This window comes from Exiguobacterium sp. s160 (assembly GCF_018617575.1).
Lineage (GTDB): Bacteria > Bacillota > Bacilli > Exiguobacteriales > Exiguobacteriaceae > Exiguobacterium > Exiguobacterium aestuarii_A.
Window position 1 is genome coordinate 114,941 of record NZ_JACSKK010000004.1, and the last position, 56,614, is coordinate 171,554.

At 48.5% G+C, this 56,614-nt stretch carries 61 protein-coding genes, 1 riboswitch and 2 other annotated features (2 of these 64 cut by a window edge); of the genes, 30 read left to right on the forward strand and 31 right to left on the reverse strand.

Translation table 11 applies throughout. The features are described 5' to 3' along the window. The 3 genes in view from KNO86_RS10165 to KNO86_RS10175 are tightly spaced (at most 34 nt apart) and all read left to right on the forward strand, a layout consistent with a single transcriptional unit that may run on beyond the window. A protein-coding gene (locus KNO86_RS10165; protein ID WP_214695846.1) for a nucleobase:cation symporter-2 family protein crosses the window boundary here: on the forward strand, positions 1-187 show its end. 1,118 nt of this gene lie to the left of the window's left edge; the window shows 187 of its 1,305 coding nt (coding positions 1,119-1,305); the start codon falls outside the window, past its left edge; its stop codon occupies positions 185-187. 34 nt (positions 188-221) lie between these two features. After that, the gene (locus tag KNO86_RS10170; protein WP_214695848.1) at positions 222-869 is read left to right on the forward strand and encodes an NAD(P)H-binding protein; all 648 of its coding nucleotides are present in this window, start codon (positions 222-224) and stop codon (positions 867-869) included. Next, positions 866-1,258: an RDD family protein gene (locus tag KNO86_RS10175; RefSeq protein ID WP_214695849.1), complete on the forward strand. Its 393-nt coding sequence runs from the start codon at positions 866-868 to the stop codon at positions 1,256-1,258. Before KNO86_RS10170 ends, KNO86_RS10175 begins: the two co-directional genes overlap by 4 nt. 22 nt (positions 1,259-1,280) lie before the next feature. Here KNO86_RS10175 and KNO86_RS10180 read toward each other — a convergent pair whose 3' ends face one another. Then, positions 1,281-2,546, reverse strand: a complete 1,266-nt coding sequence (locus KNO86_RS10180; protein WP_214695851.1) for a purine/pyrimidine permease — start codon at positions 2,544-2,546, stop codon at positions 1,281-1,283. A 73-nt stretch (positions 2,547-2,619) separates the two neighbouring features. Here KNO86_RS10180 and KNO86_RS10185 point away from each other — a divergent pair, with 73 nt between their 5' ends. Then, positions 2,620-3,324 (forward strand): alpha/beta hydrolase, encoded by a 705-nt coding sequence (locus KNO86_RS10185; protein WP_214695853.1) that lies wholly within the window; start codon positions 2,620-2,622, stop codon positions 3,322-3,324. A gap of 34 nt (positions 3,325-3,358) precedes the next feature. Here the strand turns inward: KNO86_RS10185 and KNO86_RS10190 are convergent, their stop codons facing one another. The 3 genes from KNO86_RS10190 to KNO86_RS10200 form a co-directional block, all read right to left on the reverse strand. After that, on the reverse strand, positions 3,359-4,537 hold the full coding sequence (locus KNO86_RS10190; RefSeq protein ID WP_214695855.1) for an MFS transporter: 1,179 nt from the start codon (positions 4,535-4,537) through the stop codon (positions 3,359-3,361). 117 nt (positions 4,538-4,654) lie between these two features. Then, positions 4,655-5,446, reverse strand: coding sequence for an endonuclease/exonuclease/phosphatase family protein (locus tag KNO86_RS10195; RefSeq protein WP_214695856.1), 792 nt, complete (start codon positions 5,444-5,446; stop codon positions 4,655-4,657). 52 nt (positions 5,447-5,498) lie between these two features. Continuing rightward, positions 5,499-7,127, reverse strand: coding sequence for a PTS transporter subunit IIBC (locus tag KNO86_RS10200; protein ID WP_214695858.1), 1,629 nt, complete (start codon positions 7,125-7,127; stop codon positions 5,499-5,501). A 221-nt stretch (positions 7,128-7,348) separates the two neighbouring features. Here KNO86_RS10200 and KNO86_RS10205 point away from each other — a divergent pair, with 221 nt between their 5' ends. The 3 genes from KNO86_RS10205 (at position 7,349) to KNO86_RS10215 (ending at position 9,209) form a co-directional block, all read left to right on the forward strand. Then, positions 7,349-8,113, forward strand: coding sequence for a TrmH family RNA methyltransferase (locus tag KNO86_RS10205; RefSeq protein ID WP_214695860.1), 765 nt, complete (start codon positions 7,349-7,351; stop codon positions 8,111-8,113). A gap of 58 nt (positions 8,114-8,171) precedes the next feature. Further along, positions 8,172-8,630, forward strand: coding sequence for a GNAT family N-acetyltransferase (locus KNO86_RS10210; RefSeq protein ID WP_251126984.1), 459 nt, complete (start codon positions 8,172-8,174; stop codon positions 8,628-8,630). A gap of 87 nt (positions 8,631-8,717) precedes the next feature. Further along, positions 8,718-9,209: a hypothetical protein gene (locus KNO86_RS10215; protein WP_214695864.1), complete on the forward strand. Its 492-nt coding sequence runs from the start codon at positions 8,718-8,720 to the stop codon at positions 9,207-9,209. Positions 9,210-9,235: 26 nt separating this feature from the next. Here KNO86_RS10215 and KNO86_RS10220 read toward each other — a convergent pair whose 3' ends face one another. Continuing rightward, positions 9,236-9,733: a hypothetical protein gene (locus KNO86_RS10220; protein ID WP_214695876.1), complete on the reverse strand. Its 498-nt coding sequence runs from the start codon at positions 9,731-9,733 to the stop codon at positions 9,236-9,238. A gap of 111 nt (positions 9,734-9,844) precedes the next feature. Between KNO86_RS10220 and KNO86_RS10225 the strand changes: the two genes are divergently transcribed. Then, positions 9,845-10,501, forward strand: coding sequence for a TVP38/TMEM64 family protein (locus tag KNO86_RS10225; RefSeq protein WP_214695878.1), 657 nt, complete (start codon positions 9,845-9,847; stop codon positions 10,499-10,501). A gap of 29 nt (positions 10,502-10,530) precedes the next feature. On the opposite strand, the gene queF is transcribed toward KNO86_RS10225, so the two are convergent. From queF to queC, 4 genes are read right to left on the reverse strand one after another with little or no spacing between them, the layout of a single operon-like run. Then, positions 10,531-11,019 (reverse strand): preQ(1) synthase, encoded by a 489-nt coding sequence (gene queF / locus KNO86_RS10230; protein WP_015880473.1) that lies wholly within the window; start codon positions 11,017-11,019, stop codon positions 10,531-10,533. An 11-nt stretch (positions 11,020-11,030) separates the two neighbouring features. Next, positions 11,031-11,741 carry a 7-carboxy-7-deazaguanine synthase QueE gene (gene queE / locus KNO86_RS10235; RefSeq protein ID WP_214695880.1) on the reverse strand — a complete coding sequence of 237 codons (711 nt, stop codon included), beginning with the start codon at positions 11,739-11,741 and terminating at the stop codon, positions 11,031-11,033. After that, on the reverse strand, positions 11,723-12,181 hold the full coding sequence (gene queD, locus KNO86_RS10240) for a 6-carboxytetrahydropterin synthase QueD (protein ID WP_015880475.1): 459 nt from the start codon (positions 12,179-12,181) through the stop codon (positions 11,723-11,725). Before queD ends, queE begins: the two co-directional genes overlap by 19 nt. Continuing rightward, a complete protein-coding gene (gene queC / locus KNO86_RS10245) occupies positions 12,178-12,822 on the reverse strand; it encodes a 7-cyano-7-deazaguanine synthase QueC (protein WP_015880476.1) in 645 nt (214 codons plus the stop codon). The genes queD and queC overlap by 4 nt, the downstream gene beginning before the upstream one ends. A gap of 217 nt (positions 12,823-13,039) precedes the next feature. On the opposite strand from queC, the gene nhaC reads away from it, so the two are divergent. The 5 genes from nhaC to KNO86_RS10270 all read left to right on the forward strand — a co-directional run bounded on the left by nhaC (position 13,040) and on the right by KNO86_RS10270 (position 17,864). Then, positions 13,040-14,416, forward strand: a complete 1,377-nt coding sequence (gene nhaC, locus KNO86_RS10250) for a Na+/H+ antiporter NhaC (RefSeq protein WP_214695882.1) — start codon at positions 13,040-13,042, stop codon at positions 14,414-14,416. 84 nt (positions 14,417-14,500) lie between these two features. Beyond that, positions 14,501-15,085 carry a DNA-3-methyladenine glycosylase gene (locus KNO86_RS10255; protein WP_214695884.1) on the forward strand — a complete coding sequence of 195 codons (585 nt, stop codon included), beginning with the start codon at positions 14,501-14,503 and terminating at the stop codon, positions 15,083-15,085. An 82-nt stretch (positions 15,086-15,167) separates the two neighbouring features. Next, positions 15,168-15,680, forward strand: a complete 513-nt coding sequence (locus KNO86_RS10260) for a type 1 glutamine amidotransferase domain-containing protein (protein ID WP_026824537.1) — start codon at positions 15,168-15,170, stop codon at positions 15,678-15,680. Positions 15,681-15,830: 150 nt separating this feature from the next. Then, on the forward strand, positions 15,831-16,916 hold the full coding sequence (locus KNO86_RS10265; RefSeq protein ID WP_251126985.1) for an MFS transporter: 1,086 nt from the start codon (positions 15,831-15,833) through the stop codon (positions 16,914-16,916). 114 nt (positions 16,917-17,030) lie between these two features. Then, positions 17,031-17,864 carry an undecaprenyl-diphosphate phosphatase gene (locus KNO86_RS10270; RefSeq protein WP_214695886.1) on the forward strand — a complete coding sequence of 278 codons (834 nt, stop codon included), beginning with the start codon at positions 17,031-17,033 and terminating at the stop codon, positions 17,862-17,864. 162 nt (positions 17,865-18,026) lie between these two features. Here KNO86_RS10270 and bshB2 read toward each other — a convergent pair whose 3' ends face one another. The 3 genes from bshB2 to pdxK are packed head-to-tail and all read right to left on the reverse strand — an operon-like array spanning position 18,027 to position 19,925. Then, positions 18,027-18,677: a bacillithiol biosynthesis deacetylase BshB2 gene (bshB2, locus tag KNO86_RS10275; RefSeq protein WP_074034220.1), complete on the reverse strand. Its 651-nt coding sequence runs from the start codon at positions 18,675-18,677 to the stop codon at positions 18,027-18,029. Further along, positions 18,674-19,045 (reverse strand): YojF family protein, encoded by a 372-nt coding sequence (locus KNO86_RS10280; protein WP_214695888.1) that lies wholly within the window; start codon positions 19,043-19,045, stop codon positions 18,674-18,676. Before KNO86_RS10280 ends, bshB2 begins: the two co-directional genes overlap by 4 nt. 55 nt (positions 19,046-19,100) lie before the next feature. Then, complete coding sequence (gene pdxK / locus KNO86_RS10285; RefSeq protein ID WP_214695896.1) at positions 19,101-19,925, reverse strand: pyridoxine/pyridoxal/pyridoxamine kinase; 825 nt, start codon at positions 19,923-19,925, stop codon at positions 19,101-19,103. 186 nt (positions 19,926-20,111) lie between these two features. Between pdxK and cbpA the strand changes: the two genes are divergently transcribed. Then, entirely contained in the window at positions 20,112-20,747 is a 636-nt protein-coding gene (cbpA, locus tag KNO86_RS10290) for a cyclic di-AMP binding protein CbpA (protein ID WP_214695898.1), read from the forward strand. Positions 20,748-20,781: 34 nt separating this feature from the next. Here the strand turns inward: cbpA and KNO86_RS10295 are convergent, their stop codons facing one another. The 3 genes from KNO86_RS10295 to KNO86_RS10305 form a co-directional block, all read right to left on the reverse strand. Beyond that, complete coding sequence (locus KNO86_RS10295) at positions 20,782-21,306, reverse strand: GNAT family N-acetyltransferase (RefSeq protein WP_214695900.1); 525 nt, start codon at positions 21,304-21,306, stop codon at positions 20,782-20,784. Positions 21,307-21,363: 57 nt separating this feature from the next. Beyond that, entirely contained in the window at positions 21,364-22,248 is an 885-nt protein-coding gene (locus KNO86_RS10300; protein WP_214695902.1) for a diacylglycerol/lipid kinase family protein, read from the reverse strand. Between the two features lie 131 nt (positions 22,249-22,379). Beyond that, entirely contained in the window at positions 22,380-22,754 is a 375-nt protein-coding gene (locus KNO86_RS10305) for a hypothetical protein (RefSeq protein WP_074034233.1), read from the reverse strand. A 159-nt stretch (positions 22,755-22,913) separates the two neighbouring features. On the opposite strand from KNO86_RS10305, the gene KNO86_RS10310 reads away from it, so the two are divergent. The 4 genes from KNO86_RS10310 (at position 22,914) to KNO86_RS10325 (ending at position 26,801) form a co-directional block, all read left to right on the forward strand. After that, positions 22,914-23,345 carry a MarR family winged helix-turn-helix transcriptional regulator gene (locus tag KNO86_RS10310; RefSeq protein ID WP_214695904.1) on the forward strand — a complete coding sequence of 144 codons (432 nt, stop codon included), beginning with the start codon at positions 22,914-22,916 and terminating at the stop codon, positions 23,343-23,345. Positions 23,346-23,466: 121 nt separating this feature from the next. Beyond that, positions 23,467-24,102 carry an FMN-dependent NADH-azoreductase gene (locus tag KNO86_RS10315; RefSeq protein WP_015880490.1) on the forward strand — a complete coding sequence of 212 codons (636 nt, stop codon included), beginning with the start codon at positions 23,467-23,469 and terminating at the stop codon, positions 24,100-24,102. A 79-nt stretch (positions 24,103-24,181) separates the two neighbouring features. Then, positions 24,182-24,859 carry a uracil-DNA glycosylase gene (locus tag KNO86_RS10320; RefSeq protein ID WP_214695906.1) on the forward strand — a complete coding sequence of 226 codons (678 nt, stop codon included), beginning with the start codon at positions 24,182-24,184 and terminating at the stop codon, positions 24,857-24,859. A gap of 143 nt (positions 24,860-25,002) precedes the next feature. After that, positions 25,003-25,196, forward strand: a binding site (T-box leader). Positions 25,197-25,241: 45 nt separating this feature from the next. Beyond that, complete coding sequence (locus tag KNO86_RS10325) at positions 25,242-26,801, forward strand: aromatic amino acid hydroxylase (protein WP_214695908.1); 1,560 nt, start codon at positions 25,242-25,244, stop codon at positions 26,799-26,801. 43 nt (positions 26,802-26,844) lie between these two features. Here KNO86_RS10325 and KNO86_RS10330 read toward each other — a convergent pair whose 3' ends face one another. Both KNO86_RS10330 and KNO86_RS10335 read right to left on the reverse strand, forming a co-directional pair. After that, entirely contained in the window at positions 26,845-27,843 is a 999-nt protein-coding gene (locus KNO86_RS10330) for an alpha/beta hydrolase (RefSeq protein WP_214695910.1), read from the reverse strand. A 30-nt stretch (positions 27,844-27,873) separates the two neighbouring features. Further along, positions 27,874-28,695 (reverse strand): Cof-type HAD-IIB family hydrolase, encoded by an 822-nt coding sequence (locus KNO86_RS10335; RefSeq protein WP_214695912.1) that lies wholly within the window; start codon positions 28,693-28,695, stop codon positions 27,874-27,876. A 125-nt stretch (positions 28,696-28,820) separates the two neighbouring features. On the opposite strand from KNO86_RS10335, the gene KNO86_RS10340 reads away from it, so the two are divergent. From KNO86_RS10340 to KNO86_RS10355, 4 genes are all read left to right on the forward strand, one after another. Further along, the gene (locus KNO86_RS10340) at positions 28,821-29,513 is read left to right on the forward strand and encodes a response regulator transcription factor (RefSeq protein ID WP_026824524.1); all 693 of its coding nucleotides are present in this window, start codon (positions 28,821-28,823) and stop codon (positions 29,511-29,513) included. Then, positions 29,510-30,889: a sensor histidine kinase gene (locus KNO86_RS10345; RefSeq protein WP_214695920.1), complete on the forward strand. Its 1,380-nt coding sequence runs from the start codon at positions 29,510-29,512 to the stop codon at positions 30,887-30,889. Before KNO86_RS10340 ends, KNO86_RS10345 begins: the two co-directional genes overlap by 4 nt. Positions 30,890-30,955: 66 nt before the next feature. Further along, a complete protein-coding gene (locus KNO86_RS10350; RefSeq protein WP_214695922.1) occupies positions 30,956-31,321 on the forward strand; it encodes a DUF1499 domain-containing protein in 366 nt (121 codons plus the stop codon). Continuing rightward, positions 31,318-32,742, forward strand: a complete 1,425-nt coding sequence (locus tag KNO86_RS10355) for a dihydrolipoyl dehydrogenase family protein (RefSeq protein WP_214695924.1) — start codon at positions 31,318-31,320, stop codon at positions 32,740-32,742. The genes KNO86_RS10350 and KNO86_RS10355 overlap by 4 nt, the downstream gene beginning before the upstream one ends. A gap of 32 nt (positions 32,743-32,774) precedes the next feature. Here KNO86_RS10355 and KNO86_RS10360 read toward each other — a convergent pair whose 3' ends face one another. The 3 genes from KNO86_RS10360 to KNO86_RS10370 form a co-directional block, all read right to left on the reverse strand. Then, positions 32,775-33,554: a flagellar motor protein MotB gene (locus tag KNO86_RS10360; RefSeq protein WP_214695926.1), complete on the reverse strand. Its 780-nt coding sequence runs from the start codon at positions 33,552-33,554 to the stop codon at positions 32,775-32,777. Continuing rightward, complete coding sequence (gene motA / locus KNO86_RS10365) at positions 33,532-34,314, reverse strand: flagellar motor stator protein MotA (RefSeq protein WP_214695928.1); 783 nt, start codon at positions 34,312-34,314, stop codon at positions 33,532-33,534. The genes KNO86_RS10360 and motA overlap by 23 nt, the downstream gene beginning before the upstream one ends. A gap of 86 nt (positions 34,315-34,400) precedes the next feature. Then, positions 34,401-34,592: a hypothetical protein gene (locus tag KNO86_RS10370; RefSeq protein ID WP_224862903.1), complete on the reverse strand. Its 192-nt coding sequence runs from the start codon at positions 34,590-34,592 to the stop codon at positions 34,401-34,403. 200 nt (positions 34,593-34,792) lie between these two features. Between KNO86_RS10370 and KNO86_RS10375 the strand changes: the two genes are divergently transcribed. Beyond that, complete coding sequence (locus tag KNO86_RS10375; protein WP_214695929.1) at positions 34,793-36,172, forward strand: TrkH family potassium uptake protein; 1,380 nt, start codon at positions 34,793-34,795, stop codon at positions 36,170-36,172. A 21-nt stretch (positions 36,173-36,193) separates the two neighbouring features. Here the strand turns inward: KNO86_RS10375 and KNO86_RS10380 are convergent, their stop codons facing one another. Beyond that, positions 36,194-37,264, reverse strand: coding sequence for an SDR family oxidoreductase (locus KNO86_RS10380; RefSeq protein WP_214695931.1), 1,071 nt, complete (start codon positions 37,262-37,264; stop codon positions 36,194-36,196). Then, positions 37,261-39,435 (reverse strand): PAS domain-containing sensor histidine kinase, encoded by a 2,175-nt coding sequence (locus KNO86_RS10385; RefSeq protein WP_214695933.1) that lies wholly within the window; start codon positions 39,433-39,435, stop codon positions 37,261-37,263. Before KNO86_RS10385 ends, KNO86_RS10380 begins: the two co-directional genes overlap by 4 nt. A 126-nt stretch (positions 39,436-39,561) precedes the next feature. Between KNO86_RS10385 and KNO86_RS10390 the strand changes: the two genes are divergently transcribed. Beyond that, entirely contained in the window at positions 39,562-40,056 is a 495-nt protein-coding gene (locus KNO86_RS10390) for a restriction endonuclease (protein WP_214695935.1), read from the forward strand. A 218-nt stretch (positions 40,057-40,274) separates the two neighbouring features. Beyond that, positions 40,275-40,757, forward strand: coding sequence for an LURP-one-related family protein (locus KNO86_RS10395; RefSeq protein ID WP_015880506.1), 483 nt, complete (start codon positions 40,275-40,277; stop codon positions 40,755-40,757). A 55-nt stretch (positions 40,758-40,812) separates the two neighbouring features. Here KNO86_RS10395 and KNO86_RS10400 read toward each other — a convergent pair whose 3' ends face one another. Then, a complete protein-coding gene (locus tag KNO86_RS10400) occupies positions 40,813-41,436 on the reverse strand; it encodes a DUF1836 domain-containing protein (protein ID WP_214695937.1) in 624 nt (207 codons plus the stop codon). A gap of 151 nt (positions 41,437-41,587) precedes the next feature. On the opposite strand from KNO86_RS10400, the gene KNO86_RS10405 reads away from it, so the two are divergent. Both KNO86_RS10405 and murB read left to right on the forward strand, forming a co-directional pair. After that, positions 41,588-42,238, forward strand: coding sequence for a diacylglycerol/polyprenol kinase family protein (locus KNO86_RS10405; RefSeq protein WP_074034266.1), 651 nt, complete (start codon positions 41,588-41,590; stop codon positions 42,236-42,238). A 152-nt stretch (positions 42,239-42,390) separates the two neighbouring features. Then, on the forward strand, positions 42,391-43,311 hold the full coding sequence (murB, locus tag KNO86_RS10410) for a UDP-N-acetylmuramate dehydrogenase (protein WP_214695939.1): 921 nt from the start codon (positions 42,391-42,393) through the stop codon (positions 43,309-43,311). Positions 43,312-43,410: 99 nt separating this feature from the next. On the opposite strand, the gene ald is transcribed toward murB, so the two are convergent. The 4 genes from ald to trhO all read right to left on the reverse strand — a co-directional run bounded on the left by ald (position 43,411) and on the right by trhO (position 47,474). Continuing rightward, positions 43,411-44,541, reverse strand: coding sequence for an alanine dehydrogenase (gene ald / locus KNO86_RS10415; protein ID WP_214695941.1), 1,131 nt, complete (start codon positions 44,539-44,541; stop codon positions 43,411-43,413). Between the two features lie 132 nt (positions 44,542-44,673). Continuing rightward, positions 44,674-45,897: a PucR family transcriptional regulator gene (locus KNO86_RS10420; protein WP_214695943.1), complete on the reverse strand. Its 1,224-nt coding sequence runs from the start codon at positions 45,895-45,897 to the stop codon at positions 44,674-44,676. A gap of 91 nt (positions 45,898-45,988) precedes the next feature. Further along, positions 45,989-46,414, reverse strand: a complete 426-nt coding sequence (locus tag KNO86_RS10425; RefSeq protein ID WP_214695945.1) for a divergent PAP2 family protein — start codon at positions 46,412-46,414, stop codon at positions 45,989-45,991. Positions 46,415-46,532: 118 nt separating this feature from the next. Beyond that, a complete protein-coding gene (gene trhO / locus KNO86_RS10430) occupies positions 46,533-47,474 on the reverse strand; it encodes an oxygen-dependent tRNA uridine(34) hydroxylase TrhO (RefSeq protein WP_214695947.1) in 942 nt (313 codons plus the stop codon). A gap of 228 nt (positions 47,475-47,702) precedes the next feature. Here trhO and KNO86_RS10435 point away from each other — a divergent pair, with 228 nt between their 5' ends. Further along, entirely contained in the window at positions 47,703-48,347 is a 645-nt protein-coding gene (locus tag KNO86_RS10435; RefSeq protein ID WP_214695949.1) for a TVP38/TMEM64 family protein, read from the forward strand. Positions 48,348-48,365: 18 nt separating this feature from the next. Here KNO86_RS10435 and KNO86_RS10440 read toward each other — a convergent pair whose 3' ends face one another. Next, entirely contained in the window at positions 48,366-49,649 is a 1,284-nt protein-coding gene (locus tag KNO86_RS10440; protein WP_214695951.1) for a Na+/H+ antiporter NhaC family protein, read from the reverse strand. 69 nt (positions 49,650-49,718) lie between these two features. Beyond that, positions 49,719-49,813, reverse strand: a riboswitch (SAM riboswitch). A gap of 98 nt (positions 49,814-49,911) precedes the next feature. Further along, positions 49,912-51,591: a GGDEF domain-containing protein gene (locus KNO86_RS10445; protein WP_214695953.1), complete on the reverse strand. Its 1,680-nt coding sequence runs from the start codon at positions 51,589-51,591 to the stop codon at positions 49,912-49,914. Between the two features lie 154 nt (positions 51,592-51,745). Further along, positions 51,746-51,957 (forward strand) — a binding site (T-box leader). Positions 51,958-52,015: 58 nt separating this feature from the next. Here KNO86_RS10445 and argS point away from each other — a divergent pair. Next, positions 52,016-53,698 carry an arginine--tRNA ligase gene (argS, locus tag KNO86_RS10450; RefSeq protein WP_214695955.1) on the forward strand — a complete coding sequence of 561 codons (1,683 nt, stop codon included), beginning with the start codon at positions 52,016-52,018 and terminating at the stop codon, positions 53,696-53,698. 44 nt (positions 53,699-53,742) lie between these two features. On the opposite strand, the gene KNO86_RS10455 is transcribed toward argS, so the two are convergent. Next, positions 53,743-54,321 carry a metallophosphoesterase family protein gene (locus tag KNO86_RS10455; RefSeq protein WP_214695957.1) on the reverse strand — a complete coding sequence of 193 codons (579 nt, stop codon included), beginning with the start codon at positions 54,319-54,321 and terminating at the stop codon, positions 53,743-53,745. Next, entirely contained in the window at positions 54,318-54,809 is a 492-nt protein-coding gene (locus KNO86_RS10460) for a YajQ family cyclic di-GMP-binding protein (protein ID WP_015880519.1), read from the reverse strand. Before KNO86_RS10460 ends, KNO86_RS10455 begins: the two co-directional genes overlap by 4 nt. Before the next feature lie 68 nt (positions 54,810-54,877). Between KNO86_RS10460 and pulA the strand changes: the two genes are divergently transcribed. After that, positions 54,878-56,614: the 5' portion of a type I pullulanase gene (pulA, locus tag KNO86_RS10465; RefSeq protein WP_214695958.1), read on the forward strand. Its footprint extends 258 nt past the window's final position; 1,737 of the gene's 1,995 nt are visible here — the first part of the coding sequence; its start codon is at positions 54,878-54,880; its stop codon lies off the right edge, out of view.

The window sequence follows — 56,614 nt, forward strand, 5'->3', positions numbered from 1 at the left end:
TGGTGTCGGACTCGGTATCACCGCTAACCCGGCAATCGTCGCCAACATGCCGGAATGGCTTCAATTGTTTACAGATAGTGCCATTGTGGCAGGATCGTTCACGGCGCTCCTATTAAACGGATTCTTCCGTATGATGGACCGTTTCCGTCCCACGACGATCATTGCCGAAGAACGGCAAGTCAGCTAGACTGAAGGAAATAGTAGTCTAGGAGGAGTCACGAATGGGGAAAACTGCACTTGTCGTAGGCGCGACCGGCTTGATTGGCCGCGAATTGGTAGAACAGCTGTTAGAGAGTGACCGTTATGAGTCGGTCTGGATTGTCGTCCGTCGCTCGAAGCGATGGAGTCATCCGAAACTACACGAGGTCGTCGGATTCGAGGAGATGGATGCGGCACTTCCACATATCGATGACGTCTATTGTGCACTTGGCACGACGATCGCGGTCGCTGGCTCACAAGAAGCGTTCAAGCAAGTTGATTTGGAGTTGCCGCTTGAAGTCGCTCGTATCGCCAAGGCACACGGTGCGACACGCTATGCGGTCGTATCGGCACAAGGCGCATCGTTACGTTCTTCTTTCTTTTACAACCGGGTAAAAGGGGAGCTTGAAAACGGATTGCGCATCTTCAACTTCCATCATCTCATTATCGCGCGTCCTTCTTTGTTACTCGGCGAGCGTGATTCATTCCGACTCGGGGAAAAAGCGGCTGAGGTCATCAGTCGCCCGTTCCAGTCACTGTTAGTGCAAAAGGCACCAGAAGTCGCACCGATTCAAGCGCTGCATGTCGCACGTGCGTTGATCATGGCGTCTGAAGAAGGCGAAGGGATCGAAGTGTTGACGTCGGGGATGATGCAGAGGATGAGCCGATGAACTCATTGACGAAGAAACGAACGAAAGCAGTCTTGATTGACAGTGTCATCGCAGGGCTCGTCAGCTATGGCGTGGAGCAACTCGTGCGAAAGAAAGTGAAGAGCGAGTTCATGCATGCAGTCGTCACACCGACACTGCTCACATACGCGATGGAAGCTTGCCAAATGAGTCGAGGCGGACAAACCATTGGCTATAAGTTGATGGGGCTCGAGTTGAAAAACGATGACGGCACAGCTGTCACGGCGAAACAGGCGCTACAGCGTGCCCTTTACCGTGATACGTTGTCGGGGGTGCGATACTGGAAAGACCGTGCGCATTTCGAACAAGAAGAAGGTGCCGTGTTACCGCACGATGCCCGTTACCATATGCATGTACGTGAAAAAAACTGACCGATATTGGTCAGTTCTTTTTTTAATCCTTGATTTTACTTAAGATAGCTGTCGTCAAAGCGACGATCGTTCCGAGGACGAGTCCGTTTGAGAAGACGGTCGCAAGGAGCGGTGGCAAATCATTCATCGAACCTGGAGGCAAGAGCATCGCCCCGGCACCGATGACGAGCGGGAGACCGACCGTAAGGGAAGCCGTCGATTGTTTTAATTCGAAGGCGGCCTCATTGATTCCGATGATGATCATCGTCGCGATAAGTGGTGTCACGATTGCATAGCCGACAGCAGCCGGGATGCTCGCAATCAACGAGACGAATGGTCCGATGAGTGCTAATCCCATCATGAGGGCGTGGGCAATCAAATGAGGGGCGCGCTGGACGCTCTCCGTCGAAGAGAGGAATCCGGCCGTCCCGGAGATCGCGACAGGACCCGGTGTCCCGAACAGACCGGCCACGATTTGACTGACCCCACTGGCGACACCAGACGCGGGAACGTTTCCTTTCACTTCTCGTTTTTCACGAGAGCTGACAATGCGTTCGATCAACTTGATGTTCGCGAGGACGTTCGTCATGAGAAGCAAGGTGATGACGAAAGCCGTCGGTAACAAGTTCCAATCCCATACCCAGTTTCCGAATGGAAGAAGTTCCGGGACGAGGAAGAACGATTCCGAGCGGACGATTGGATTTCCGAGGTCGAGCAAGTGGAATAATCCGAACCCGACGAAAAGCGTCATGACGAGTCCGTATTGTTTAAAGCGACTTTGTTCGAGCGTGAGTGCGAACAAGACGAGACCAGCCGTCGCGACGGCTTGGACGATGTTGATTCCGTCTTCCGTCACACCGAAGCCACCTTTAATGACGGCCCCTGATAATTGAAGGACGAGCAAAATCATATAGACGCCGAGTACTTGAGGTGTAAACAGGGCAAGCATGCGTCTTAAGATACCGGTGACGGTCAATAGCACACCGAGGATTCCGCTTAAGAACAACATAAATCCAAGTGCCTGCAACGTCTCTTGTTGACTTCCGTATAAGGCGGGTCCGATGGATGCGTATAAGGTGAAGACGCCCCACCAAATGCCGGCGGGTCCTTCAAGTATCGGGAGGCGATGTCCGAGCAACGTCTGGATGATGCTAAAGAGTGCGAAGATGAAGAGTGAGCGGGATATGAAGGTCATCGTCTCATCTGGCGAAAGTTCAAACAAGGCGGCGATGGAGAGTGGTGGTACAATATTTGTAGCTAAAATAAAAATAAACCACTGAATCGTCGTGGTTACATTACTTCTGGTCATGGTGTCCCCCTGATCATGCTTTTTCTTATTAGTGTAACGTTATGAGGAAGTGGATGCAAATGGAGGCTATATAATGAAGAAATTCTTCAAGTGGGCCGCACTCTCAATCGTAGGATTGCTTGTTGTCGCGGTAGCAGGCTTTTTGATTTGGACACAGTTCACGTATGGACCGACCGATGAAGCGACACAGTATGCCGAAGAGGGGAAAGTGGTCGACAACCGTCTCGAGTTTGGAGATACGACGAGTGAGGTCGGTGTCATTCTTTATCCAGGGGCGAAAGTCGAGAAAGAGGCGTATGCCTATTACGGAACACGATTAGCGGAAGAGGGTGTCTTTGTCGCCATTCCGTCGCTTCGTCTCAATTTAGGTATTTTAGATATCGATGCGGCAGCTCCAATCATCGAAGCACATCCGGAGATTGAACGCTGGATCGTGGCCGGTCATTCACTCGGAGGTTCGGCGGCATCGGGGTATGCACTGGAGCATCAAGAATTGGTAGAGGGTGTCATTTTCCTCGCTTCGTATCCGATCAGTTCGATGGTCGATAGCGACTTACGTGTACTATCGATTTCTGGTGAATTGGATGGATTGGCTGTCCCAGAAGACATCGAGGCGAGTCGAAGCGACCTCCCTGAAGATAGCCAATTCGTACAAATTGAAGGCGGGAATCATGCAAACTTCGGAATGTATGGTCCACAAAAAGGAGATCAGGAAAGTCCGCTCACATCGAAAGAACAATTGGACGAAGTCCTATCAGCGATTCTCGAATGGTTATAAAAAACGTGTGCACCTCGATGAAGGTGCACACGTTTTAGCGTTGATCAAGCGAATAACTGACTGCGGTCAACGCGGCTGTGACGAGGGCGACCAGACCGCCGACAAGTGCGAGCGTCATGATGGGGCTCGTCGCATAGACGACACCACCGAGAGCGGAACCGAGTCCAATCCCGACGTTACTCGCCACGGGCATAAGTGACGAGGCGAGACCTTTGGCATTCGGATTGAACTTCTCTGCCAAATCGATCAAATAAATCTGAGTCGATGTCGTCAATAAAATCGCCATGAACGACATGAGTGCGATATTGAGAAGACCGAGCGTCACATTCGACGTTGTCACGAATAGCGCGGCCAAGACGAACGCCTGGACGAGAAAGACGAACCGTAAGCGTCCGATTGGATTGTGACTGGCGATCTTTCCGGCAGCGATATTACTGAAAATCGAAATGAATCCGTATGCGAATAAAATCGGACTGACCCAAGCGACCGGTACACCGAGTACATCTTTTAAAATCGGCACGAGATACGTATAAACGACATACGTTGCCCCGAAACCGAACGCTGGAATCAGGAAGGCGATCAAGATGCGTGGATTCGTCAGCAATGTCAGTTGTTCACGAAGTGACGCCTTTTCTTGAGACAATTGGTTCGGCAAGACGCGGTAAATGGCAATCCAGGCGACTGCACCAAGTGCAGTCGTTAACCAAAACGTAGATTCCCAGCCTGCCTGTTGTCCGATGAATGTCCCGATTGGAACGCCGAACACGTTCGCCATCGTGAATCCACCAAAAATAAAGGATACGGCGACCCCACGCTTTGTCGGTGGGACACTTTCACTGGCGACAAGCATGGCAAGTGAGATCAAGACACCTGTGACGACGGCCGTCAACATACGCAAGAGGAGTAACCACTCATACATCGGTGCCAGGCTGCTTAACAAGTTCAGGACAGTGAAGAGAATCGTCAGGCCAAGCATCAATTTGCGTTTAGGAAGATGGCTCGTCAAAGACATGGTGATTGGTGTGCCGACGGCAAAACTGATGGCGAATGCCGATACGAGACTCCCGGCCGTCGCGATCGAAATGGATAACCCGTTTGCGATATCGGGCAAAATCCCGACGATGACAAATTCACTCGTTCCGAGAACGAAGGTTAATAAGGATAAGGATAATACTAAAGTCCAGTCGCTTCGACTGAGCGAGCTTGTCTTCATATTCAAACACTTCTTTCTATCTCATTCATTAGTAGTTAGACATCAGTCTTCTATCACGTTACAAGATTTTCTCCAAAAGAAAAACCCTTTTCTCCCAAGTAAGGAGAAAAAGGCGAATTAGCGCCAAAACACAGTGGCTTCAACACCGGCGTGGTCGGAGACAATCGGTCCGTTCTCACCATCAAAGACGACCGCATGGCGAGAAACATGAATCGGTGCATTCGTTAACATCAAATCAATGCGAAGTGATTTTTTATTTTCGTCCCATCCGGCGATTTTTCCTTGTACCGTCGCATCGCCTTCCCGTTCTGTTGCGAGATGGAACAAATCTTGGAGTCCATTCTCCATCAAGTAATCGTATCCTTCTCCTCGAATGAAGGCATCGTTATTGAAGTCGCCAAGTAGAAGGGCATGGTCGTCATGCTCGATGCGACGAATCAGTTCATCGAGTTGGTGTTTCACCGGCTCCTCTTCATCATGCCACCATCCGAGATGACACGAGTAAATAGTCGTTGGAGCATCTGCGCCTGCAATCATGGCTTTGACGATCTTACGAGACTTGTAGTTGTCTGGGTCCGTCGTCTTCGATACAAAGAACGATTCTGTTGATAGGAACGGTGTGCGCGACAGGATGGCGACGCCTTCCTCGTAAATATCGTATCCATAATGGGCAAAGTCCCATGTCATGTGATAGTGGACGTCCAACTCTTTTAAGCGCTCGACGAGGACGTGTGCGAAGTTGTTCTCACGGATGTTTCCGTAGATCAGTGGGGCCTCTTTATGTTGATTGACTTCTTGAAGCGCGATGAGGTCGTACTCTTCACTCGCGATGCGTTCGACGATGGCGTCAATCTTTTCTTGTTGACGGTCTTCTAACCAGGCGTGACAATTGAGCGTTAAAATATTCACGATAGTCCTCCTTTAGAAAAAAGGCCAACTCTTGAGCGAGTTGGCCAGTAGATTATGCACCGATGACGTCTTGAATGTCTGATTTCAATACGTCGGCTTTCGGGCCATAGATGGCTTGGACTCCACGGTCTTTCACGATAAGACCCATGGCGCCATTTTTCTTCCAATCTTGTTCGTCAGAGACGAGTGTGACGTCTTTAACGGTCACACGAAGACGAGTCATACATGCATCGACATCTTCAATGTTTTCTTCCCCACCGAGAAGGGCGATAATCCCCATGACTTGTTCGTTACCTGCCACAGATGACTTCTCTGTCGTCTCTTCCATGTAGTTTCCGTTACGTCCTGGTGTCGGCAAGTTCATCTTCTTGATGAAGAAATTGAACACACCGAAGTTGAGGAAGAAGAATGCTACAGAGACGAGAACGAAGTTGATCAAGTCTTGAAGTAGTCCCGCTTTGACAATCATCGGGATGCGCGTCAAGAGTTCAATCGCACCGAAGGCGTGGATACGTAGGTCGATGATATCTGCCAAGGCGAAGGCAGCACCGGCCATAAGCGCGTAAACCACATAAAGGACTGGCGCAACGAACATGAACATGAACTCGATTGGTTCTGTGACACCTGTCAAGAAGACAGCGAGTCCAGCTGACAAGAACATCGGCTTGTATTGTGCTTTCTTCTCAGCATCGACGTTACGGTACATCGCATATGCGGCACCGATCAAAGCAGCGAATGACAAGATGACTTGACCGACTTTGAAGCGAGCCGGAACGACATCAGCGAGAAGGGCGTTGTATGCAGCTGTATCACCAGCGGCACGTAAGTTGACGAGGTCTGTTACCCATGCCAACCAGAGCGGGTCTTGTCCGGCAACGACTGACCCAGCTGTCGCGCCAGTTAAAATCGTGTACGTTCCACCAAGTTCCGTATAGTTCATTGGAACAGTGAGCATGTGGTGTAAACCGAACGGCAAGAGAAGACGTTCGAGCGCACCATAAATGAACGGAGCGAGGACTGGAGCCGTGTTGCGTGATGTGGCAATCCACTCACCAAAACTGTTGAGCGCACCTTGAATCGTTGGCCATACAATCGATAGAACGATGGCAGCAACGACTGAACCAAGAATGACGACGAACGGTACGAAGCGCTTCCCGTTGAAGAACGAGAGGGCGTTCGGCAATTTGTTGAAGTTGTAGAAACGGTTGTATAGTGCACCACCAAGGAAACCGGCGATGATCCCGACGAACACACCCATGTTGAGGGCAGGTGAGCCGAGTACAGATGTGAAGTAGTCAGCGACGACAAGGTTTGCACCGAAGAGTGACTCGATTGTCGCTTCCGGATCTTGAAGCATGGCACCGTTAACACCGAAGATGGCACCTGTGACACGGTTGATCAAGATGAAGGCGAGAAGTGCTGCGAACGCACCACCTGCACGATCTTTTGCCCACGAACCACCAATCGCGACTGCGAAGAGGATATGTAAGTTGACGATGATGCCCCAACCTAAATCTTCAATGATGCGAGCTGTTGTTAATAAAATACCGACATCTCCGGCTGACATTCCAATCAATTTACCGATGGAAATCATTAAACCGGCAGCTGGCATAACGGCGATGACGACCATCAAGGCCTTACCGAGTTTTTGCCAGAAATCGAATGAGATCAATTGTTTCATGCTATACGCTTCCTTCCTGTGAGGGAGTTTTATCTATTTTTGTGTTTGCCAATAGTGCAATCGCTTGCATAAATGATTGTAATCGATTGCATGAATTCATGCAACCGTTTTCGCTATTTTCATTTGTTTTCATTTTTTGATGGAAAACGACAGATATGAAGTGAACTTGTCAGTCGAATCGAATCTAGCTACAATATGATAGGTTGAAGGGAGCGAGAAAGATGGGTTGGAGACAGACCACATCTGCTTTGACGAAGGACGAGCAGATTGAATTGAAAGAAGAGTTATTGCAGAAGGGTGTATTGCAGGAGGACGATCTTCCTCTCTATGAAATGCTCATGCCAGACCGCATTAAACGGATGTATGAAGTGTTGAATACACGAACGAACCATATCACGATTTTGACGGAAGGTGTGGACGATCCGCATAACCAATCCGCTGTGTTGCGTTCAGCCGATGCGTTCGGGGTACAAACGTTGCATGTCGTCGAAGGGCGGGCAAAGTTCAAACCGAACTCGATTATCGCCAAAAGCGCCGATCGCTGGGTGGACGTCGTGGAGCACGGGTCGATTGAAGAAGCGATTGACGCTTTAAAAGAAAGTGGTTACCAAGTATATGCGACGGCGCTAAGCGAGGAAGCGATTCCGCTCGAAGAAGTGGATGTGTCGAAGCCGACCGTTCTTCTATTCGGGAACGAACATAGTGGCGTCTCGGAGGCAGCGCTCAACAAGGCGGACGGGAACTTTGTCATTCCGATGCAAGGATACGTACAAAGTTTGAACATCTCGGTGGCGGCTGCAATTTCTTTGTATGATGTCACGACACGGTCACGTCATATCGTGACGGATGACTATGAACTGCCTGTTGAAGATCAAGCGCGCATCTTCAAAGACTGGATGGTCAAGAGCTTACCGAAGCGTACGCTCGGACTATATAAACAAAAAGGTGTCACAGCTTTCGAACGGGAGACAGGAAATTCAGAATGAACGGCGAAAAGAACAGACGTACGGAATCTTTGTCCAGAAACTGAAAGGGGATGGCACGATGAGTACGACGAGTTCATTTATCGTAAAAGATGTGACGAACAACTTTAAAGATTTTGAAGAGGACTTCTTCCGGCTGTACCGCACGTTATATGGTGACCTCGATCAGCTACGATTTAAAGAGCGCCTGTATCGACACGCCAATCCGTTAGTGCTCTTAGCATTCTCAGAAGATCAGCTGGTCGGCTTTAAAATCGGTTATGAGGCAGAGCCTTATCGGTTTTATAGCTGGGCGGGCGGCGTACACCCAGACTTTCAAAAGCATGGCATCGGTCGCAAGCTGATGGACACGCAACTTGAGTGGGTCGAAGCGCAAGGATTCCATTCGATTCGGACGAAAGCACGCAATACAAACAAAGGGGTCATCATCTTGAATCTCCTTTGCGGATATGACATCATGGGCGCCTACACCGAAGACGGCGAGCCGCGTATCATGATGGAGAAACAATTGAAAAGTTGAATGGATGCCGCGGTCGAATGATCGCGGTTTTTTGATGAAACCGATTCGATTGAATGAACGTACATAAAGAAAAAGGGGGAATTTGAAATGACAGTGTTTGGATTTGGCGGAGATCCGTTTAGTGACTCCATGGGGGACTCATTCTTTACGGGGGTGTTTGCTGTGTTCCCTATCGTGTTCATGGTTATTTTCGGTCTGATTATTTTTGCGTTCGTTAAAACGATTTTTCATCATTCCAAAACATCGAGCACGTTGAAAGACTTACAACGATTCGCCTCGCAGCTCGCCGATGATCCGGACGATGATACGGCTGAGCGATTGGCAGACTATTTACGGGGTGTCGATTCTTTCTCGATTGAACGGACACGGATGGAACCGTTCCGAGTCGCACTCGGGTGCTATCAATTGGTGATGGAGTCAAGATCCGTTCGCGAGGAGACGAAAGAGCGGCTCGACCGTCAATACAAGCGTCTCGGCATTTTAGACGGGGAAAAATTTGTCGATGAGGCCCCACCACGTCACCGTTCTTCTTCATCGAACCATCATGATATCCACCACAATCACCATGACCATATGTAAAAAAGCGAAGGAACCCCTTCGCTTTTTTACATATATCGTGAAGCATCAAAGTCAATATCGGTCTGGTAGCGGACAACCTGGATGGCACTTTCGATTCGAATGGCTCGTTTCTTAATATCGCGTGCTTTCAAGCGATATAGCTCCGGGTCATATAAGGCGTGTTTGATCACGGAAACCCCGTGCACGTATTCCTTTTTCGGACGTAATGACAATTTCTCATAAAGACGTGCTTGGACACGTAACTGAATGGCGAGTTCGATTGCCTCTACGAGCGGGAGCGGACCGTCATGCGTTTCAACGACGGCTTGGACGTTCGCTTCTTGAATGAGGCGGTCGAGCTGACGTAAGTCCAAACGGATGTGCTCCAGTTCCATCTCGATATCTTGAAGGGAGCGAGACTGAATCGTCGGAATGGAATCATTCACTTCGAGCGAGATGAATGCCACGTGCTCAATCTCTTCGGTCAATGTATCGATTTGCTCATGGAGCAACTGTTTTAATGTTAGGGCATCTGCAAGGTTCATATCGATTTCCTCCTTCTGCTTTCTCTAACCGTACCACATCGAGGTGGCTGAAAAAAGATGGATGACATCTCGGATTGCGGGAATAAAACCAAATAGGAAGGAGGGGGGACGATGAAAAAATGGAAGGTACAGTGGATGATTGCACTCGTCCTACTCCTGTTCGGGACAGCGACGTTCCTCTATCAATGGATTGATGTAAGTCCAGGGGACATCCGGGATTATATCATTCAATTCGGTTGGTTGGCTCCTTTGATTTATATTCTCTTATTCACGGTTCGTCCGCTCATCCTGTTTCCGACGTCCGTCTTATCGGTCGCCGGCGGTTTGGCGTTCGGGATGTTACCGGGTGTCGTCTATACCGTCATCGGGGCGACACTGAGTGCTCTCGTCGCTTATTATGTGGCTATCTATTTCGGCGACCGTTTCTTGCATCACTTTGAATCGAAGAACTATGAAGCCATTCAGCACAAAATCGAAGAGGACGGATTCTTTTATGTACTCATCTTACGTCTCATCCCGCTCGTCAATTTCGATTTGGTCAGTTATGCTTCCGGTTTGGCAAAAGTAAACGTACCAGCGTATCTGTTTGCGACCGTCGTTGGTATGATTCCTGGGGCGTTCGCGAACAATTTTCTCGGAAGCAGCATCGCGAGCGGAGATTGGACGCTAATTGCGTTGGCGTTCGGGATCATGCTCGTATTGACGCTCATCGCGACAGTGTTCCGTGAACCAATCAAGCGACAGATCCATCGCTTTCAAAAAAAGTAGGCGACTCCAATGGAGCGCCTACTTTTTGATTAACGGTTGTCGACCGTCTCTGGATAGAGGTCATGGTTGAACAGACGATGTTCTGCCATTTTCTCATACTTCGTGCCCGGCTTTCCGTAATTGTAGTACGGATCGATCGAGATGCCGCCACGTGGTGTGAATTTGCCCCACACTTCGAGATAGCGTGGCTCCATCAGTTTGACGAGGTCCTTCCCGATGACGTTGATGCAGTTCTCATGGAAGTCACCGTGGTTACGGAAACTGAACAAGTACAACTTCAACGATTTCGACTCAACGAGTTTCTCATCCGGGATATACGAGATGTAGATCGTCGCAAAATCGGGTTGGTTTGTGATTGGGCACAGGGACGTAAATTCCGGCGCGTTGAATTTGACGAAGTAGTCGTTCTCCGGGTGACGGTTCGGGAACGCCTCGAGGACGTCAGGTGTATATTCAAAAATATAAGGGACGCTCTTCTGTCCGAGGAGCGAGAGGTCTTGTAAGTCTTCTGGTCTCATGTTCATTCTCCTTAGACGCCACGTTCGTTGGCGTACAATAATGTGTGTAGTTGTGGCAGGACGCGGACGCTTTGCCATGAAGGGTCGCGTGCGACGTCTTCCCACAATTGTTTTAAACGGCGGAGCTGGGCATCGGTGATATCACCGTCAGCACCTGGCTCTGGGTTACCGGCAGATAAATACATGACGTCCGGTGCATAGCGTTGTTGTACTTCTTTCGCGTAAGCGAGGTCCACTTCATCAAAGACAGCGACTTTGAATGTCGTCTGCTCCGGGCGCAGCCGTTCGACGATGGCGTCGAGTTGTTCCCAGTTTGTCTTCATGCCAGATGAAGGAGGCTTCGGGCTGAGGGTCACGTCATCGATCTGTGTGAGCCACTCTTGATAGCGGCTACCTTGCGTCTCGACGGCGAGTGTGACGCCACGCTCTTTCAATTTCACGACGAGGTTCTCCATGGCCGCGATGAGGAGCGGGTTTCCACCCGATATGGTGACGTAATCGTACGCACCGAGTGCGTCAAGGCGATCGGTGACCTCGTCCGCCGTCAGCATGTCCGGTTTTTCTGAACCGTCCCATGTGAATGCTGAATCGCACCACGAACAGCGATAATCGCAACCGGCGGTCCGGACGAACATCGTCTTCTGTCCAATGGCACGCCCTTCTCCTTGGAAGGTAGGTCCGAACACTTCTAGAACAGGGATTTTCACGATTCCACCAACCATTCACGGCGGAACTCTGCGTATGACGTCGGCGTTTCGTATAGGCGCACGAATTCAACGCGGACGTCGCGTTCATTTGGCAGGTGTGTCGCCAGTTGTTCAAAAATCCAATAGCACATGTTTTCTGCAGTTGTATTCATATAAGGGAGTGACTCGTTCAAATAGCGATGGTCGAGATATGGCTCAAGCTCTTCTTTGAAGATTTTTTTCAAGTCACCAAAGTCGAGCGTCATCCCGCGATTATCGAGAAAACCGCTGACACCCATCTGGAGCTTATACGTGTGACCATGAAGGGCACGACATTTGCCATCATAATCAAATAAGTGGTGTGCCGCGTCGAACGTCACTTCTTTGACGATTTGAACACGATGCGGGCAGTAGATGAGCGACCCTTCTTGTTTCGATTCGACACTGGTCGGGGCAAGGAATGGAGCATGTTTCATACGCGCACCTCCTCGTAAGCTGTGAGTCCGTTTTGGCGAAGCTTACACGCCGGACATTCTCCACAACCTGAACCGATGACACCGTTGTAACAAGTGAGCGTACGTTCTTTGACGTAGTCGAAGGCACCGAGCTCGTCCGCGAGTGCCCACGTCTCTTTTTTATCGAGCCACATGAGCGGAGTGTCGATGACGAATGGATAATCCATCGCTAAATTAAGTGTCACGTTGAGTGATTTAATGAATTGGTCTCGGCAATCCGGGTAACCTGAAAAGTCCGTTTCACATACACCGGTCACGATGTGATGCATACCGAGTTGTTTGGCCATGACAGCCGCAAATGATAAGAATAGATGGTTGCGTCCATCGACGAACGTGTTTGGGACGTCCGCATTGTCGATGTCAAGATCGTGTCTCGTGAGCGCATTTGATGTGAGTTGTCCGAGTAGGGACAAGTCGAGGATGTGGTGTGGGACATCGAGTTCTGCCGCGATTTCTTTTGCGACCTCGATTTCCGCATCGTGGCGTTGACCATATGCGAACGTCACCGCCTCCACATGGGAGAATTGTTGTTTTGCCCAAAATAGGCAAGTGGTTGAATCTTGGCCACCACTGAAGACGACCAATGCTTTTTCGTGTTGCATGAAGCACACTTCCTTTTCGCTAGTTTTGATGTCGGAGGAGGTTACGAACTCCGGAGGTCACCCTCAAGCATATAATTTATCATAAAAAGACGTTTGACAGGGAGAAAGGAAGCGAGTATAGTAAAAAACATCACTGACGTGCTTTTGTGCATAAAAGCGTTTAAGCGGTTAGGCGAAATAATAAATAATCATGATATAACGAAAGGAGGGGACGTCGATGCAGATGAAAGGAAAAGAAGCTGTATTCGTCGTGTTGATGAGCGGGATCACCTTGCTCGCACTGATGTTTTTGGCCAAAGCGACGCCACATATGGCGATTTTTGGCACAATGGTAATAGTAGGTGGATACGCGTATTATCGTTCACGCGACTTCAAACAGATTGAAACGGCGATGATCAACGGGATTCGTGAAGCGATCATGCCGGTGTTGATTTTGTTGTTGATCGGGATGCTCATCGGAGTATGGCAAATGTCCGGGACGGTCGCGACGATCCTCTCCATCGGTTTAAATACAATTTCCGCTGAATGGTTCTTACCGAGTGTCTTATTGATTACGATGATCGTATCGACATTCACAGGAAGTGCGTTTACAACAGTCGGAACGGTCGGTGTCGCCTTGTTCGGAATCGGGACGGCGCTAGGGATCTCGCCAGCTCTCGCTGCAGGTGCCATCGTATCGGGTGCGCTCTTCGGAGACAAGATGAGCCCATTGTCGGATACGACAAACTTTGCGCCGGCAGTGGCGGGTGTCAAACTATTCGACCACATTCGCTTCATGATGGGGACAACGATCCCAGCGTTTATCATCACACTGATTTTATTCACGTTCCTCGGACGTAGCGGTCAAAGCGCTGACACGACACAAATCGCGGAAGCACAAGCTGCGCTCAGCGGACGTTTCGACCTCTCATGGCTCACGTTAATTGCCCCTGTGCTCGTCGCAGTGCTTGCGTTCCGCCGCATGCCGGTCTTGCCGACGATGCTCGTTGGGATGTTCGCAGGTGTATTGACGGCAGGTTTTGTTCAAGGCAACTGGAGCATCTCGAACTGGCTCGGTGTCATGCAGTCTGGATTCAAGTCAGGTGTGGAGAATGAGACGATTGCGACGGTACTCGATCGTGGTGGTCTTGAATCGATGCTTTGGTCGGTCAGCCTCGTCTTGATCGCCCTTGCGTTCGGAGGGTTGTTACGTGAACTCGGTGTGTTCCAAGCGATCGTTGAATCGTTGCTCGAGCGTTTGAAGTCACCAGGAAGTTCCGTTCTATCAGTCGTCCTCAGCTCAATCGGGGTTAACTTGCTCGCAGGGGAACAGTACTTGTCGATTCTCTTGCCAGGACAGGCGTTCAAACAAGGGTTCATCGATCGCGGGATCGACCCACGCTACTTGTCACGGGCACTTGAGGATGGCGGGACTGTGATCAACCCGCTCATTCCATGGGGTGTCTCCGGTGCATTCTTCGCAGCGACACTCGGTGTACCTGTATTGGAATACGCACCATTTGCGTTCTTCCTCTGGCTTAGCCCGGTCTTCTCCATCATCTTGGGATACGTCCGATTGGGGAAGCAACGTGAATCACTTAAAATCGCATCATAATGTCAAGGTGTCCTGCTATGCAGGGCATCTTTTTTGTGTGCAGCATATGACTTTTGAGAAAATAGGAAAAACGGAGGTGGAACGATGAAGCGACTCGATTTGGCATTTTATGAACAACCAACACTCGATTTGGCACGTGCCTTACTCGGGCAATATTTGGTGCGGCGACATCCGGAAGGTGACATCATCGCGAAGATTGTTGAGACAGAAGCTTACCTCGGTGCCATCGACCGAGCGGCACATAGTTTCGGTGGGCGTCGAACGAAACGGACGGAAGTCATGTTCGGGCAACCTGGTCATGTGTACACGTATCAAATGCATACGCATACGCTCTTGAACGTGGTCAGTGGTCCGGTTGGTACACCGGAAGCCGTGTTGATTCGAGCCGTCGAACCGATTCAAGGACATGAATGGATTGCTTCGAACCGTCCTGGGGTGAAACGATATGACCAGACGAACGGACCGGGGAAGTTGACGAAAGCACTCGGGATCACGATGGACTTATATGGTCACTCGTTCCAACAAGACCCGCTCTATCTTGCTGAAGGTGAGACGGGAATAGTGATTGAGGCGGGTCCACGCATCGGCATTCCGAACACGGGCGAGGCGCGTGACTACCCATATCGCTTCTTTGAACGCGACAATCCGTATGTCTCGAAGTTCCGTTGAATGCATGCAATGATGTTTAAGTGATTCATGCCAGTGGAACAGTCCCTATGTGCATAAAACAAACAGAAGGAGTGTTTAGAACATGGCAAAAGTAGCAACGCTCATTACAGATATGTTTGAAGATGTAGAATTCACGGGTCCCCGTGACGCATTGGTGGATGCGGGACATGACGTCGTGACGATCGAGAAGAAAGCAGGCAACACGGTAGAAGGAAAGCAAGGAGAGGCGAAAGTGAACATCGATCAATCGATTGACGATGTATCGCCAGAAGATTTTGACGCCCTTCTCTTACCAGGCGGATTCTCTCCTGACTTGTTGCGTGAGGACGAGCGTTTCGTCTCGTTCGCGAAAGCTTTCATGGATGCGAAAAAACCTGTCTTTGCCATCTGTCACGGACCACAGCTGTTGATTACGGCGAAGACGTTAGAAGGTCGTGACGCGACCGGCTACAAATCGATTAAAGTCGACATGGAGTATGCCGGTGCCAAATATGCGGATAAAGAAGTTGTCGTCTGTCAGAATCAGCTTGTGACGAGCCGTCAGCCGGATGACATTCCGGCGTTCAATCGCGAGATTCTCAACTTATTGAAATAACACGTCAACCACGAGAGGAATCTCGTGGTTTTTTTGTGTTTTCGGGAATAGACAAGTAAGGAGGAGATTCAAATGAGAAAACGAGCACGTTCACCTAGTTAAGTTCGTCGAAACGTTGTCCGATTAGGATGGATTCGTTGGTTTGAAGGCTTGATTCCCGCATACGTGATTGAACGGCTGTTCTGGGAGTCACGGGGCATCTCCATTCAGGAAGTCGTTTATTTAGAGATGGTATATGCGCTCATCATCGTTCTGTTCGAAGTACCGACTGGTGTATGGGCGGACCATACGGCACGGCGTCGACTTGTCCAAATCGGTGTCGCGTTAGAATGGCTGTCGTTTATCGTCATTTTGTATTCGTTCACGTTCACGGGTTTCTTTGTCGCAATCAGCTGTTCGGCCGTTGGGTCGGTCATTCGAAGTGGGGCAGAGAATGCGCTGCTATACGAGTCCTTACAGGAAAGTCACGAAGCGTCGTCATTCGAACGAGTTCTTGGGAAGCTGAACGCGATTGGGATTGTGGCTGCTGTGGTGGCAGCATTGAGTGGTAGTATGTTGGCTCAGTACCTTCCTTTGGAGTGGAACTATGGAATCTCGATTTTGAGTTTGATGATGGCGACACTATGTAGCGTATTTCTCGTTGAACCGACTCATCGAGAGCGGGAGGAACGTTTGACGTGGCGCCATTTGTTCAAAGGATTTCAATTCATTTGGTCAAACCGACAACTTCGTTATGTCACAATCGGTTTTTTGGCAGCGGTATCCGCTTTTAACTTCATCGATGAATTTTGGCAACTGTACGCTCGCGATGTGTCCGTTCCGATCTATTGGTTCGGTGTCATTTCAAGTGGGTTGCTATTGATCCAGTTACCTGGACAACTATTCGCAGGAACCATCGTGCGTGTTGCGCCTTCGGAACGTTGGTTGAAGCGATTCGGTTGGATGATGGGTGGCGGGTTTCTCTTTATCGGCTTATTTCCGAGTCCAATCGGAATTGGTGTCATGGGATTGTTGGCACTTCTATATGGGGCGATGGAGCCGCTCTATTATGGACTTTTGCATCATCAAGTTCCTTCATCCATTCGAGCGACGACGGAATCATCTGTCTCGATGCTGTGGCATCTTGGCATTCTCGGGTTAGGGGTTGTCTTTATCATAGGGACGACAACGTCGCTATTTTTGGCGTTTTCAATGATTGGACTTGTTGTGTGGGTCGTTCATGCGACTGCACGATAATTCTTGCAGGCATGGGCCATAAGCCATGCCTGTTTTTACGTCTTAAGACGGACGCAAGATGGTGAGGAGAAGTGTATGATGAGAACAATCTAAAGGAATTACAGGAGAAACATCGTGGAATGGTATGAGTTATTCGTAGGTTTTTTATTAGGAGTCGTTGAGGGGCTGACTGAATTCGCTCCGGTCTCGTCGACAGGTCATATGATTCTCGTGGACGGGCTTTGGTTGAACTCGAGTCAGTTTTTAGGTCAGGAAGTGGCGAACACCTTTAAAATCGTCATTCAATTAGGTTCGATTTTAGCGGTTGTTGTCGTCTTTCGAGACCGATTCAAAGCGTTGCTGAATCCGAAGGCGCTATTCACAATAAGGCAAAACGAGACAGTACGCCAATTCAATCTGATACATATTTTGATTGGACTGCTTCCGGCCGGTGTCCTCGGTATATTGTTCGAGGACTACATCGATACACACCTCTTCTCGGTCAAGACGGTGTTGATTGGGTTAGTCATTGGGGCTTTCTTTATGATTGCCGCAGATTTATCAGGTGTGAAACGACAAACGACTGCAACGCTCGATGACATCACGTATAAGCAAGCGCTCGGCGTCGGACTAATTCAATGTTTCTCGCTATGGCCAGGATTCTCACGGTCGGGTTCGACGATTTCAGGTGGCGTCCTCATTGGGATGAGTCATCGGGCAGCGGCGGATTTTACGTTCATCATGGCGGTACCCATTATGTTCGGAGCGAGTGCGTTATCGCTTTATAGCAAATGGACGTACTTTACGCTCGATACATTGCCGGTGTTTATCGTCGGGTTCATCAGTGCGTTTCTGTTCGCGCTTATTTCGATTAAGTTCTTTTTGAAGTTGATCAACAAAGTGAAATTGATGCCGTTCGCGGTCTATCGAATCGTATTGGCCATCGTGATTTACGTTCTTTATTTCTAAAAAAAACACGTGCGAACGGCACGTGTTTGAAACCAATGAATGGAATTGTTCGTATAGTCTAGAAGAGGTGAAAACATGGGACAAATCGTCGTAGTATTCGGAACGTTAATCGGTCTTGGGACCGTCGGGGCATTGCTTTATATGACCCGTCTAGCCTATGAATCATGAGAACGGATAATGATAGAAGCGCTCACGTTGGAGTAACTCCATGACGTGGGCGTTTTCTGCGTTGTCAATCGCGCGAAGTAGACCTTCCGTCTGAGAACGATGAGCAAAGAGAGAGTCTTTTTTCTGCTCGCTCTCTTCCGTCACATCGACGATCACGTGAGGTTGTCCGAGTTCTTCTTCTGTGCGGCGATCGAAGGCGACACCTAAAAACTCAGGGCGTGACTCTCCCATCTCCTGAAGTGCTCGTACGACAGCACGAGCTGTCGCTTCATGGTCCGGGTGGACGGCATATCCTGGATAGAACGAGATGACCGTTTCCGGCTTCACTTCGTCAATCAAGGCGCGGAAGCGACCAGCGAGCTCTGCCTCGTCCTCAAATTCAACCGTTTTATCACGAAGTCCCCACATGCGCAGGTCCTCGATGCCCATCATCCGACAAGCTTCTTCAAGTTCATGCTTTCGAATTTTAGGGAGCTCCTCACGCGTCGTAAAGATTGGGGAACCCATGTTGCGTCCCATCTCGCCGAGTGTTAAGCAGACATACGTGACCGGGAGTCCTTTTTGACGATGTTGGATGATTGTTCCGGCCGAGCTGAACGCCTCATCGTCCGGGTGTGGGAAAATGACGAGTAATGGTCCATTCATTGGTTCTCCACCTCCGATGCTCCTTGAGGGAGCGGTTTGATATCGATATGCAGCGCACACGCCAGTCGACCGAGACGATCGTGACCAGCGAGTAGTAACTGTTCGCCGTGCACCTCATAGTCGGTCAATCCTTCAACATAGAGCCAGCCGTGATCGAGCTTTAAGCCGACACGATAAGGTCCGTTACCTTTGATTTGACCGATGCTATATTCGATTTTGGCATTACGGATAAACATTCCGGCGTTATGGAAGTCCGGGTCGTTATGTGTCGCATAGGCACCATTTGTCGTCTCGACATGCACGAAAAGTGGCGTTGCGACGTGATTGTCTAAATATTGCTGAATGTGATCAGGTTGAATCGCTTTCACGTCTGTCCCTCCAATGGAAAGGATGACCCGAAACGTCGCGTTTCGGGTCATCTGTTTACGATTGTGTTGCTACTTTTTTACGGTATCCCGTATGGTTCGTCGGTCCGACGTATTGGTTGAGACGGAATGAGTGACGAACTGCTTCAGTGATAAATTCTTTTCCGATTTCAATCGCTTCTTCGACTGTATGGCCGTTTGCGAGAGAAGCCGCGATGGCAGAAGAGAACGTGCATCCACCGCCGTGTGTGAACGCAGGCTCGATTTTTTCACTTTCAAGTAGACGGAATTCGTTTCCGTCATACAAGACGTCGAATGCTGTATCGAAACCAAGTTTGCCACCGACTTTGACGATGACGATTTCAGCGCCAAGCTCATGGATGAGGAGAGCCGCTTCTTTGATTTCGTCCATCGTCGATGGTGTTTTATCGAGGCCAGCGAGCATACGCGCCTCGAATAAGTTTGGTGTGATGATTTTTGCGACTGGTACGAGGTGTTGACGCATCGCGACCGCAACGTTCGGGTCAAGGATCTCATCCGCACCTTTACATGCCATGACCGGGTCAACGACGGCATTCTCGATTCCGTATTCTTTAATCTTACGTGCTGCGAGTTCGATGATTTCAGGTGTCGGGAGCATCCCCGTCTTCACTGCATCGACTCCAATCCCAGCGAGCACTGTATCGATTTGTTTCTCAATCAATGTCGTGTCGATTGGAAAGACTTCGTGGTTCCATGCGTTGTGTGGATCTTGTGCCACAATGACAGTCAAAGCTGTCATACCGTACACACCGAGTTCTTCCATCGTTTTGAGGTCGGCTTGGATACCCGCGCCGCCGCTCGTATCAGAACCGGCAATCGTCAATGCTTTTTTCATCGTCATAATCGTCCATCCCCTTTGTCTGTTTGGATAGTTTCACTATAACGACTTTTTCGTATTCCGACAAATGCAAGGATTACAAGAAGTGTTCATAACTTTTCAGAAAAAGTATGCAGGATGTTCATCATATTTGGGGAATAATAATGAATAGGGTGTAGACCACTTTATTATTGGCTGGGAGGAAAACGCATGTTAGTGCATAGCTTATGTATCCCGAAGAAAGATGTTGTCACAATCAGTGAAAAGGCAACATTGCGGGAAGCGCTTCATACGCTTGAAGAAACAGGATATCGTTGTGTGCCTGTTTTAGACGAGACGGGGAAATTTTTCCGCGGTAACATTTATAAAATGCATATTTATCGTCATGGAATGAACGGGGAAAACATGGACGATAATGTGATGACGCTCATTAAAAATACGCAAAAATACGTTCATGAATCAGACGGATTCTTCGAAGTCTTTTTCTCGATTAAAGAATTGCCATACATTGCCGTATTGAAAGATGAAAGCAATGAGTTTTATGGTATTCTTCCACACGGGAAGATGCTTGGGATGCTCGAAGAGGCATGGAGTCGTGACACAGGTAGTTACGTCTTGACGATTGCCTTGAGCGAACAGGCAGGAGCGCTCGAGAAGATTACAAAAATCGTGAACAAGTATACGTCAATCGCAAGCTTGATGACGCTTGATGCAAAAAGTAAGGTGTTGCGTCGCGTACTCGTGACGTTACCACCGGATTGCGAAGAAGACATGAAGAACAAAGTTGTTGCCAAGCTTGAACAAAAAGGCTTCCGAATCGTCGAAGTCGAGAACTTGAACAACTAAGTCAAAGCCCTTTCACGTGACGTGAAAGGGCTTTTTAGTTGAGTCGTTTTTCCATTCGGATATCGGACCAAAATTGACCGTCCCAGTAAGTGAAGTGCTCGATTCGTCCGATTTCTTGGTAACCGAGTTTCGAATAGAGACGATGGGCCGCGTGATTGAAGGCGAACACGCCGAGCTCCATGCGAGGCGTCCCCTGCGCCCGCAGTTTCTCCTCCAGCAAACGAAGGGACTCCGTGCCCACGCCTTTGCCGCGTCCTACGGATTCCCCGATGACAAACCCGAGCCACGCCGTACCAGGTTCTTGACGGTACAGATGAGGGGGGTCATACATGACGTTCATTTCACCGACGAGATGGTCGTCTGCATAAATGAGAAAAATATCATGTGTCAGAAGACGATCCTCTAAATCTTCGACCGTCATCTCATAATGAGCGGTCAATTCTTCTTCAGACCGACTCGGACGAATCAAATGCACGATTTGTTGGTCATTATTCCAGCGATTGAATGTCTCGACGATTTCGTCGGATGCTGTTGTAAGTTGAATAAGCGAGATGTTCATAGGTCATTCTCCTTTCTCGCTTGTTAACATTCGGTTTCGTTCATAAAAATCCTTCTCTTAGACGGGCTTCAATACGTTCAAATGACTCGGTAAAATTTCAAATGTAAATGGCAACGTTCCACCAGTGTCACCGTCTGCATTTACAGGAAGAGATTCAGGCGAGTGGACGCTCACCCGTGTCGTACAGAATGACGTGACACTGTCCGTTTCCTTTAATTTTCCTGTGAATAGGGCAGGCGTTAATTGAAGTGCGTCTTTTAGACCGAGTTCTTCAAAAATATAGACGTGCAACAGACCATCGTTCAGTCGTGCGTCCGGTTCGAAATTCTCAAATCCTCCGACCGAGTTCGTCAAAGCGATGACGACGAGATAAGCTTCGCCATCAAATTGACCGTCCTCACTTTCAATCGACAACGCATAAGGACTATGTTCACGGAACGCCTTCACGCCTTCAATTAGATAGGCGAACGGCCCCCACTTTGTCTTTTCTTCCACACTCACTTCATCGACCGCCTCGGCAATGAGACCAATGGCAATGACGTTCATAAAATAGCCGTTCTCATATTTTCCGATATCCATCGGTGTCGGTTCAGCGTTACGAAGAGCTTCAATCGCTTTTTTTGGATCATTTGGTACACCAAGTGCGCGGGCAAGGTCATTGACCGTACCGAGCGGGATGATTCCAAAGTCGGGACGATGAGGCGCTTCCGCAAGTCCGGTGACCGCTTCGTTCAACGTCCCGTCCCCACCCATCGCAATGACGGCCTTATATTGTTTTTCTGCTGCTTCTCGTGCAAAGTTCGTCGCATCCTGTTCTTTCTCGGTGAAGCGGACATCGACGTGTCCATACCGTTCACGCAACACTTCCTCGGCATGTGTCGCGTGTTGTTCCCCCAATTCTTTTCCTGAGGATGGATTGACGATTAACATGACTGTGTCCATTCCAACATATCTCCTTTTCGGTTCGAATACTGTCCTTTATTCCCGTCTGCGAAATCGGTTACTCCTAAAAAATCCCCATGACCGTCAGCACTTTCGGCTGATCTTCATGGGGATTGGAACATGTCATTCGTTTAATAATGACGGAATGCGGACATATCTAAATGACTCGCTTCAGACTCATCCACTGCGAGTTCGATACGCAGATGTTCATGAAACGGAGAAACGAGGGCGCCCATGCAGGCGACCGGTTCATGGTCTGGGACCGGTGATTTACGTTTCGTTTTGACGAATAAATAATCCGATCGCTTCAACGTCAACAAGAAACGTTCCACGGCGTGCGGTTCACGGGTCACGTTTGGCCAAGGTAAATGATTGAATAATAAAAAGACCGCGCCTTCCTTTTCGAGCGCATAGTCCGGTGCGATGCCTTCCCGATTCAACAAATCGATGACAGCATGCAAAAACTCCCGTTTAATCGTCAATGAAATTTCGTAATACTCACGCATACGGTCCACCCTTTCTTAAAATCACAATACTACCATTCTAAACGTTTCCGACATACGCGACAATGAAGAAGTTCCTTGACGAAGTATTTTTCCCGGCTTATACTGCATAAGTCCTGCTATACTAGTGATATATGATGAACGAATTGAGGTGAAACCGACATGATTGAATCCCTTGAATTGAAGGCATGGGTCGTTCTCGCACGAACGATGGATGCCATCAGCGATCGTGTGAAAGAAGATTTACGACGCCACCAGTTAAATTCAACAGAGTTCGGTGTTTTATCCGTTTTGTATAAACGAGGAGATACCCCGTTACAACAAATCGGGGACCAGATTTTGATTACGAGTGGTAGCGTGACATACGTGATCGACAAGTTGGAAAAGCGTGGGCTGATTGAACGAATCGCCTGTCCGTCCGACCGTCGCGTCACATACGCCTCGTTAACAGAGGATGGGAAGGCGCTCATGGATGTCGTCTATCCACAGCACATCGAAATCTTTAAAGATATATACGGACCGTTAAACGATGAAGAGACGGAACAATTGATTTCGTTATTGAAACGAGTCGGTTATAACGCAGCGGGCAAATAAAGCCCGTTGCTTTTTTCATTAATATCTTGAAGTTAAAATAATTGACGATGAGATATACAGATGATATAGTTCTAACTGTTATTGAAAAAAATTAGAGATTACCCAAATGGAGGATTACACGATGACTAAAGTATTATATGTATCGGCTAACCCGAAACCAACTGAACTTTCATACAGCAAACAAGTTGCAGAAACTTTCGTATCAACACTCAAGGCTGAAAACGCATCAATCGAAGTAGAAGCAATCGAACTCTACGATGTCGATGTACAAGAAATCGATGGAGACGTGCTCAGCGCATGGGGTAAATTCGCATCAGGCGAAGCACTCACTGACGTGGAAGCGAAAAAAGTAGGCACAATGAGCGGCATGCTCGAGAAGTTCATGGAAGCGGACCTTTATGTATTCGCAACGCCAATGTGGAACTTCTTCTTCCCGGCACGCATGAAAATGTTCCTCGACAGCGTCCTCATGGCGGGTAAAACGTTCCGTTACACGGAGCAAGGTCCTGTCGGATTGCTTGAAAACAAACAAGCGATCCACATCCAAGGAACAGGTGGGATCTACACAGGAACTGACCTTAACTTTGCAGACGCATACCTTCGCCAAGCGCTCGCGTTCGTCGGTGTGTCTGAAGTGACGACGGTAGCGGTTGAAGGGATGAACCAATACCCGGACAAAATCGAAGAAATCGTTGCAGACGCGAAAGCGAAAGCAGAAGCACTTGCGAAAGAAGTTGCAGGCGCAGTAACGGTATGATGCGAAAGACGAGTCGATTGACTCGTCTTTTTGTATGCACGCATTTTGGGTATCATACAAAGGGAAAGGGGAGTATGCAATGGGAGAGCAGTTATCGAGTCGTTTACTTGGAGATTGGACAGACATCATCCAAGACGAGATGAGTCAACCTTATTTCCAACAGTTGAAGCAATTCGTCGATCAAGCGTATGAAGAGACAATCGTTTATCCAAACCGTGAAGACATTTGGAATGCGTTTATTTACACGAAGTTCAGTGACGTGAAATGCGTGATCTTAGGGCAAGACCCGTATCATGGACCAAACCAAGCGCATGGTCTCAGTTTTTCGGTACAGGATGGGGTGCGTTTCCCACCGTCGTTACGAAATATTTTTCAAGAACTAAAGGACGACATCGGGTGTGACATGCCGGAGAGTGGGAATTTAGAAAAGTGGGCGAAACAAGGAGTCCTCCTCTTGAATACAGCGCTGACGGTCGAAGCGGGAAAGGCGGGCTCGCATCGTGGGAAGGGGTGGGAACAATTCACCGACTCGGTGATTGAGCGGCTTGGGAGTCGTGAAGAGCCGATTGTATTCATCCTGTGGGGGAATGACGCCAAGAAGAAAATGAAATGGATTGGGGAGCAGCATAAAGTGCTCACGTCCGTTCACCCGAGCCCACTATCATCCCATCGTGGATTCTTCGGATCGAAGCCGTTTTCTCAAGTGAATGACGCTTTAAACGAATGGGGACAGTCCCCGATTGATTGGTGTCTTTGACAGTCTACGAAAATTCGTAGACTGTTTTTTGTTGACGCATCGAAAAACCTTTGGTACAGTAACTAACAAGACGTCACTTTAGTGCTTAAAAGCATATATGCATAACAGCATAACTGTATAAAAGATAGAGAAATGAATACGTAGTAGAAGCGAAGAAGGAACCGAAGTAGAGACATCTTCCCTGGCCCAGAGAGCGTGTGGTGCTGCGAACACGCCCAAAAGATGAATCGAATTACAGTTCCCGAGCTCTCATGATTGAGCGGTCCCCCGTTATCGGATGAAGCGGCTAGATAATCTCTAGCAACCAGGGTGGTACCGCGGCTTTGTCGTCCCTATCGATTGAATCGATAGGGATTTTTTTGACTTTAAAGGAGGACTTCACATGTTGACACAATCGATTCCAGCACATCTTGCCCCACATATTTCACCGCAGTTTTACAATGAATACACACCAACGGATCACGCCGTCTGGCGTTTCGTTTTAAGCTTGAATCTGCATACGTTAGAAGGAAAGGCGCACCCGTTTTACATCGAAGGATTAAAACGGACGGGAATGGGACCAGACCGATTACCGAACGTCGAACAGATGACGGATGAGATGCGGGCAGCGGGATGGTCGACGGTCGCAGTGGATGGACTCATCCCAGGCGTTGCTTTCTTTGATTTCCAAGGAAACGGAATGTTGCCGGTCGCGACGGACATTCGAAAAGTCGAGAATATCTTATACAGTCCAGCACCTGACATCATTCATGAGGCGGCAGGTCACGCGCCGATGTTGATGGACCCGACGTTCTCGGCAATCGTCAAACGTTTCGGTCAACTAGGGGCGAAGGCGTTCATGAACCGAGAAGAGCATGCTTCGTTCGCGGCGTTGAAACGTTTGACAATCGTGAAAGAGAACGCCAACTCAACCGAGCAAGACATCGAGGCGGCAGAACGAGCGGTACACGAAGCGAAAGCACAAGTGACCGGTTTTTCAGAGGCACAACAAGTCGCACGCATCTTTTGGTGGACAGTTGAATTTGGATTGATTGGTGACCTTGAGAATCCGATGATTTACGGGGCGGGCCTCTTGTCATCTGTCGGTGAAAGCCGTCACTGTCTGACCGATGCGGTCGTCAAACATCCATTTGATTTGGAGCATGCGCTACAGACGAAGCAAGACGTGACGAATATGCAAAAAGAACTATTCGTCATTCCAGACTTTGAGACGCTTTCTTCCGTTTTAGATGAATTAGAGGGGAGAATGGCCATTCGAAAAGGTGGGGTTGAATCGGTCACAAAAGCATTGGCGTCGGGAAGTCAATCGACGATTCGACTCAAGGACGGTTCAGAACGTGTCGGCATCGTTCGCCATATGACAGAATCGAAGGAACATACGCTTATCCAATGGGATGAGTGCGCAGTCGTACAAAGTGGTCAGTTGACGAAACGAGAACGTCACGGACTTCTCATTGTCCATGACACGGAATCTGCGTTAGACCGCGATGATCTCCTCGAAGACGGAACGACCCTTCGTCAAGCATGTGCATTGGACATGCTCGAAGGTGTGACCGTTCAACTAGAAGGACGGACGATCTCACTCGATTCACTCGAAGTACGCGTCGATTCACTTCCATCGGTATTCCCTGGAACGACGGTGGAAGAATTGATGATCATTGAAAAGCCGGTGATCATCGAACGGGATGAACGTGTATGGACGAAGGATGACCCGATGTTCAATCGCATTCACCTCATGCGTGAACGCGACGAATCGATTGATGGTCTCGTTCCAGACATTTTATCCGAACATCCAGATGCGTGGTTGTTACACATTGAATGTCTGGAGTTAGTAGAAAATGAGGAATTGAAGCAGGCCTTGATTGATCGACTTGAAGCACTTCGTCATACATCTCCTTCTCGAAATGAATTGATTGGACGCGCGTTTGAACTGTTGCGCTAACGAAAATAAGCGACGTTCTCCGAACAGAGAACGTCGCTTATTTTTATACGGATTGATTCGTCGTTTCACGTAAGAACGTGATCAGACGGCGATACGTCGAATTTGCCGCCGGGCGGTCCATTTCGAAGTAATAGTTATGACCGAGTTCGTGTTCGTTCCGGTCATAAAATACAGTCGTCACATCCGTTCGACCTGAGAGAATTGTTGCAAATTCTTTCGCCTGATCTTCAAACGAATGGTCGTTTCCGTCAGCGATAAACGTCGGAACGAATGTGGCAGGTACGTTGACGAGTGGCGAAGCTTCAGCGACGACCGGGAGTGTTTCCCAGTTGTATGTGCCGAAATAAGCCCAACCGATGCGTTTGAACAAGAAGCGGTTCACAGATTTCGATGATTCGAGCCATGAACGTTTCAAGTCGAATGGTGCAGACAATAAGATGGTTCCAAGGATAGACGATTTCGGTACAACTTGTCTGACTTCGGCCGAAGGCGAGTAGTCGTCATTCAACTGAATCCCGACAAACTGTGCAACGAGCTGTCCACCGTTCGAATCACCCGCGAAAAAGACGCGGTCCAAATCGAGACGGAATCGATCGTTGTTTTCAGCGATGAATGCATACGCTTCTTCCATTTGCTGAAGTGGTGTCGGATACGTTACATCTGGCGCAAGCGCGTAGTTGATACTGACGACGTTGTAGCCGTTACTCGCAATCGAGGTGGCGTATTTTAAGACGTCAGATTTATCACCACCGACGAATGAGCCACCATGCACCCAAAAGATTGTTGGGACAGGTTTTCGGTCGCCTTCATAGCGAATCAAATCAAACGTCCCGTTGTCATAAGAAGACAAGTAGTCGATGTCTTTTCGGACAGACGTCTTTTGAACGACTTCCTCGAATCCCTTCATCTCCACTTCGTTCCCCCCTGCGAACGAAGTTTTGATTAAACGTGTTGCTGGTTTAGGTGAAAGGAACACATAAGCCGCTCCCGCGACCGCTGTTCCAATCAGCCCGACTCCAGCGCGTTTCAACCCTTTATTCATCTTACTTCCTCCCTTTCTACAAACAGAAGCTTATTGCGTGACGAGTACGTCCGCCATGTATGTCTCGATGACATGCGCAATTCCGTCTTCGTTGTTTGACTTCGTAATGAAGTCTGCTTTCCCTTTGACTGTCGTATTGGCGTTACCCATCGCAACACCGAGACCTGCCCATTCAATCATCGTCAAGTCATTGTTTCCATCACCGCAAGCGATGACTTCTTTCTGGGCGATGCCGAGTTGATCTGCTAGGAAAGCGAGGCTTGTCCCTTTTGTGACACCGGCTTCCGTGAACTCTAGGAAGAACGGTTTTGAACGAGCGACGGCCAATTTTCCAGCCAACTCTTCTTGAAGCTTCGTCTCGATCGGAGCAAGTGTGTCACCATCGGCAAGCATCAAACATTTGACGACTGGTGCGGTCACGGCTTCTTTAAAGTTATCGACATGAACGACCGACATACCTGTCAATTCACCTTCGATATCCGTATACGGGTTCGGGCGATCGGTTACGATTTCGTTACCGACGTACGTATGAATCGCGATTCCTTCCCGTTCACTGATATCATGGAGATGGGCGACTGTGTCCGGTTGAAGCGTACTCGAGAAAATTTCCTCGTTCGTCGCGCAATTGATGACCGATGCACCGTTGAACGATAAGATGAAGCTACCGTACTTCGCAAGTTCCAATTCACGGGCTGCATCCCACATCGCAAACGTTGGTCGGCCACTCGCGAGCACGACTTTATAGCCGCGCTCTTGCGCATCGAGAAGTGCTTCTTTTGTTTTAGGGGAAATCGTATGGTCGCTCGTGAGGAGCGTATCATCCATATCCAATACAATCATCTTGTAACTCATAGTAGTAGGGGGTCCTCCTTCAGAATCTAATGACTCCATCCTAAACCTTTTTAAGGTCAATTGACAACCTTGTCGCAAAAACGTAACTATAATGTAGAGAAGTGAACTCTAGAAGAGGTGTAAATATGAATCGAATTTTAGTAGCTGAGGACGAGCATGCGATTCGCAGCTTCATTATTGTAAATTTAAAACGAGCCGGTTTCGATGTGTTCGAAGCGACGAATGGACGAGAAGCGGTCACCGCATTTGACCGTGAACCGTTCGATGTCGTCTTATTAGACGTTATGATGCCGGAGATGGACGGGTTCGAGGCGTGTGCGGCCATTCGAGATATCGATGAAAACGTCGGGATCATCATGTTGACGGCACGAACGCTCGAAGAAGATAAAATCGAAGGCCTCGGAAAAGGCGCGGACGATTATATCGCCAAGCCGTTCAGTCCAGGCGAATTGGTGGCACGCATTCAAGCGCTGCTGCGACGTGTGGAAAAAGTGAAACGAAAAGACTCGAAGCGGTTGAAGTCAGGCCCATTCGCGATTGATCTTGCGGCGAAGCAAGTGACGAAGTATGGTCAATCGATCGATTTGACGCCGACGGAGTATGACTTGATTTGTCATCTCGTTCAAAACGAGGAAATTGTTTTATCGCGTGATGCACTACTCGATGCGGTATGGGGCGTCAACTACTTCGGTGACCGCAAGACCGTCGACGTCAACATTCGTCGATTGCGTCAAAAAATCGAAGATGACCCGAGTCATCCGATTTACATTGAAACATTATGGGGTCACGGATATAAATGGCGGAGACATGAAGCATGAAACAACAGTTAGTCATTCGCATGATGATTGTCGTGACGATCGTCTTGCTTTTACTCGTCAGCGTCTTGTCTTACGGGACATATCGATACTATTACGAGTATGAGTCGGAAGCGTTACTCAGTCATGCGACCACGAGTGCATATTTATATCCTCAAGCCCAAGTCGGGTTTGAGACGCCGAGTGCCTTTTCCGTTCTCGTCCGGACATTCGGATATCCCGGAACCGATTTGACGATTGTCGACCAGAGCGGTTCCATCGTCAAGACGACCGGTCAACGGACGAGGCAGGCATCTTTTTCACAAGAACAATTGCAAGAGCTGTCACGAGGGGAGTCGGTCGTTCAGGACTATGACGTCGGTGACGAGCATTACTTATCGGTCACCAGTCCGATTATGACGAACGATACGTCAGAGTTTGCGATTAGCTTTACACGCCCGCTCGAAGACCTAGACACGCTGATTCGTGAGATTTGGATGACCGTCGTCATGATTGGTGTCCTCATCTGGTTACTCGCGCTCTATACGGTCATTCGAATCGCTGATCGTTTCGTCCGTCCGATTCGTCAAATCATCGAAACGGCGGATGAGATGGCTCAAGGTGATTTCGACGTCGCTGTGGAGTCGAATGAGAAACATGAGCTTGGGGCATTGGCTCGGACACTCACGTATTTAGGTGCGAAAGTACAGCAGCACCAGTCGACACGTAATGAGTTTCTCTCGAGCGTCTCCCATGAACTGCGGACACCGCTCACATCGATTAAAGGATGGACGGAGACGATTCGAGGTGGCGATGAGAAATTGTCTGAAGAAACGGAGCTTGGTCTGAGTATCATTCATTCGGAAACAGAGCGCATGATTGGTCTTGTGGAGCAGCTTCTCGATTACACGAAGATTGAAGAGAGTCGATTGGTCTTGTATCGTCAGGAACTCGATTTAGTCTCCTTGTTGCGAAAAGTGACGTTGCAATTAAAGCAGTCGCTCGAAGACAAAGGCATTACACTCATCGAACGTTATCCTCAAAAGTCAGTCGGGCTATTTGATGAGAATCGATTGAAACAAGTGTTCCTGAACATTCTTGAGAATGCGATTCGCTTTTCACCGGATGGCGGGACATTGACCATTCGTTTCGTTCAATCAGAACGTGTCGCCTTCATCTCGATCATCGATGAAGGTCCTGGTATCTCACGTGAGCATTTGCAGCGTATCACCGAAATGTTCTATCAGGCCCATGTGACGGAAGGGAGTAGCGGTCTCGGACTCGCCATCTCCAAAGAGTTGATTGAGGCACATGAAGGAAAACTCGTCATCGAGAGTGAGGTCGGACACGGGACGACCGTGACGGTTTTATTACCTCTCGACCCGAGCGAACTACATTAACAGGGTTAAACCTCCCGAATTCAGGCTACATATATAGATGTATGTAGAATGAGGGAGGTTTTTGTTATGGCCAATCAGTCATTGAAGCCGTTAAAAGGAAGTCCAAATGCCGTCTCGACGCAAACCTCGATTGAAGAGTTACGCATGTCTCCTCTCCCATATGCGGGGAGTCGTGGCCAATCAATTGAAGCGATCAAGATGGCAATGAACCAATTGCCACGGGCCGAACTGATCAAAGAAACAGATGAGGGCCTTCATTATGTGGTGACCTCGAAAGTGATGCGTTTTAAAGATGATGTGAATTTTCTATTTGATGATTCCACTCAACAAGTCGAGTTTCGGTCTGCGTCACGTGTCGGCTATTCAGACTTTGGCGTGAACCGGAAGCGGATGGAAGATGTGAGTGAACGATACCGGAGGTTGATTCGATGAAGGACTATCAGTTGATTGTCATCGGCGGTGGTGCCGCTGGGATGACGGTAGCAGCAGGAGCAGCGAACTTAGGCGCAAAAGTCGCGCTTGTTGAAAAGAACAAACATTTAGGTGGCGACTGTCTGCACGTCGGATGTGTCCCGTCGAAAGCATTGATTGCCGCCTCGAAAGAAGCGAATGCGATGATGCGCGCGGCCCGTGTTCTCGGAACAGAATTCAATGGAGGCGAGCATTATCAAATGTCGAAAGCACGAGTCGACAAGGCGCGGGCTATTATCCAAGACCATGATGGGACAGAACGTTTTGAAAAGATCGGGGTCGACGTTTACATCGGAGAGGCTTCTTTCCAAAGCCCGACAGAATTGAAAGTCGGGGACGATTTATTGATTGGGAAAAAATTCGTCATCTCAACCGGCTCAAAACCGACAGTCCCTCCAATCGACGGATTGGATCAAGTCCCATACTTAACGAACGAGACGGTTTTTGAAGAAGAGACGCTTCCGGAAAGCCTCATTGTCATCGGTGCCGGGACAGTCGGCCTCGAGCTAGCACAATCGTTTGTTCGACTCGGCTCGCAAGTTACGGTACTCGAGGCACAGGATGCGTTCTTGCCAAAAGAAGATGAAGACGTCTCAACTTACCTAAAATCTCAACTCGAGATGGCGATGCGCTTAAAAATCGGCGTGAAGGTCAACCGGGTCGATGAAGTCGACGGGCGCATTCGTGTCACGACAGAGGTGGACGGCGAGACAGTCGAATATGAGGCAGATAAACTGCTCATGGCGACAGGGCGTGTGCCACGCATCGACGCGCTTCGTCTCGATCGTGCAAACGTTCAAGTGACGAAAGGATACATCGATGTCTCTTCTTCGTATCGGACCTCACAACCGCATATCTTTGCGATTGGCGATACGATCAAGACGTTACCGTTCACACACGCGGCTGGCGAAGAAGGGAAAGCGGTTGTCGCAAACGCACTGTTTGGACTATGGAACAAGGTAGATTACAGTAAGCTACCGTGGATCACGTTCACAGATCCCGAAGTATTTCACGTTGGGATGACGGAGAAAGAAGCGCGTGAGCGTTACGGGGATGACATCGAGACATATGAAGCGAAACTGTCGGAAGTGGACCGTTTCATCGCCGAACGCCAAGAGGCGGGCTTTGTCAAAGTCATCACGAAGAAAAATGGAAAGATTATCGGGGCACATGCGGTTGGTGAATCAGCTGGCGACTGGATGCAAATCGTCGTCTATGCAATGCAACGCGGCGATAAGATTGGCAAGTTGTCACGCATGATTTACCCTTATCCATCGCGCAGTGAAGCGGTGAAGAAAGTGACGGATCTCTACTGGCGGAAACGCTTGTTTGAAAGTCCGCTCACAGAAATAGCGAGACGTTACTTCAAATTGACGCAATGACACAAATCACCCACTCGTTTGAGTGGGTGATTTTAGTTCGGTAAGGTGATTGTTTCAATCATTTTCGGTTCGCCCTCCGATAAGTCGACGAGCGGTTTAATCAACACTTCGACGCGTCGGTTTTTCGAACGACCTTCTTCTGTATCGTTCGTGGCGATTGGTTTGAATTCCCCGTAACTTGCGAGTGTAAACTGAGCCGGGTTCAATGCATCATTCGTTAATAATCCACGCATGAATGCCGTCGCACGTGCTGAACTGAGTTCCCAGTTCGATGGGAAGCGGGCCGTGTTGATGGGGATGTTATCCGTATGACCAGAGACGACAATTTCTCGCTTTCCAGCCTTCTCTAAGATTTGACTGATGTTTTGAGCCACATTTTGAGCATCGGTATCAAGTGTCGCTTCTCCTAAGTTGAAGAGGGCGCGATCTTGAATCGTTAAGACGAGACCACTTGAGTTAATCGTCGCTTTAATTTGGCTCTCTAACCCATTCTTCTTAATATATTGGTTCACATCTTCTTTTAACTCATCGAGCTGAGCGAGTTCGTACGTGCGCGGATTGGCGGTCGTATTCGTTTTATCCGTCCGACTGATGTCGCTGTTTGAGGCGGTCGAAGCTTGGAAGACACTGACGCCCCCAGAGAATACTTGGTTGAACGAGCGCGACATTTTCTCGAGCTTCGTTTGGTCGATGTTACTCGATGCGAACAATACGATGAAGAGCGCGAGCAAGAGCGTCAACAAGTCGGCGTAAGGAATGAGCCAACCTTCTGGAATATGTTCTTCATGATCATGCTTCTTTTTGCGTTTCATAGTCAGCTCGCTCCTTTGGAGACAAATACACAGACAGCTTATCTTCTAACGTTTTTGGAGATTCACCGCTTTGAATCGATAAAATCCCTTCAATCATCATTTCTTTGATGATGACTTCGCTCTTCGAATATTGCTTCAGTTTATTGGCAAACGGGAACCAAAGCACGTATCCGGTGAAAATCCCGAATAGTGTCGCGACGAAGGCCGCCGAAATGGCATGTCCGAGTTTCTCGATATCCGACAAATCTTTCAAGGCAGCAATCAATCCGATAACGGCTCCGAGTACCCCGAGCGTCGGAGCATATGTCCCGGCTTGGGTGAAGATGTCGGCGTTCGCTTTATGACGTTGTTCCATGTTTTCGATATCACGTGACATGACTTCTGCAATATACTCAGAAGGTTGACCGTCGATAACCATCATCATGCCTTGGCGTAAAAACGGTTCTTCGACTTGTTCGAGTGCTGTTTCAAGAGATAATAGACCCTCTTTCCGAGCTTGCGTCGATAAGTCGACGAATTGTGTAAGCAATCCAGATTTACTTGGGAGTTCTTGTTTTCTGAACAAGATTTTAAATAACTTCGGTACATTTTGAAGCTGTTCTTTGGAGACGGCGATACTGACCGCGGCGGCTGTACCGACGAAAATAATAACGATTGCGGCAGGGTTGATCAGCGGTGCGATACCCGCTCCTTTTAATAGCATTCCACCAACGAGGGTGAGGAACCCGAGTATGAGCCCGACTAACGTGACGACATCCATGTCTTTGTTTTCCACCTTTCCGAAATAAATCAGGACAAAAAAAGCGAGAGACGCTACTCGTCTCCCGCAACATGCGTTCCCGATGATTAAGCGCCGTTTTCATCAATCAGCATTTGAATGCTGATGTTTCGTTCTTCACGCTCTATATCGGTTAATACGTCGTATTTTTTTAACAATGCGTACAATTGATTCACGACTTCTTGCTCAAGTGACCAATTGAGTAACTCTTCTAGCTGAAAATAAAGGTGAGCGGGCATACATTGTGATTGTCGCTCCAACCTTCGCGAGACATCCTCTATCGAATGATCTACCGTACTAGGGTCCACGGTTTCATTCAACCTCCTCAACATTCTTAAAGTCTATCTCCCATAATACCAAAAATTTGAGGAAAGCGTTAGAGATACATTTTCTTGTTGGCATTTAGAAAGGCGAGGAGTAACATGAGGCTTAGAATAACTGAAGTGAAGGGGATGTCGTGATGCGACATAGACTGTCAGCGCGTGAGATGCGCTTGAAGCGAATCGAGGTACTTTATCGAGTCGTGTTTGAAAAACCTGCCCGCTTTATCGCGGGAGGATTTTTACTTGCGATTTTTATCGGGGCAACACTCTTATATATGCCATTTGCTCAAGAAGAACCAGTTTCTTGGATTGATTGTCTATTTATCGCGACTTCTGCAGGTACCGTGACCGGATTGTCGACTGTCGACATCGGTTCGTCATTCAACTTGTTCGGGGAATTGGTGATTGTCGCCCTGATTCAAATCGGGGGTCTCGGGTTCATGACGATCGCGTTGATGCTCCTCAGTGTATTAGGGAAGAAAATTGGATTGAAACAACGGATTCTCTTGCAAGAATCGCTAAACTTAGCCGGACCCGGTGGAACGGTTCGTCTCGTGCGAAATATCGTCTTCACGACGGTCATCGTTCAATTTATCGGGATGCTGTTTTTGACATTCGAGCTATATAGTACAGAGAGCTATTCTTTCGGTGCGGCACTCTACTATGGGTTTTTCCATGCCGTCTCTGCCTTTAACAATGCGGGCTTCGCGTTATTTCCGGACAGTCTGATGTCATTTGAACAAAACACGGCGATTGTCGTGACGATCGCTCTCATGATCATGATTGGGGGTCTCGGGTTCACGACGATTGCCGATGCGACAGAAGTGCGAGGGTGGAAGCGTCTCGCTCTCCATTCGAAAATCATGATTCTATCCCTTTTGGTCATCAATGGGGTAGCATGGTTCGTGCTCATGATGTTTGAGTGGGTATCAAATGAAGGCTCTCTCTATGGGCGGTCCATCGGTGAGGCGCTACACGTGACGTTTTTCCAAGCCGTGACGACACGTACGGCCGGTTTTAATACGATTGATATCGCAACGATGGCACCTGCCTCAATCGGCTTGATTTTAATTTTGATGTATATCGGGGCCGGTGCAGCTTCGACAGGGTCAGGGATTAAAGTGACAACGCTAGCGGTCATCTTCGCGGACATGTGGGCGTTCATTGCGGGTAAGAAAGAAACGGTGATCATGGAGCGGACGATTGATGCGTTTCAAATCAAAAAGGCATACGTTGTCGCCATCTCGAGCTTCTTCTTCATCCTGATCATTACGACACTCGTCATTTTGACAAACGGTCACATTCCAGCGAGCGCCATTCTGTTTGAGACGGTGTCGGCGTTCGGGACGGTCGGGTTATCATTAGGCATTACTGCTGATTTGAATGCTGCCGGCAAAGGGTTCATCATGTTCATGATGCTCCTTGGACGTGTCGGATCGTTGACGATTCTCTTCACGGTCGCACGACAAGCCGACCGGAAGATTCGCTATCCGAAAGAGAAGATTTTGATTGGTTAATCCAAAAAGCCCTGAACGCATTCAGGGCTTTTCGTGTGTCATGAAATATTGGACGACCTTCGGTAGGTAATCTTGAAGATCCGGACAGACGATTCCAGTCCCATCGAGCGCACGAATCGTTTGCGTCGTATCGAAATGGACAGGATGTTTGAAATAGTCTAGCAGTTCGTGCGGAACATCCAGTTGTGCGGCGTTTTTCCAAGTCGTGAATGCGACATCTGCAACAGCATGGGGAACCGTGCCGCGAGGAGGACGGTGGAACATCGTCTCATGTAGCATGCGATACACTTCACGCGCACCATGCGGGAAAGGATCCGTCAAATGAAACGTCCGTTTCGACCCGACTGGCGAGTGTGCTAGGAAGGCGGTCGCTTCCACGACATAATCATAAGGAACTAAATTCACTTCGACGTTCGCACGCCCGATATAAGGGAGCGGTCGCATCTGTTGAAGTTGCGCCATCAATTTCAATACAAAATAGACACCGTCAAACTTCTTCGTTTCACCGGTTCGACTATGTCCAATCACAATACCAGGACGAATGATAGTGATTGGCATCGCTCCCATCTCGCGGGAGACGAGTGCTTCCGCTTCATATTTAGTCGCTTCATAATGATTTTTAAATCGAGCCCGATGCCAGAGTTCGTTCTCATAGACGGTCCCTTGCCTGCGACCGGCAATATAGGCCGTACTGAAATAGACATACCGCTTTAACTGTTTCGACCGTTTGGCGAACGCCGTGACGTGTTTCGTACCGAGGATATTGATTCGATACCCCGTGTCATACGGAATGCTCAAGTCATAGGCCGCAGCTAGATGAAAGACGTAATGCACGTCACGCTCGATGACAGAGCGCATAATCGGATCGAGAATCACTTCCGGTAACGTGATGTCCGCCTCCACTAAGACGAGCTGGCGAGGCTCGAGGGATGTCGTAGATAGCAACGTGTCTCGTAGTTCTTCCGCTTCACGCTGTTGGTTCGGGAGATGAAGCGCATAGATTGTTCCGATTTGATGAGGCAACGACGAAAGATGTTCGATTAACTTTCCAGCTAAAAATCCAGGGAATCCGGTAAAGGCATAATCGTTCATGATAGTTCCTCCGCTAAGTCTAGTGTGAATGTAAACGTCGATCCTTTTCCGACAGTCGATTCCACTTCGATGCTGCCGCCATGGGATTCGATGATTTCTTTACAGATGGACAAGCCAAGACCGGTCCCACCAATTTTACGTGTATCGGAGTTATCGACCCGATAAAACTTTGTAAAAAGTTTCTCGAAGGCGTGTTCAGGAATACCGATTCCGAAGTCACGAATAGAGACGTGGGCCTGATTGTGGTCGTGCCGGACCCGTACTTCAATTTCTTGTTCGTTCGGCGAATACTTGATGGCATTAGAAATTAAGTTGACGAGTACTTGTTCAATGCGGTCCCGGTCAGCAATCAAGCGTAGGTCTTCATCAGCGTTATCGAAATGAATGGCATGGTCATTTGTTTCACGGAAGCGTTCAACCACATCTAAGACGAGTTCATTCAATGAGAAATGATCTTGCTTGTATTCCTGATGACCACCCTCCATGCGTTGAATGTCTAAGAAGTCATTGAGTAACGCCGTTAACCGTGACGCTTCTCGTGACATCGTCTTCAAGAATCGTTCTCGCTTATCAGGCGTCAAATCGCGAGCGAGCATCAACTCGATGTAGCCAGATAATGAAGAAAGGGGTGTCCGCAGTTCATGCGAGACCGTGCTCACCAGTTCGTTTTTAATCTGATCCATCCGCTCTTCTTCCGTGCGGTTACGGAATACGAATAAGAAACCGCTATCCATTCCGATTTGTCGTTTCGTATCCATCGTCGTGCCGTACATCTCGTAATATTCCTCATCCCGATCGTTCGGTTGAGGGATGGAGAAACGCATGGACACTTCCCGAGCTGTTCCGTCTAACAGTTGATCCATCTTGCGCAACATCTCGCTTCGGTCGCGAGGACGGAACGTGGAGAGGAGGGGGATCCGCTCTTGTATTTTATTCGGGGCGATCCCAGGTAAGTCCATGAGGCGTCGCGCATGGACGTTCATGAACAAGACACTCCCGTTCGACTCGGTCAAGACGAATGCTTCGTTTGACGCTTGTAAAATCGATTGAATGATGTCCCGTTGGCGGGCAATCGCATTTTTCTCTCGTTCGAGCATGCGTTCTATTTTTTTACGGTCGCTAATGTCACGCATGACGGCGACTCGTAACGTTTGACCTAGATACGTCACTTCTTTCGGGTAAACCTCCATCTCTAGAAACGTGCCGTCCGCTCGTCGTCCAATCACTTCATATGGTGTTTGGATATGGTTGCGGATTCGTCGCAACACATCTGCCCGATATCCTTCGGCAATAAATTCAACCGTTTGCCGACCGACCATTTGTTCGGCTGGGATTTTGAAGATGGATTCCGCTGCTTTGTTCGCATCAAGAATCATCCCGTCTTCGTGGAATAGGACGGCCTCGATGACAGATTCGGCAAACATCCGATAGCGTTGTTCCTTATAACGGAGTTCTCGTTTTAGTTCAATCTCAGGACTCACATCAAATACGAAGAAAAAGAATCCGATGAGTTGCTCTTGTTCATAGACCGGATGCATAAAGAGTTTTCCGATAAAATGTGTCCGGTCTTTACATTGAAATTTCCACTCACGGTCTCCTTTGTCGAGTGCGAGGCGTAACATTTGTTCGAACGAAAGCAACCGTTCTGTCTCATCTTGATAGGCAGAACGCTTTTCGCTCAGCTCCCTTGACTCGAACAAAGCGAACGGGGTCATCTCATATAACACTTCATGAGGAGCGTAGCCGAACAGTTCCGTCGCTCCCTGGTTAAATCGAGTGATCAACATATTGGCATCCGTCATGATCATCGCCATGTCGAGCTCGGAGTGCATCATCGCTTCAAACGCATTGTGTTGAATCGTCACGCGTGTATCGAGAGGGAGTGGTTCGATGGAAAGAATGTAGTGTTTTTCCCAAGGGATGGCATGCACACGCATCGTCGGTAGTTCATACATCCAAGACAGTCCTTGCTCCATTCGGCGAGATAATTCCATCGTAATTGGAGACTGGTTGACCATATGAAAGAGGTTCGTACGAGTCTGTAGATTCTCTGGAAACTTTTCTAGGAACGGCCGGTTTGCCTGAACGATTGTTCCGTCTTTTTCTATTAAAGCAACCCCGTAAGGTAATGCATGTAATAACTCACTGTGGAGATTGGTGCGATTCTCCATGAACGATCATCCCTCCTTCGTGGTGTCAGACGAGCATATCTTCTATAACATTCGACAGATCCCCCTTTCATTTCCTGCCCTCGAAACGGTAAAGTGGGAGAGAGGACGTGGAAAGGAACGATGGGGATGATTGGATTACTTATTAGTATGATCGGTGCTATTGGTCTATGGTGGTTCGGAGCACCGCTTTGGAGCAGTATCTTACTACTCGTGTTAGGAATCGTGTGGTTCGTCTGGAGAGCTCGACTGTCGACAATCGACCGAATCGATCGGATGGATGGCCGAGAATTCGAACTGTTTTTAGAGAATGTGTTTACGGCGCTCGGATACACGGTCACCGTGACACCAGCCTCGCGTGACTTTGGGGCAGACTTGTTACTCGAGACACCCGATGGATGGTCGATTGCGGTACAAGCGAAACGGTATGAAAAGGTAGTCGGTCTTGAAGCGGTTCAACAAATTGCGGCTGCCGTTCCGTATTATCAGGCACATGAAGGATGGGTCGTGACGAACTCGACATTTACGGACAGTGCGTATGAATTGGCGGCGCCAAATCAAGTTCGTCTGATTGCAAGAATGGAGCTTGAAGAACTCTTAAAAGAAGCGGGATATAAGCGATAAGAATAGGCATGTTCACAAGTTCGACAGAATCCAAAATGATGTCGAAAAAAAGGGCTTGTCTTTTTCTTTAATCGATGCAATAATCATCTTCGTCATATGAAATATGTAGTAGTTGAAACGAGATAAAAACTACACAGAGAAACGATTGGGGTTTCAAGAAATGCCCGACCGTACACATACAAACAATCACGGTTGGAACGTGCTAGGAGGAAAAAGCGGTGCGCAAATTAATTTATGTAAAAGGTTGCGTCTTTACGCAAGGCGAGGCGACCATTTATGATGAGACAAATGATGCGATCGGATCTGTTCACCGCGACGCGGAAGGCAGTGTCCAAGTGCACAATTTGTCTGGACGACAGATCGCTCACGGGAAGTATATCCCGAACTGCCAAAAATGGGTCGTGATGAACCATGACGGACAGGCGATTGGTCAATTGAAAGACAAGTTCTCGTTATTCGGGAAAAAGTGTGAGTACAACGTCTATGAACGCGGACTCTTCACGATTCAATACGATGTGGAACGTCATAAGTTCAGCGTCCGTGACAAAGCAGGTAAGCTTGTCGCGGAGCTACGGAAACAAGAGGATGACACGTTCTGCTTAACGAAAGAAGCAGATCAGCTATCGATGTTCGAACTCCTTTCTGTCTTAAAAACGTTAACGGTTAAATCGCGGATGCCGCTCGCAGCATCTGTCTCATAACGATGACGAGCACCGGTCCTTGACCGGTGTTTTTTGATGCAAAAAAACCGTTCCATCAAATGAAACGGTTCAAATACTGCTTGGCCTCGAGCTCGAGTGTCGTCACACGATGTGCGTACAAACAGAGCTTTAGGACATGAATGATATTCGGATGTGTGTATTTCGTTTTTTCGAGAGAACGCTTGGCACGCGTATCGAGCAGGTCGATTGGGCTCGTCGACTTCGCATACTCTGCGTATAATCGATAAAAATCAATCGGAGTGATGAAGTCGTCTTCGTCCCGGTCAGGGTTGTTGAAGATAAGTGCCAATAAGGAACTTGTCTCTTCAAGTGAGAAAAGGTGTTTCAAGTCATCAAGAAGGTAGATGATGGCTGCTTGATGCAAGGAATACTTTTTACCGATTCGTGGGACACCGATGATTTTACGGACTTCACGCTTCGTCCAGTTTTGAATCGTTGTCGCCGAGAGATGTTCTCCGGTCAATGCGTTCGCAAGGGCAACGATTTGATTGATGGACAAGCCGTTCTTTTCAATATGAAACAAGTGGATTTTTCGAAGCTCTTTTGGAAAATGTTCACGCACGTCTTCAGGGAAGAGGGCGATGGCTCGCTCGATTTCTCCGACCTGCATGAAGTGAAGGCAATCTGCCAAAGTTTGAATTGAAGTTGCGTCGCGCATACGGCCACCCTTTCTATCACCAACATCGTACGTTGGCTATACAGTCATTTGACCTCATTCTACCAAATGTTTGAAAAGTAAGCTAGGATGGGCACTGATTAAGGTATAATGACGGTATTATACACATCCTATACATAGAGGTGGTCAAGCAATGAATGAATGGATTAGTTCGATTCTTTCCATCGTGATTGTCCTTGTATTTCTCGTCGGTCTCGAACAAGTTGGAAAGCGTCTTGGGTGGACAGACGAAACGATTCGAAAAAGTGTACATATCGCAGTCGGACATTGGTCGCTACTAGCGGTCTGGTTAATGGATTCTTGGTACGTCGCGGCAGTCCCGCTCATCTTCTTCACCTTCGCGAACGCGGTCTTGTTATATAAAAGCCCATCACCGGTACATCAGACGGAACGGAAGTCTTTCGGAACGGTCTATTATCCAATCGCTTTACTCATCATTTTATACTTCTTCTTTGAGTCGGAACCGATTGCATTTTTAGCGGGATCACTCGTCCTCGCCTGGGGGGATGGAATGGCTGCATTGATTGGACGGAAGTATGGGACAGTCATCTATGATTTGTACGGTCAAAAGCGTTCCTTCCAAGGGAGCGTCGCCATGTTCTTAAGCTCGTATGCGGTCTTATTTTTATTGTTTTTGTGGAATGATGTCGTCATGTGGCAAGTGGTAACATATGGATTTATCATTTCCATCATCGCCACACTGACTGAAGCGATTTCATACCGAGATTGGGATAACTTTACAATTCCGATTGTAGTGGCTGTAGCGACATCGCTATTGTTATAAACTAATCATGACATTGTAAGAAAAACGTTGCTTGTCACGTCCGACAATCATTTGTATACTGTGTTTCGTACTGAAACCATTCAGTGACGTGCTCGGTACGAAGAAGATGTGACTGAGACACTTAAATAGAACGTAAAGGATTGAGTGAACGCATGAGCTTTTTACAGCAACTCCAGAGTATTATTCCGGCCGAGCGCGTCCTCCAAGACGAGCCGCTGTCGGCACACACGTATACAAAACTAGGCGGGAAAGCAGATTACTTCGTAGCCCCCCACACATACGAAGAAGTCCAAGCCGTCTTAGAACTAGCCCATCAGGAAGCAATGCCGTTCATGATTCTCGGGTTCGGTTCAAACTTGATTGTCCGCGACGGGGGAATTCGCGGAGTTGTTTTAAACTTGAACGAACTGAATACGATTCGTCGTGAAGGGAACCAAATCGTGGCACAGGCTGGGGCAGCGATTATCGATGTCTCACGTCAAGCGCTTGCGGAAGGTTTATCCGGTCTTGAGTTCGCCTGTGGTATCCCTGGAACGGTCGGTGGCGCCGTCTATATGAACGCGGGTGCATATGGTGGAGAAACGAAAGACGTCATCACGTCTGCGACAGTATTGACGTCGGACGGACAAGTGCTTCATTTGTCAAAAGACGAATTAGAACTCGACTACCGCACCAGCCGTGTATCAAAAGAAGGGTTCATCGTGTTAGAAGCGACGTTTGAGCTCGAACCGAAAAACTACGAATTGATCAAAGAAGTCATGGACGATTTGACGTATAAACGTGAATCGAAGCAACCGCTCGAATATCCTTCGTGCGGAAGTGTCTTCAAACGTCCGCCAGGCTACTTTGCCGGCAAGTTGATTCAAGACTCTGGTCTTCAGGGCAAACGAATCGGAGGAGCGGAAGTATCGCTCAAGCACGCAGGATTCATCGTCAACATCGCGGAGGCGACAGCGACGGAATATATTTCGCTGATTCGTCACGTGCAAGCGACCGTTAAAGAGAAGTTCGAAGTGGAATTAGAACCGGAAGTGAAAATCATCGGGGAAGATATCGCTGTCGAAAACGCATAATGGGAAGAAGGAACTGAGCGATTTTGTTCAGTTCCTTCTTTTATTTCATATATTTCATACGAAAAAGACGACGAGAACGGGCATCTCGTCGTCTTTCGATTACGCTTGTGTTTGTTTTGCAACTGCCTCATAGGCAGGGACGAACGGATACTCTAAATCACGAGCGACCGCTTCGTATGTGACCGTACCGTTGATAACGTTTAAGCCTTTAAGAAGGGCATCGTTTCCGAGGAGTGCCGGGAGCACACCTTTTTGTGCACATTCGATAATGTATGGCATCGTTGCGTTCGTAAGCCCCATTGTCGATGTGCGTGGCACGGCACCTGGCATGTTGGCGACGGCGTAATGTTGCACACCGTAACGTTCATACGTTGGCGCATCATGCGTTGTGATATGATCAATCGTTTCACAAATTCCACCTTGGTCAATGGCGACATCGACAATCACCGATCCTGGGGACATGCGTTGTACCATTTCTTCTGTGACAAGTTTCGGTGCTTTTGCTCCAGGAATCAAAACAGCACCGATGACGAGATCACTCTCAGCTACTTGTTTGGCGATATTGTATTTGTTCGAGATTAATGTGTTGATTGTGTTTCCGAACAAGTCGTCGATTTGACGAAGACGAGCTGGGCTGATGTCCATCAAGGTAACGCTTGCCCCGAGACCGATGGCGATACGCGCTGCGTTCGTTCCGACGACACCGCCCCCGATGACCGTGACGTTCGCACGAGGTACGCCCGGAAGACCTGACATGAGGATTCCTTTTCCACCGTGCGGTTTTTCGAGAATCTGTGCCCCGATTTGAGCAGCCATACGACCTGCGACTTCACTCATCGGTGTGAGAAGTGGTAACGTCCGATCGACTTCGACCGTCTCATACGCGATAGCAGTGATGCCTGATTCGACGAGTGCTTTCGTTAATTCTGGTTCTGCCGCTAAGTGCAAATACGTGAAGAGCGTCAGATCAGGACGGAAGTATTGATATTCAGACGGCTGCGGCTCTTTCACTTTGAGCGCAAGTTCGACGCCTTCCCATACTTCTTTCGCCGTTTCGACAATTGTTGCACCGGCATCGATATATTCCATATTCGTGAAACCACTGCCGAGACCGGCATTTGTTTCGACGAAGACGTCATGACCAAGTTCCGTTAACATAAATGCACCCATCGGTGTCAAAGCCACCCGATTTTCATTGTTTTTAATCTCTTTTAATACCCCGATTTTCATGGAACATTCCCCTTTCATTCCGTTGACACAAATTGTTCACACCCCTAGTATAGACCCATTCGAAAACGCTGTCTTTATCATGGATTCTAAAAACGAAGACGCTCACTTTGTGAAAAAACACAAAGCGAACGCCTAGTCTTCTAATCGATATTGGCCGGCTTTAATCGCCAAATAAATCATGGAACGTTCGGGTAAGGAAACTTGCGTGATATTCGTCAACTCTTCGATGCGTCGAATCCGATACAAGACGGTATTCGGATGGATATGAAGGTGGGCGGCGACCCGCTTTACGTTCCCATCGAAATAAAAATACCATTCGAGCGTCTTCACGAGTTCGGTCTGATGGGACGAGTCATAGTGTTGCAACCGTTCAACGGTCGGATGGGTTTCCAGTCGAAGTCCGATGCGACGTGCCAGTTCCGGGACGAGCTGATAAATTCCAATCTGTTCAAAGGCGCGAGAAGTCGCGAGCTCAAGAGGGAACTTACGACGAAGTGTTGTGACACGTCGCGCCTCTTCCGCTGCGGCGTACAGCATGTCACTCTCGAAAAAGCGCCGACTGATTCCGATTCGTGGTTCGGATTCAGTGAACTTGTCTTGAAGCAACTGTTCGAATCGTTCCGCCCAAGCGAGCAATTCCACTTCTTCATCGGAAAGTTCGGATTTCATGTAATGCCAGACGAGTAATTGCTGTCCATCGATGGCATGTAAGACCACTTCAATCGCCTCTTGGGTCGCAAGCACATAATGCAGACGTTCAGCGAGTTGTGGGGTGATCGGTTGAGCGCATTCAATGATCGTCAATCGACTGGCGACCGCAATGGGGGCGAGTTCGTTCAGTCGTTCGCGATTGGGATCGGAGAGTGTCGGGGAAGCGAGCACATCTAGTAAAAAGCGTTCAAGTTCCGCGCTAATGCGTCGTTCGTGCATCGCGATTGTCATGAGCAACTTCTTGGCAATGGTCGCTCCTTCTTGCAAGATGGCTAATTCTTGAGTGGTAAACGGATTCGTTCGAGCCAAGCTCCAAATATAACCGAGTACTTCGTCATGTTGTTTGATCACGATGGCGGCACGCTCGCCGAGCCCGACAGCGAGCCGTGCTGGAATGACGACAGGCTCATCTTGGTCAATGACTTCTCGTAAAATCCCACTTTCCCACAAATCTTCAATAACGGCTTCTGGGACACGACGACCAATGATCGTGGCGATCCTGGCCGGGTCGGTCGAATCAGGATGGGTGCTATACGCCAGCAACTGGTGGTGGCGATTTTCAATCGTGATGGGTGCTCGAATCGCTTGACCGATTGCTTCGGCGAGTGTATCGAGAGACTCATAAGATTTCTGCAAAAAAGGCATGTCGATTCCTCCTTTCTCTGAGTATAACTTCTTCTTTGTGAAACTTCACAAAAAGAATCGAGAGTGTGAGAAATGACATACCTTTAGTGGATTACATCGGGAAAAACAATCCGACAACGAGACCGAGCAACGCCCCGACGATGACTTGGAACGGCGTGTGCCCGACAAGTTCATTCAAAAGTGGAGTTTCGTGTTTGATCCCTTTGAAATAATCGTTCAATAGTCGGGCCTGAAAACCGACTGCTTGACGGACGCCGGTCGCATCGTACATGACGATGGTGGCGAAGACGACAGCGAGGGCAAACATACTCGAGTCGATGCCTTCCATCCGTCCGATTGCCGTAGCGAGTGCGACGACCGTGGACGAATGTGAACTCGGCATGCCGCCTGAAGCGAACATGATTTCAATTTCAAAATCCCTTGTTTTAATGAGTTCGGTTACGAGCTTGGCTGCTTGGGCGATAAACCAAGCAAGAATCGCAGCGAGTAAAGGTTCGTTAAACATGCATCTATTCACTTCCTGTCTGACATAGTAACTTCACTATACCCGAAAGCGGGGCAGACTAGACGTTAAGATTTCGTCAAAAAAAGGTGTCAAGGACAGCTTGTCCATGACACCTTTTGGTCGATTTTTGTTACCCGACTACTCCTTCAGTTTCCTGAAGTTTCTCTGCAATGTTGTCGATGATATAACGGTTGCGTGGGTGTTCTTGACACTCTTTCGAGCATGAACGCATTTGTTTCGGTTCACACTCTTCACAACAGAAATGCTGTACATTACACTCCGGGTTAGCACAATTAACGTAACGAACCGTCTCGGTTCCACAGTGCATGCAGTGTGAAACAACAGTCGGGTTCACAGAGTTAACAGGGACGTTGATGCGCTCGTCAAAGACGTAAAGCTCACCATCCCAGTTTTCACCTTTCGTCGCTTCGTCTTTTCCATACATTGCGACGCCACCTTTTAAGTGGAAGATGTTGTCGTGACCTTGGTCACGCATATATGCTGTAAATTTCTCGCAACGGACGCCACCAGTACAGTACGTGAGCAGTGTTTTCCCTTCGTAGAGGTCTTTGTTCTCTTCGAGCCATTCTGGCATGTAACGTGAAGCCTCTACATCGATTTTGATCGCGTTTTTAAAGTGACCAAGTTCGTACTCGTAGTTGTTACGAACGTCGAGGATGACGACATCATCACGATTCATCATCTCTTTCCATTCTGCTGGTTCGAGGTATGCACCGTGTTGTTTCGGTACATCAAACTCACCATCAAAGCGCCACGTCACGAGCTCTTTCTTGTGACGGACAAAAATTTTCTTGAACGCATGCTCTTCGACTTCATCGATTTTGAACTCGATATCGCTGAAGAGTGGGTTTGCTTTCAAGTCGTTCATGTATTGCTCAGTCTGTTCCCAAGTACCAGAGCACGTCCCGTTGATTCCTTCGGAGGAAATCAAGATGCGTCCTTTGATGCCAAGGTCTTTACAATACTTCAAATGTTCTTGCGTGAGTGTTTCTGGGTCTTCGATGTTGACGTACTTATAGTACAGCAAGACCCGCATTGGTTTTGTTTCCATGTTGTGTTGCTCCCCTGTGTTCAGTTTTTTGCAGGAAAACGAACGTTGGGTTGTGTCGTTCGACGAATAGACTTGCCTGCAACCACAAGTCCATTATTATATGATAAATATCACGACGAATTTTCGCAAATGGTTTTTAATTTTTTTTGACGAATGCAGGGAGATGCGTCTTGAAAATCGAATTCGGGTATTAGAGTAGTAGTAACGAAAGTTGAAGGTGGAACGACTATGCTCACTTCTCTCCAACAGTACATCATCCAATTAATCGAATGGCTTCAAAGTTTGCCTGGCGGTCCTTGGGCCGGACTCGGCGCTCCGTTTTTAGAAGCGATCTTTCCGTTTTTGCCACTCGTTTTAATCATTTCAGCGAATGCGGCAACATATGGTTTTTTGTTAGGGGTCCTTTTATCATGGATCGGGAACTTACTCGGAACGATTGTCGTCTTCGTGGCGGTCCGATATGTGTTTCGTAAACCGATGACGCGCTGGCTCGAGAAACATAAAGCGGCGGTCTATTGGTTAGAACGAATCAACCATATGAGTCCGATTTCACTCGGGTTCTTGTATTCGCTCCCGTTCATCCCGGTCAGTTTGATCACCTATTTGCTGGCGCTCATTCAGATGCCGCTCCGTACGTTCATTTTGGCGGCGGGATTCGGGAAACTACTCGTCGTCGTCATTTTCTCGGTCATCGGGGATCAATGGGAAGAATTTATCCAAAGCCCGTTTCGCTTATCGATGCTCGGTCTGCTTTTGGTCGCATTGTGGGCCATCAGTCGAGGACTAGAAGAAGTGCTCAAACGACGCGCTTTCAAAAAACGCAACGAGCAATTGAAGCAAGAGATGATCACTAAACGACAAACACCCCTTTGAACAAGGGGTGTTTGTCGTTTAAGACTGCTTTTTAAAACGCGGGAAGTTGAATGCAATCGCAATTCCTCCACAAATAAAGAGGAGGAACGGATAAAACATGAACGGGACGAGGTCAGGCGAAGCGGTCTTCGTCAACTCTGCGGCGATGAGAAGTTGCGCTCCGTATGGGAGAATCCCTTGTACACCACATGAGAAGATATCGAGCACACTCGCTGATTTTTTCCGTTCGATGTCGTATTCGTCCGCAATGTTCGCGGCGAGTGGTCCGGCTACGAGAATGGAAATCGTATTGTTCGCGGTCGCTACGTTCGTCGCACTGACGAGACCCGCGATACTCCACTCGGCACCAGCACGTTTTTGAATCCGTGATGTCAACGCATCACGCAAATACGTGAGTCCGCCGTTGTGCGAAATAAGTCCGACGAGGCCGCCCATGAGTAACGTCAAGAACGAGATTTCGGCCATACCGACCATACCATCGGCGATAGCGGTCACAAATGCTGTGACGGATAAGCTTCCGTCGAGAAGACCGATGATTCCGGTTAGCGTGATCCCGCCCAACAGGACGAGAATGACGTTCAGTCCCGTTAACGCCAGTCCGATGACCGCGAGATACGGAATAAGTTTATACCATTCGAATGCAGCGACATCAACCGTCGATTCACCGTTCGACAAGACGGCGAGTAAAATCGTCGTGATGATGGCAGCTGGTAGCACGATCCAGAAGTTCGTTCGGAATTTATCGCGCATGTTCGTCCGTTGTGTCCTAACGGCAGCAATGGTCGTATCCGAAATGAATGAAAGGTTGTCTCCGAACATGGCTCCGCCGACAACTGCCGCGGCTGCGATGGCGACGTTCACACCACTTTCCTCATGAATACCGAGGGCAATCGGCGCAAGTGCCGCAATCGTTCCGGTCGATGTACCCATTGCCATTGAAATGAAAGCAGCAATGACGAATAGTCCACTTAAGAGAAGCGATGGGGGTAAAAGCGTCAACGCCGCGTTGACCGTCGCGTCGATGGCACCGATTGATTCAGCTACCGTTGAAAAGGCACCGGCCAGTAAGAAGATAAAAATCATAATGATGATTCCCGGATTTCCGGCACCTTGCGCGATGCGCTCGACGGTTTGAGTGGCACTTCCTTTTGTCATGAATGCCGCAACCATCAAGGCGATGATGGCCGCAACGAGTACCGGAAACTTATAGAAGTCTCCGTAATAGACACCCGCTCCGATGAAGAAGAGTAAGAAGACGAGTAACGGCAAGAGTGCCCATTTGTTTGCTGTTGGTTGTTCCAAAATAATCACCTCACTAAAAAATAAAAAGGACCTTTTTCTTGAGAAAAAGGTCCTTCGTGTGAAATACCCTTTTCATCTTTCGGACTATCGTCCGCTGGATTTGGCACAGGTTCCCCGCTGCCGAGACTTCATAGGGCCAGTCCCTCCGTCTCTCTCGATAAAAAGTTAAGTTATCCTATTATCAAACACGTTCCCTAACGTACCTGTTTCAAATCCCGTTGTCAACCTAAAAACTCCCCAATTCGATGTGAGAAAGGGGAGTTTACGTCGTTAAATTGTTGAAGTGCGCCACACGGTTACGTCCTGCATATTTTCCGCCAACATACAGGGCACGGTCCGCATTTCGAATCGTATCATCGAGACGCTTGTTCCCGAACGCTTCAATTGTGTCGACCCCGATGGAGGCGGTGACAGAAATCTCGTGGTGGTCAACATGAAACGGTTTCGCTTCGATTTGATGGCGAATCCGCTCCGTGATTTCAATCGCTTGGTGCATATCACAATGATTGAGCAATAAAATAAATTCTTCGCCACCATAACGTGCAGCAAAGTCGTCTGGACGGAGCACTTGACGGATTCGTCGTCCGAACTCTTGTAAGACATGGTCCCCGACCTGATGACCGTACGTATCGTTAATCTTTTTGAAAAAATCAATATCGAGCATGGCAACCGATATCGGATATACCGACATATCGGATATTTGTTGAATGCCATATTCATAAAATGCACGCGCATTAGCAAGAAGCGTTAAACTGTCCGTCCGACTCTCGGTATAGAGGCGGTCCCGTTCGTGACAACGGCTAATGGTTCGGTTGAACGATTTTAACAATTTGATGATTTCGTGCTGAATAATCTTTGGATAACCGTATACAGGTTCTCCCATCATAACAATCCAGGTGCGAATCTCTTCGATTTCCTCCGAACGAACAGAAACGAAGCTGTGGTAATCGTCGTGGAAAGCATCAGAAAGGGAAGTATCCCATTCAAAGCGCATTTCATAGTCGAGGACTTGCTCGATTGGCTGACTCATGTCAAGCAACGTAAAGACGATGGGTCGATCGATGGGCTGTCGCGTCTTTAAATCAAAGTACAGGGTGCGTTCAAATAATTTAAACTCGACATACCCTTCATCATAATGATTCAGCTGTTCGCATTGACTTAAAAATACTTCGATGGCTTGCGCCTCGCTCTGCGACAAGGAAACAGCCTCTTTCGCTTCATCGTATTGCTCAATCAAGGATTTGAATGCATCTTGCCGCTCTTTTTGAATAAGAAGCCGCTTGATGAAGAACGTCAACGCAGCGGCGATGCTACTGACGACGAGTAAGTTGGTCTCTCGGAAAAACGCTGCCGCTAAGATGAAAATCAAACTGACGACGTACGTATAGAAGGCAATCTTCATAAAGTCGCTCAATGCGATGTCGACGCGGAACCACCATCTCACCTGATACTTTTGAAACACCGTATTTAAGAAGATGGCAAGGAACAATCCAGCGAGCGGCACGAACGAATCTTGCGAATAAAAGTCGAGACCGGTCTCCCCACCAAGGGCGAGATAGACCGCTGCTGGGATGACAATTTCTAAGTAAGCTGTAATGGCATTCCACGGATACGTGAAGCGGAAACGACGGATGGCGACTTTCGGTTTCAAATTGGCGAATTGAAAGACGAACAATCCGATTTGGTTGACGATGAGTGCTGTTTCGAATCCAAAGAATAAAAATAAAATTAAGACGATACTTTCAGAAAATGTGAAGTACACACCTTTGACTTCGATCGAGTCGAGTTGAAAAATGATGACAAGCAATGAAATTAAAATAAACGACAACGGATCGATTGTTGGGGCGTGTAGGATATCCAATGCGAATAATGCGATGGTGAAGATGAATAAGGCACTCCATATACTCCAACCGAGCACGGACATCTTACGAAAGTGGTTCATGCGTTCCCTCCTAGCATGGGACATTTCAAGATCTAATAGTAAAGATTCGTCACGATTTCGTGTGAGTCCTGCTTCTGTTCCATGATGCTTGAATTCTAGCATTGAGTATACACGGAATATCCTCTATAATGAAATTGCTTTTCAACCGCATAGACGAATGTCGATGAAAAAGAGAGTAACGATGGTTTAGTCAACAAAGCGACCTGGGGAATGGTGAGAGCCCAGGCTGACAAACGTCGCGAAACGCACTTTTGAGATGCTATCCGAAACGAGAGTAGGCATAGCCGGAGGGAACCGTTATCACCATAAAGCGGTCTGCGTCATGCAGGCAAGAAGAGTGGTACCGCGGGAATTCCCGTCTCTTTGCATCTATGCAAAGGGCGTTTTTTTTATGAGTTGTGATACGAAGAAGGAGGACATACAAATGAGTTATGAACGCAAGTACGCAGAAGCGTTATCACGTGTCATCGGAGACGAGCTCACGATTGACCAGATTGAGGCATTGATTGAGAAGCCAAAACACGAGGCGCACGGTGACCTCGCGTTCCCGTGTTTCCAATTAGCGAAAGCCTACCGTAAAGCACCTGTCATGATCGCGACAGACATTGCGAATGACTTGAACGATGAACTGTTCACAAAAGTCGAGGCGGCAGGACCTTACGTCAACGTCTTCTTGAGCCGTGACGTCGTGTCACAAGAAATCATCAACACGGTGCTCGATGAAAAGTCAGAGTACGCGACACACGCAACACGCAATGAAACGATTGTGACGGACTTCTCGTCACCAAACATTGCGAAGCCGTTCTCGATGGGTCACTTACGTTCGACGGTGATCGGGAATGCGATCAACCAAATCGCACGTAAAAACGGATATGACGTCGTCGGTGTCAACCACCTCGGTGACTGGGGCACTCAGTTTGGGAAATTGATGGTCGCCTACAAGAAGTGGGGCGATGAGGAAGCGGTACGCGCCAATCCAATCGCAGAACTCTTGAAATTATATGTTCATTTCCATGAAGAAGCGAAGACACAACCAGAACTTGAAGACGAAGGTCGCGCGTGGTTCAAGAAGCTTGAAGACGGCGATGCGGAAGCGACAGAGCTTTGGCAATGGTTCCGTGACGAGTCACTCAAGGAGTTCCAAAAAGTATACGACCTCCTCGGTGTGAAATTCGAGAGCTTCAATGGTGAGGCGTTCTACAATGATAAGATGGGACGCGTCGTCGAGATGCTTGAAGAAAAAAATCTCTTAGTCGAAAGTGAGGGCGCCATGGTCGTCTCGCTCGAGGAAGAGAACTTGCCACCATGCCTAATCAAGAAGAAAGATGGCGCGACATTGTACGCGACACGTGACTTGGCAGCAGCGATCTATCGCTACGAGACATACAACTTCGTGCAAGCAAACTATGTCGTCGGTGGCGAACAGGCGCTTCACTTCAAACAACTCTTCTCGGTTCTTCGTAAGCTCGGCTACGACTTCGTCGATGGCATGCATCACGTACCGTTCGGCTTGATCTTGCAAGAAGGGAAGAAGATGTCGACACGTAAAGGGCGCATCGTTCTTCTTGAGGAAGTGTTGAAAGAAGCGATTGAAAAAGCACAAGCGAACATCGCGCAGAAGAACCCAGACCTTGCGAACGCAGAAGACGTCGCACGCATGGTCGGTGTCGGAGCGGTCGTCTTCCACGACTTGAAGAACGAACGCATCAACAACATCGAATTCGATCTCGACAGCATGCTCAAGTTTGAAGGAGAGACAGGACCTTACGTCCAATACACGAACGCTCGTGCGAACTCACTCCTCCGTAAAGGGAACTACGATGGTTCACCGTTCACTGGTGCAGACGATGACTACTCATGGGGTGTCGTCACGATGCTCAACGCGTTCCCACACGTCATCACGCGTGCACATGAACGTCGCGAACCATCTATCATCAGCCGTTATGTACTTGACCTCGCGCAAGCGTTCAACAAGTATTACGGTCATGTCCGTGTCTTAGAAGAAGATGCAGGCAAACAATCGCGTCTCGCACTCGTGAAGGCAGTGACACTCGTATTGACGGAAGGACTCCGTTTACTCGGTGTCGAAGCTCCAGAAGAAATGTAAGACAGACGAAAGGACCTCAAAAAAATGAGGTCCTTTTCCTATGCTCACACTTTCATACGGGTCACCGTTCGGGCTTCCGTGTCATAGAGACACCATTCCCGATCGAAGATGACGGCACCGACGTTGATGACATATCGCTTTTTCTTCAAATGGAACGGGGTCCCGATTTCCCACGGCAGGGATATCCCTTTCCGATAAATCCCGGCAATATGACTATGTCCAATGAAAACGAGTGGATATTTCCCTTTCTCAACAATCGGTTCCCAGTCTTCGTTCCATTTGACTTGATGCCCATGTAAAAAGCGTGCTTCGCCAAGAGTCGTCTGTTCCGGCAATAAAGAAATCCGTGTTTTCACGGGATGGTCGATGACGAGTACCTCGTCGATTCGCTCCTCTTGATTACCGCGTAGACTTGGGAACGTCAACAATGCTTCATAGTTCGGGTCATACGTCACGACGTCTTCCACATGATGAAAGCGCTCGTGACGTCGTTTTTTCCCGATGTGGCATTCATATAGGTCGCCAAGACAGAGAATATGCTCGGTTTCCCGCCGGACGTCATCGAGAACCGCCTTCAAATCATCAAACGAACCGTGTGGGTCACTGATGATCGCGAGTTTCATCGGAAGTTCGTGAATTGGGCATCGACAGACAACTCGAGCTCACGAACGAGCTGCATGACAGCTTGAAGGTCGTCACGCGATTTTCCGGTCACCCGGATTTGATCGTCTTGAATTTGCGATTTGACTTTAAGTTTTGATTCTTTGATGGCGTTGTTGATTTTTTTCGCGTCATCTTTGTCGATGCCACTCTTCAATTTCACACGTTGACGAACCGTGCCGCCGAGTGCGTTCTCTACTTTTTGATAGTCGAGGTTTTTTGTCGGAACGCCGCGCTTGATCAACTTCGTGATTAAGACGTCTTTCAACTGCTCAAGTTTATAGTCGTCATCCGAGATAAGGACGAGGTCGCCGTTGTCGAGCGACATCTCACTTTTTGACCCTTTAAAGTCATAACGGTTCAAAATTTCCTTCTCCGCGATTTGGATTGCGTTCTTCACTTCTTCAAGATTCATTTCGGACACGATATCGAAAGAATTGTCTTTTGCCATGTTTCATCCATCCTTTGTGTGGTTTTGTTATAATGATAGCAGATTTGAAGCAGTGAAGGAGTGAAGAGATGGAACGTACAATGGATCAACATACACATGCAGACTTAGATCACGTTGCCTATCACGGGAAAGACCTTGGGGTGACGTTCAAAGGGGAACAGATTCGACTACGTGTCTGGTCTCCGGTAGCGGAACAGATGTCGGTCAAGTTATATCGCACAGCCCGTGCCCGCAAGTTTGATCGACTCGAGCTCGAACCGGCTGAGAAGGGGACTTGGGTCATTGAACTCGACCGCGCCCTGTTCGAAGGTCAATTTTATGTATTTGAAGCAATGATTGATGGGAAAAAAGTGGAATCACTCGACCCTTATGCAAAAGTCGTCGGAGTGAACGGGAAGCGTGGATGCCTGCTTGAGCCGGCATCCTTGAACCCGGACCATTGGATCAAAGAACGTCCGCTATTCAATTCTTCACAAGAGGCGGTCATTTATGAGGCGCACGTCCGTGATTTAACGAGTCATCCGGAAAGTGGCGCCACGCATCGTGGGAAGTTCTTAGGCATGACCGAGACGGGTACGACGACAACAAGCGGATACCCGACCGGTCTTGACTACATCACCTCGCTCGGTATCACACATCTTCAATTGATGCCATTCTTTGACTATGGGTCGGTGAACGAATCACGCGAGAGCGAAGATAACTATAACTGGGGATATGACCCGGTACATTACTTTGCGGTCGAGGGATCGTACGCCTCGTCAGCAGACGATCCGGCGACACGAATTATTGAACTAAAAGCAATGATTCAAGCCCTCCACGATCGAGGCATCCGTGTCATCATGGACGTCGTCTTCAACCATACGTACGATGCGTTGACGACACCGCTCGGTCAATTCGTCCCGGATTATTACTATCGACTAAATGAGGACGGAACACTCGCAGACGGTTCAGCATGTGGGAATGACACGGCATCTGAGCGTGCGATGATGCGTAAGCTCATGGTCGAGTGTGTCACATATTGGGCGAAGGAATTCATGATTGACGGATTCCGTTTCGACTTGATGGGATTACATGATGTGAAGACGATGAATCAAATTCGGAAGGCGCTTGACCGCGTCGACCCATCCATCCTGGTCATCGGAGAAGGTTGGGATTTAGACACACCACTCCCGGTCCGTAAAAAAGCGAATCAACACAATGCGCATAAGATGCCACGAATCGCGCAATTTAATGATGGGATTCGAGATGGTGTCCGTGGAGACGTGTTCATCGAGGACTTACCAGGCTGGGTGAGCGGCAACACAGACATGACAGCTGACGTGAAACGGGGAATCGCTGGCGGGATTACGAGCCAAAGTTTTGCCGATGAACCGAACCAGGTCGTCAACTATGTCGAATGTCACGATAACTTGACGCTTTGGGACAAGTTGTCCGTGACAAATCCAGATGATGATGAGACGACGCGTCGTCGCCGTCATCGCTTGGCGACATCCATCGTACTTCTCGGACAAGGGATTCCGTTCCTCCACAGTGGACAAGAGTTCTTCCGCACAAAAGATGGGGACGAGAATAGCTTTAACTCAGGCGGGGTCGTCAACCGTGTCGACTGGACACGTGCAGAACAAGAAGCGCCGAGTGTAGAATATGTGAAAGGTCTGTTGCGTCTGCGGAAGCAGTACCCGCTCTTCCGACTTGAGAACACGGAACAGATTCGGAAACATTTACGTTTCTTCGATGAAGAAGAAGGCGTGATCGCATTCGAGTTGAGCCGCCACGTCGAAGGGTATGTAGAACGACATGTGGTG

Coding starts and splice junctions, on each gene's coding strand:
- KNO86_RS10170 (WP_214695848.1), top strand. CDS start 222: ATGGGGAAAACTGCACTTGTCGTAGGCGCGACCGGCTTGATTGGCCGC.
- KNO86_RS10175 (WP_214695849.1), top strand. CDS start 866: ATGAACTCATTGACGAAGAAACGAACGAAAGCAGTCTTGATTGACAGT.
- KNO86_RS10180 (WP_214695851.1), bottom strand. CDS start 2,546: ATGACCAGAAGTAATGTAACCACGACGATTCAGTGGTTTATTTTTATT.
- KNO86_RS10185 (WP_214695853.1), top strand. CDS start 2,620: ATGAAGAAATTCTTCAAGTGGGCCGCACTCTCAATCGTAGGATTGCTT.
- KNO86_RS10190 (WP_214695855.1), bottom strand. CDS start 4,537: ATGAAGACAAGCTCGCTCAGTCGAAGCGACTGGACTTTAGTATTATCC.
- KNO86_RS10200 (WP_214695858.1), bottom strand. CDS start 7,127: ATGAAACAATTGATCTCATTCGATTTCTGGCAAAAACTCGGTAAGGCC.
- KNO86_RS10205 (WP_214695860.1), top strand. CDS start 7,349: ATGGGTTGGAGACAGACCACATCTGCTTTGACGAAGGACGAGCAGATT.
- KNO86_RS10210 (WP_251126984.1), top strand. CDS start 8,172: ATGAGTACGACGAGTTCATTTATCGTAAAAGATGTGACGAACAACTTT.
- KNO86_RS10215 (WP_214695864.1), top strand. CDS start 8,718: ATGACAGTGTTTGGATTTGGCGGAGATCCGTTTAGTGACTCCATGGGG.
- KNO86_RS10220 (WP_214695876.1), bottom strand. CDS start 9,733: ATGAACCTTGCAGATGCCCTAACATTAAAACAGTTGCTCCATGAGCAA.
- KNO86_RS10225 (WP_214695878.1), top strand. CDS start 9,845: ATGAAAAAATGGAAGGTACAGTGGATGATTGCACTCGTCCTACTCCTG.
- queF (WP_015880473.1), bottom strand. CDS start 11,019: ATGAGACCAGAAGACTTACAAGACCTCTCGCTCCTCGGACAGAAGAGC.
- queE (WP_214695880.1), bottom strand. CDS start 11,741: ATGGTTGGTGGAATCGTGAAAATCCCTGTTCTAGAAGTGTTCGGACCT.
- queD (WP_015880475.1), bottom strand. CDS start 12,181: ATGAAACATGCTCCATTCCTTGCCCCGACCAGTGTCGAATCGAAACAA.
- queC (WP_015880476.1), bottom strand. CDS start 12,822: ATGCAACACGAAAAAGCATTGGTCGTCTTCAGTGGTGGCCAAGATTCA.
- nhaC (WP_214695882.1), top strand. CDS start 13,040: ATGCAGATGAAAGGAAAAGAAGCTGTATTCGTCGTGTTGATGAGCGGG.
- KNO86_RS10255 (WP_214695884.1), top strand. CDS start 14,501: ATGAAGCGACTCGATTTGGCATTTTATGAACAACCAACACTCGATTTG.
- KNO86_RS10260 (WP_026824537.1), top strand. CDS start 15,168: ATGGCAAAAGTAGCAACGCTCATTACAGATATGTTTGAAGATGTAGAA.
- bshB2 (WP_074034220.1), bottom strand. CDS start 18,677: ATGAATGGACCATTACTCGTCATTTTCCCACACCCGGACGATGAGGCG.
- pdxK (WP_214695896.1), bottom strand. CDS start 19,925: ATGACGATGAAAAAAGCATTGACGATTGCCGGTTCTGATACGAGCGGC.
- cbpA (WP_214695898.1), top strand. CDS start 20,112: ATGTTAGTGCATAGCTTATGTATCCCGAAGAAAGATGTTGTCACAATC.
- KNO86_RS10295 (WP_214695900.1), bottom strand. CDS start 21,306: ATGAACATCTCGCTTATTCAACTTACAACAGCATCCGACGAAATCGTC.
- KNO86_RS10300 (WP_214695902.1), bottom strand. CDS start 22,248: ATGGACACAGTCATGTTAATCGTCAATCCATCCTCAGGAAAAGAATTG.
- KNO86_RS10305 (WP_074034233.1), bottom strand. CDS start 22,754: ATGCGTGAGTATTACGAAATTTCATTGACGATTAAACGGGAGTTTTTG.
- KNO86_RS10310 (WP_214695904.1), top strand. CDS start 22,914: ATGATTGAATCCCTTGAATTGAAGGCATGGGTCGTTCTCGCACGAACG.
- KNO86_RS10315 (WP_015880490.1), top strand. CDS start 23,467: ATGACTAAAGTATTATATGTATCGGCTAACCCGAAACCAACTGAACTT.
- KNO86_RS10320 (WP_214695906.1), top strand. CDS start 24,182: ATGGGAGAGCAGTTATCGAGTCGTTTACTTGGAGATTGGACAGACATC.
- KNO86_RS10325 (WP_214695908.1), top strand. CDS start 25,242: ATGTTGACACAATCGATTCCAGCACATCTTGCCCCACATATTTCACCG.
- KNO86_RS10330 (WP_214695910.1), bottom strand. CDS start 27,843: ATGAATAAAGGGTTGAAACGCGCTGGAGTCGGGCTGATTGGAACAGCG.
- KNO86_RS10335 (WP_214695912.1), bottom strand. CDS start 28,695: ATGAGTTACAAGATGATTGTATTGGATATGGATGATACGCTCCTCACG.
- KNO86_RS10340 (WP_026824524.1), top strand. CDS start 28,821: ATGAATCGAATTTTAGTAGCTGAGGACGAGCATGCGATTCGCAGCTTC.
- KNO86_RS10345 (WP_214695920.1), top strand. CDS start 29,510: ATGAAACAACAGTTAGTCATTCGCATGATGATTGTCGTGACGATCGTC.
- KNO86_RS10350 (WP_214695922.1), top strand. CDS start 30,956: ATGGCCAATCAGTCATTGAAGCCGTTAAAAGGAAGTCCAAATGCCGTC.
- KNO86_RS10355 (WP_214695924.1), top strand. CDS start 31,318: ATGAAGGACTATCAGTTGATTGTCATCGGCGGTGGTGCCGCTGGGATG.
- KNO86_RS10360 (WP_214695926.1), bottom strand. CDS start 33,554: ATGAAACGCAAAAAGAAGCATGATCATGAAGAACATATTCCAGAAGGT.
- motA (WP_214695928.1), bottom strand. CDS start 34,314: ATGGATGTCGTCACGTTAGTCGGGCTCATACTCGGGTTCCTCACCCTC.
- KNO86_RS10375 (WP_214695929.1), top strand. CDS start 34,793: ATGCGACATAGACTGTCAGCGCGTGAGATGCGCTTGAAGCGAATCGAG.
- KNO86_RS10380 (WP_214695931.1), bottom strand. CDS start 37,264: ATGAACGATTATGCCTTTACCGGATTCCCTGGATTTTTAGCTGGAAAG.
- KNO86_RS10385 (WP_214695933.1), bottom strand. CDS start 39,435: ATGGAGAATCGCACCAATCTCCACAGTGAGTTATTACATGCATTACCT.
- KNO86_RS10390 (WP_214695935.1), top strand. CDS start 39,562: ATGATTGGATTACTTATTAGTATGATCGGTGCTATTGGTCTATGGTGG.
- KNO86_RS10400 (WP_214695937.1), bottom strand. CDS start 41,436: ATGCGCGACGCAACTTCAATTCAAACTTTGGCAGATTGCCTTCACTTC.
- KNO86_RS10405 (WP_074034266.1), top strand. CDS start 41,588: ATGAATGAATGGATTAGTTCGATTCTTTCCATCGTGATTGTCCTTGTA.
- murB (WP_214695939.1), top strand. CDS start 42,391: ATGAGCTTTTTACAGCAACTCCAGAGTATTATTCCGGCCGAGCGCGTC.
- ald (WP_214695941.1), bottom strand. CDS start 44,541: ATGAAAATCGGGGTATTAAAAGAGATTAAAAACAATGAAAATCGGGTG.
- KNO86_RS10420 (WP_214695943.1), bottom strand. CDS start 45,897: ATGCCTTTTTTGCAGAAATCTTATGAGTCTCTCGATACACTCGCCGAA.
- trhO (WP_214695947.1), bottom strand. CDS start 47,474: ATGGAAACAAAACCAATGCGGGTCTTGCTGTACTATAAGTACGTCAAC.
- KNO86_RS10435 (WP_214695949.1), top strand. CDS start 47,703: ATGCTCACTTCTCTCCAACAGTACATCATCCAATTAATCGAATGGCTT.
- KNO86_RS10445 (WP_214695953.1), bottom strand. CDS start 51,591: ATGAACCACTTTCGTAAGATGTCCGTGCTCGGTTGGAGTATATGGAGT.
- argS (WP_214695955.1), top strand. CDS start 52,016: ATGAGTTATGAACGCAAGTACGCAGAAGCGTTATCACGTGTCATCGGA.
- KNO86_RS10455 (WP_214695957.1), bottom strand. CDS start 54,321: ATGAAACTCGCGATCATCAGTGACCCACACGGTTCGTTTGATGATTTG.
- KNO86_RS10460 (WP_015880519.1), bottom strand. CDS start 54,809: ATGGCAAAAGACAATTCTTTCGATATCGTGTCCGAAATGAATCTTGAA.